Raw genomic sequence first — 56341 nt, forward strand, 5'->3', positions numbered from 1 at the left:
ACCGCGGCGACGAGGAGCGGGGGTATCGGTCACGCGATGAGTGTGCCAGACCACACCTCGATATACAGACTGAATCAGTCCGTATTACGCTCGGAACTGCCACCCCCGACGACTACGAGGCCCTCGATGACAGACCCTGCACGGATTGAGCCCACACGTACACCGGTCGTGATCGGCGTCGGCGACCTGCGATCAGGGCGCGCCGGCGCACCCGCCGACCCACGAGAACCACTCGACCTGATCGTGGAGGCGACCCGTGCCGCGCTGGCCGACACCGGCGCCCCGGACGAGCTCGTCTCCCGCATCGACACCGTGCGCGCCGTGAAGACCGCGAGCTGGTCGTACGACGACCTGCCCGGGCTACTCGCCGAACGCATCGGCGCCACCCCCGAGCACACGTCGACGACCCCGATCGGCGGCCACTGGCCGGCCGCGCAGCTCGACCGGATCGCATACGACATCGCGACCGGCACCAGCTCCGTCGCGCTGCTCGTCGGGGGTGAGGCGCAGGCCTCCGTCAGCAATGCGCTGAGGGCCGGAACCGACCCGGCCGCACTCGGCTGGGTCACCGCTCCCGGCGGCCCCCCGGCATTCGATCCGGACGACCTGGGCAGTGCCGCGATGCAGCGCGCCGCGATGGTGGTTCCCACCCGGGTGTACCCGCTGTTCGAGAACCGGCTCAGTCACCGGCTCGGGCACTCCCGCGAGAAGTCGATCGAGTGGTCCGCGGAGCTCTACGGGAGGTTCTCCGAGATCGCGGCGGAGAACCCGGCCTCATGGAGTCCGAACGTGCGTACCTCCGAGGACATCCGCACAGTCGGCCCGAAGAACCGCGCGGTGACCGATCCGTATCCCCTGCTGATGAATGCGATGCCGTTCGTCGACCAGGCCGCGGCCGTCGTCATGACCTCACTCGCGACAGCGCGTGAACTCGGGGTCGCCGACGACCGGATTCTCTACGTCTGGGGTGGCGCTGGTGCGACCGAACCGACAGACGTGCTCTCCCGCGCCGACTTCGGCCACTCCGCCGCGCTTGCCGACGCGCTCCGTCGCACGCTCGACCGCGCCGACCTCCGCGCAAGCGACTTCGACATCATCGATGCCTACAGTTGCTTCCCTGTGGTGCCCAAGCTGCTCGTCGAGCACCTCGGGCTCCCGCGCGACACCGTCCCGACCGTCACCGGCGGCCACTCGTTCTTCGGTGGACCACTCAACAGCTACACGCTGCATTCGATCGTCGCGGTCGCGCGTCGACTGCGCACCGACGGCGAGCTCGCTCTCGTGCACGGCAACGGCGGGTACCTCACCTACCAGCATGTCGTGGTGCTCGGATGCACACCGCACACCGACGGGTACATCGGCGATCCCGAACCGGTCCTGTTGCCCGCGTCGGAGATCGAGCCTGTACCCGACTACGCGGGCGAGATCGAGATCGTGACGGCCACTGCGGAATTAGGTCGCGACGGCACCCCCACCATCGGTTTCCTCATCGGCACGACTCCCGACGGCCGCCGAGTGTCGGGGCACACCGACGCCGCCGGTGCTCAGATCCTCGCCGGTGGCGCCGACATCATCGGTACCACCGTCCACGTCGTCGACCGCGGCGGCATGATGGTGCTCAACCCGACCACTGCCCCGATGACCGAGACGTTCACGACGTAAATCCCGCCGTGACGTGCCTCGTCGCAGCGCGGAGCATCGAGGCCGAAGTCCACTGCACGCGACCGGTCACGCGATAGCCTCGAGTTCGTGAAACCTCATGGTGCAGTGCCACAGGACCACAACCACATCACAGTCGGAGCCGACGGATCGTCCGCATCCGACCACGCCGTGCGGTGGGCCGCGGCAACAGCTGCAGGACGCAGGCTGACGCTACACATCGTCCACGCCGTGGACTTCGGCCCCACAGGGTGGACCGACATGCCGTTCTTCCGGCCCGCCGAGATCTTCGAATGGGCAGAGGAGAAAGCGCGTGTCGTCCTGTCGGACGCCGAGAAGATCGCGCGCTCCACCGCGCCGGACCTCGAGATCACCACTGCGACGTCGATGACGGGTGGCTCCGCTTGGCTGGTGGAACTCTCCCTGCGCGCGCGGATCCTGGTGCTCGGCGCCTCGGGCCATGGCAGGCTCGGCGAGGCGGTGCTCGGCTCGACGCCCAGCGCCGTCACCTCTCACGCCGGTTGCCCCGTCGTGGTCGTCCGCGGAACCGAACCGGCCGCAACACCCGACGTACGTCCCGTCGTCGTCGGCGCCGACGGCAGCCCGCTGAGTGAGGCCGCTGTGGCCTGCGCGGTCGAGGAGGCGTCGTGGCGCGGCGTCGACCTGGTGGCGGTGCACGTCTGGAGCGATACGAAGGTCGGAAGTTTCGAGTCGCTCCCTCCCTCACTCGACTCGCAGTCGCTCGAGGAAAACGAGCACGCGATATTGGCCGAGCAGCTGGCCGGGTACCGCGAGCGCTATCCCGACGTCACCGTCGACCGTAAGCTCTACATCGATGGACCCCGTTCCCGCCTGCAGGACTGGAGCGAACAGGCGCAACTTCTGGTGGTCGGCAGTCGGGGTCGTGGCGGGTTCACCGGATTGCTCCTAGGTTCCACCAGCAACGCGCTCCTGCGTCAAGCCCAGTGCCCGGTCATGGTGGTGCGCCCCCGTCAGTCCTGACAGCCGCGGTCTGGGGTGCCGTCTTTCCCCACCGAACGAGTACGTTTCGGAATTCACGATCGCGCATCTCCCGGACGCTCCCGAAACAGCACTTCCGAGAGGGGCCGTCTCGGCGTCGTTGGTCCCGAACGGGTGGGCGTTCGCATACCCACCCTGATCAGCACCTGGGGCACACCGTCGCCGCCGGCCAGCGAAGCGAGAGAGGTTCGAGTAGCCGCAGACTCGGTGAGGTGGGTGACCGGGCAGGTCGCCAGTCCGCAGTAGGTGCAGGCGAGAAGGACTGCCGACAGTGCCTCACCGCACCGCAACCAGTCGAGTCGCGAATCCGTGGTGGTCGAGAGCAGCAGGATCGCTGCGCGGTCTTCTTCTATGCCGACGGTGTCGCTCGCTGCGCGACCGGCAGGGAACTCCCGTTCTGTCGCGACCGTCCATCGAGGGTCCGGCAGCGCCTCGGCAGGCAAGCCATCGGGATACGCCGCGTGCCCGGTCCACCAGCGAAGTTCCGATTGGTAGGCCGGGTCGGAACGGCGTTCACCACTGAGCTGCCGGGACATGCCGGCGAGTGCAGGTCGTTCGTGCTCGCTGATCTCGTCGAGGTGTACATCGGCCTCCTCGACGAGTTCCTGCAGGAAGCCGACGGTCTGCTGCCACTGCGGCGGTGAGTCCATCGGCAACCGCTCGGTGCGGCGCCCCGGGATCGCCGCCGCCAATCGGACGTCTACATCGGACACTTCGTCCACTCGGCGAAAGTGGAGTGCCGCCAGGCACTGCTGGTCCGGCGAATGCGGAATCCGCTCGATCACCGCGCACCACCGTTCCGTGGCGAGCGCTCTCTGCACATGGTCGAGCGCCGCCCCGCAAGAGAGCACCATCTGGCGACCGGACGGATCCGTGGCCGGCAGAATGCGATCGTTGTCGGTGTAGAGCGTCAACGCATCCGCACCGAGAATCCACCGCCAAGGCTGGCTGTTGTGCAGGGACGGCGCGCGGCTGGACAGCGCGACTGCGGACTCGACGGTACGGCGGTCCGGCATCGCCTCCGCGGGTGTCACCGCCCGACCTCGCGTGCGCGATCCAGCAGGATCCGTTGTTCGGCCTGCGCCACCATCCTCCTCGTCCGCGACGCAGCGTCGGGAGTGACCGACACCGACGTGATGCCCCGCCGCACCAAGTGCTCCGCGAGGTCGATGCTCGTCGATGCCGCCTGGCCACACAGCGACGTGGTCAATCCCGCCGCGGAGGCCCTGTCGATGATGTGGTCGATCGCATCGAGGACGGCTGGGTCGAGGGTGTCGAACAGGTCCCTGCACACTTCCGAATCCCGGTCCACACCCAGCATCAGCTGCGTGAGGTCGTTGCTGCCGATCGACACGCCGTCGATGCCGAGCTTCGCGTATTCCGGCAACCAATACACCACCGACGGCACCTCGGCCATGATCCAGCGCCGCATCCGGCGATCAGCCCCGAGGGGGTGCGCGTCGAGCTGGGCAAGGCACTCCTTCAGTTCCCATCGGGTGCGCACGAACGGGATCATCAGGTGAACGTTGGGATACCTGCCCCGAACACGGTGCAGCACATCGAGATCCAATGAGAACAGCTGCGGATCGCGTACGTAGCGAAAGCACCCGCGATACCCGATCATCGGGTTCTCCTCGTCCGGCTCGACCTCGCCGCCTTCAAGATCCGCGAACTCGTTACTGCGCAGATCGATCGCCCGGTACACCACCGGCCGCGGCGTGAACGCCGCGGCGATCCAGGCGACCCCGTCGGTCATCTTCGCCACGTACTCCTCGCGCCGACCCTGTGCAATCATGTGCGACGGATGCTCCCCCGCCAGCGCCTCGGTGATCATGAACTCGGCCCGCAACAAGCCGACCCCGTCGACATCGGTGGCCGCGACCGATTCCGCAGCATCCGGAGTTGCCAGGTTGACGTACACCGACGTGGCCGTGACGGTCGGAGCGACACCCGGCACCGCCGAGGCCGGAGTCGCCGCGGCGGACGGACCGACGGCAGCGTGTACTTCCCCCTCGAACACGGCACCCGCGTCACCGTCGACGGTGATCACCTGCCCGTCTCGCAGATCTGTGGTTGCGGTGCGTGCACCGACCACGACCGGTTTACCGAGCTCGCGCCCGACGATCGCCGCGTGGCAGGTGATGCCGCCGCCGTCCGTGACGATGCCACCGGCGCGTCGCAGGATCGGCAGCCAATCCGGTCGGGTCATGGGTGCGACGATGATCTCGCCGTCGGTCAGGCGATTGCCGTCGACCAGCTCGTGGAGCACCCGGACCCTGCCCGTGGCCGTCCCGGGGCCAGCGCCGAGGCCGGTCAGCAATGGTGTCACCTCACCGTTGCCGGATGGACCTCCGACTGCCGACCGGTCGAGTGTGGTGATCGGGCGGGTCTGCACGATCCACAACGCGCCATCCGCGAAGGCGAACTCGAGATCCTGCGGACGACCGTAATGCTGCTCGACTCCCGCGGCGACACGCGCGACGCGGTCGATCTGTTCGTCGTCGAGCACGCGAGTGCTGCGGACCGGGTCGACCGCGATTCGTCTGTCGCCTGCGTCGGTCGACTCTATCTGGAACTCCTGGTGACCGAGGTGCACATCGAGTATCTCGAAGGCGTCCTTGGCCACGACATAGGTGTCGGGCTCGACCTGGCCGCCGACAACCACTTCACCGAGACCCAGCGCCGCCTCGATCACGATGCGATCGAGGTCACCGGTTCGTGGATCGGCAGTGAATGCCACCCCGGAGACCTCGGACTCGACCATGACCTGCACGACGACGGCAATGGACGGCTCATCCGTCACCCCGCGCAACCCGCGGTAGGTGCGGGCCCGTTCCGACCAGAGAGATGCCCAGCACGTCTGCACCGCACGCACTACCGCGTCGGCACCGATGATGTTGGTGTAGGACTCGTGGATGCCTGCGAAGGAAGTGTCCGCCGCGTCCTCGGCAGGCGCCGACGAGCGCACCGCCACCGGAACATCCACGCCGAGCGCCTCGTACGCCGCGACGATGCCCTCCCTCAACTCGCGCGGAACCGGGGCATCTGTCACCAGCGCGGCAAGTTCGGCCGAAGTACGGATGAGCGTGGCGTCGTCGATGTCGGGAGCCGGGACAGCCTCGGCGGCCAGTCGAGCGCGTACTCCCGCGGCCTCCATCGCGTCGACGTATGCATCGGTCGTGACGGTGAACGCGGCAGGCACCGCAAAACCCGCCCGTGTCAGCTCGCCCAGATTGGCGGATTTTCCACCCACTGTGGGTGCATCGTCGGCACTCACCGTATCGATCGGTCGTATCCACATATTGTGTTCATCCATGGTGGCGGCTCGAAACGATCTCGACTTCTCCGGCACATTCATCGTCGCCGCATCCGGGCTGCATCCGTAGAGCAGAAGGTCCCGCGTCACCGATATTCTCCGACCCGTCCACCGCAGTTCGCGCAGGGCGTGTGCTGTCTGAACAACGATCTGCCCGAATGGTCAGCCGTCTCGCGAACCTCTGCCGGTTTACCGCCGTCGCCCCCGGTCACGGGCCGCGGCCAGAGCCTGGTTCCAGGCGTGACCGCGTCCCGTGCCGGGCCCGCACCCCTGACTCGGCGCCGGGCTGCGCATACCGTCTAGCGATCGCGCATCTTCTCGAGCCCGAGCACGGCCACCGCAGCGATGACGACGTGCATCAGCACCAGCGTCACCTTGCTCGGACCGTCGAAGTCCGCACTGATCGTTCCTGCGATCGTCGCGAGCGGCAGGAGCGCACCGACCACCTGGGCGATCCGTACGATCGGATTCCACCACAGGCTCAGCAGCGCAGCGACGGTGAGCCCGACCGCGAGCGGGACGACGGTCATGAGCACCACGCCGCCCGGCGCCGCGCTCGCGATCGTCCCTGCGTCGGTGTGCTCGAACGACCCACCGGCCAACAGGCCGACCAGCCAGAGCACGAGGTTGGCGACCAACGCTGCGAGGACCGAGGCGACAACGATCGTGGGACGCCCGTAGTCGCGCGACCACACGGATGTCGATGAAACAGAAGATGTTCGGGTGACAGACATGTTGCTCTCCTCTTGGCGTGTTCAACGGACTGCGCCCAGCCTGCAACCTCGAGCAGACTCGAGGTCAAGAGGAAAGATCACGGATCCGGAAACTTTCCTTGCCCTCCGCGGGTTCCCGTGGGTCGTGAGCCAACGGAAACCCGCACAAGGGGTGGAGACTTTCCGCCCCGCTAGTCCAGCGTGTCGGCAAGCTCCATCCACTGCTCCTCGGCAGCTTCCTTGTCCGCGACCACCTGCCGCAGCTCGGCGTCGAGCTTCTGCAGTCGCTCGGGATCGGTTGCCGCGTCGGCAAGTTGAACGTGCAGCTTCGATTCACGCTCGTCGAGCTTGGCGATCGACCGCTCGAGACGAGAAAGTTCCTTACGCGCGGCACGCTCTGAGGCGCCGTCCCGCTTCGGCGCCGACGCCTCCGCGCCCTTCGACACCTGGGACGCCACCGACGGCACGCCTCCGTCGCCCATCGCCGCGCGCCGTCGCAGGTATTCCTCGATGCCGCCGGGCAGGTTGGTGAGCTTGCCGTCGCCGAACAACGCCCACGTCGAGTCGCAGATGCGCTCGACCAGGTACCGGTCGTGACTGATGACTACGAGTGTCCCGGCGAAGTTGTCCAGCAGATCTTCGAGTTGCTGCAGGGTGTCGATGTCGAGGTCGTTGGTGGGCTCGTCGAGCAGCAGCACGTTGGGCTCCGCCATGAGCACGCGCGTCAGCTGCAGACGACGACGTTCCCCACCGGAGAGATCGCCGACGGGAGTGCGCTGACGGGCGGGGGTGAACCCGAGTCGTTCCGCCAACTGACCGGCCGATACTTCCTTGTCGCCCAGCATGATTCGCTCGGCAACGTCCTTGACGGCGTCGAGCACCCGCATATCGGTGGGCAGGTCGTCGAGTTCCTGTCGCAGCCAGCCGATCTCGACCGTCTGCCCCTCGATTCGCTTGCCGGACGCGGGTTCGCGCTCACCGGCGAGCGTGCGCAGCAGCGTCGTCTTCCCGGATCCGTTGACTCCGACGAGACCGATGCGCTCTCCCGGCCCGAGCCGCCACGTCAGATCGTGGACGAGTTCGCGACCGTCCGGAGTGGCCAGGGTGGCGTCTTCGAGTTCGATGACGACGCGACCCAGCCGGCGCTTCGCGAACGACGCGAGCGCCACCGAATCGCGCGGCGGCGGAACGTTGGCGATGAGTGCTTCCGCGGCCTCGATCCGGTATTTGGGCTTGGACGTGCGCGCCGGCGCGCCGCGACGCAGCCACGCCAACTCCTTGCGCGCCAGGTTCCGCCGGCGTTCCTCCATCGCGTCGGCCTGGCGGGAACGCTCGGCCCGCGCGAAGATCCAGTCGTTGTAGCCGCCTTCGTACGACTCGACCTTGCCTCCGACGACCTCCCACGTGCGGGTCGCGACGGTGTCGAGGAACCACCGGTCGTGTGTCACGACGACGAGCGCGCTGCGCCGCGCGAGCAGGTGTTCGGCGAGCCACTGCACACCTTCGACGTCGAGATGGTTGGTGGGCTCGTCGAGCACGAGCAGGTCGAGTTCCTGCACGAGCGCGGCCGCCAGCGCTACACGTCGCCGTTCGCCGCCCGACAATCCGTCGACGACGGCATCGAGACCGAGCTTGTCGATGCCGATCCCGGCGAGTACCGAACGGATGCGTGCATCGCCCGCCCACTCGTGTTCGGCGACACCGAGGGGGCCGAGCACGACCTCACCCACCGTCGAACCCTCGGGGAGCACACCACGCTGGGTGACCACGGCCATGCGTAGGCCGCCGACCCGGCTGACACGACCGGAGTCCGGTTCCTCGAGGCCTGCCAACACCTCGAGCATCGTGGTCTTGCCGCCGCCGTTGAGGCCGACCACGCCGATGCGTTCGCCCTCTTCCACCCCGAGCGACACGGAGTCGAGCAACGGCTTGATGCCGAAGGATTTCGAGACCTGTTCGAGGTTGATCAGATTCGCCACGTGGTGCAGAGCCTTCCGGAGTTGTGTATCGGTGTATCGGTATGGGGATGTCAGGATCGAGCGGGATCGACGACGCGCGTGCCCGGCACCGGACCCGACGCGATGCGCACGGTTCGGCACACCCCGGCGCCTGAGAGTTCGGCACTCACCTCGACGGCGGCGCGTTGATCGTCGACGAGGAACGCGCAGGTGGGCCCGGAGCCGGACACGATGCCGGCGAGCGCTCCCGCTTCGACGCCTGCCCGCAAGGTGCGGCGCAGCGCCGGGTTCAGTGACAGCGCGGCCGACTGCAGGTCGTTGCCGAGCAGCGGAGCGAGCGCGTGTGGGTCGCCGGCGCCGAGCGCGTGCAGCAACTCGTCGGCGTCGCCCACGCGCTGCGGATCACCGCTCGCGCGCAGTCGGTCGAGTTCGCGGAAGACGACGGGTGTCGACAGGCCGTCCTTCGCGATCGCGAGCACCCAGTGGAAGGTGCCGCGCGACAGGACGGGTACGAGCTGTTCGCCGCGTCCGGTTCCGAGCGCGGTGTTGCCGTGCAGGCAGAAGTTGACGTCGCTGCCGAGCTGGGCGGCGATCTCGTCGAGATCGCTGCGGCCGGCACCGAGCCCCCACAGCGCGTCGAGAGCGACGAGCGTGGCAGCCGCATCCGCGCTGCCGCCGGCCATGCCCCCTGCCACGGGGATCCCCTTGTCGATGGTGATCTCGACGTCGGGAGTGCGCCCGGCGCGTTCGGCGACCATCTCCGCGGCGCGCCAGACGAGGTTCGACGAATCGGTGGGTACCGACGCCGCGTCGGGGCCACGGACCTCGACGCGGAGGGTGTCGGCGGGGGCGACGGTCACCTGGTCGTGCAGCGACAGCGCTTGGAACACTGTGCGCAGGTCGTGGTAGCCGTCGGGGCGTAGGTCCCCGACCGCGAGGTGCAGGTTGACCTTGGATGGAGCCCGCACGGTGACGGAGGCGGGAACGACGGACAGCACGAATACACAGCTTACCCGCGCCGCGACCCCAGCAATGCCCACAATCGAGGACGGAAACTGTCCGTTATCCGTGACACAGTCTGATCATGCGCGAAACCTCCGCCCGTTTGTTGCGTCTCCTGTCGCTCCTGCAGATGCGACGGGAATGGTCCGGCACCGAGCTTGCCGAGCGGCTGCAGATCACCACCCGCACGGTCCGACGCGATGTCGAGAAGCTCCGCGACCTCGGATACCCCGTCGACGCGAATGTCGGCGTCGGCGGTGGATACCGGCTCGGCGCGGGCGCCGAGATGCCGCCGTTGTTGCTCGACGACGACGAGGTCGTGGCCGTCGCACTCGCGTTGCGCTCCGGCACCAACGACGCGGTCACCGGCATCGGCGACGCCGAGACTCGCGCTCTCGCAAAATTGCGGCAGGTCATGCCCTCACGGTTGCAGCATCGACTCGAGGCCCTGAAGGTCGATGTCGTCGACCATGGTCCGGTTGCCTCCGCGGTCGACGCAGAACTGCTCGCGACCGTGACGACCGTGTGCCACAACCACGAGCGTCTGCGCTTCGACTACCGCACACACGACGGCACATCGTCGCGGCGGGAGGTGGAGCCGTACCGGGTGGTGCGCGCGGGACTGCGCTGGTATCTCGTCGCGTGGGATCTCGCACGCGACGATTGGCGCTCGTTCCGCGTGGATCGCATGGAGCCGAAGATCCCCACCGGTCCGCGGTTCGTTCCGCGCGAGCTTCCACCGGGAGGTGCGGCAGAGTTCGTCTCGCGCGGCATCGCGCGCGGCGCGGCACCGGTGACCGCGAGGGTGCTGCTGCACGCACCGTTCGAGACCATCACCCCGATGGTGGACGACAGGTGGGGAAGCCTCGAGCAGATCGACGCCGGAACGTGCGCGATCGTGCTCGGCGGACGGTCGCTCGACGGTATCGCCGAGTGGCTCGTCGCCTTCGACGTGGACTTCACGGTGCTCGAACCCGCCGGCCTGCGCGACGCATGTCGGGCGCAGAGCGAGCGGCTGCGGTTTCTCGCCGACAGGTACTCGCGCGCGTGACGTCAGCGCAACTATGCTCGGGCGATCGCCGTCATCACATCACCGGCGTCGGATCTGGAGGAAATACATGAGACGAGTTCTGCGAAGCACCGTCGCGGTCAGCGCGTTCGCACTGGCAGCTGCCCTGGGTACCGCAGGCACTGCATCGGCCGAGCCTGCACCTGCACCTCGTGTGTGCTCCCTGGGCGACCTCGTCCTGCGTTCGTTGAACATGGTCGACTGCGTGAACCCGCCGACGGGATCCGCTGGGATCGCCACCGGTTCGGCCGACGGGACGGGTTCGTCGACCGGTTCCTCGGACGTGGGCATCGTCGGGCACGGCGCCGTCATCGGCTGACGCAGTTCGATTCTCGACAAGAACACAGCAGGCCGGCACCCGAAACGGGTGCCGGCCTGCTGATGAGAAGCCTGTGTCAGATGACGTTGACACCGGTGGCCTGCGGGCCCTTCTGGCCCTGGCCGATCTCGAAGCTCACGCGCTGGTTCTCCTCGAGGGTGCGGAAGCCGCGGCCCTGGATCTCGGAGAAGTGCACGAAGACGTCAGCCGAACCATCGGCCGGAGCGATGAAGCCGAAGCCCTTTTCGCCGTTGAACCACTTCACAGTACCTTCAGCCATTGCTGTTCCTTCACTTGCAGGCAGGAGGCTCGTTCGCCGTCCTGTCTCGTCGGAAGTCGGTCTCGACTTCCGGGTCTGTCACTCGACGGCTGAACCGATTCCGTGGTGGTATCGCATCCGCTCGCAACTAGAAATGTGCGAGGGTAAACCACAAACACACTACCTAACGACCAGACTCAAGTAGACCACACATCGCGCCTCGATGCCACCGCACGGTGACCGAGCCCTCAGTTCATTCGGCCCTCGGTCGACTCAGCCCTCAGTTCCGATCGTCGCGAGCCGGACGAATGCCGCCGCATCGAGCCGCTCCCCCCGTGTCGACGGTTCGATGGCCGCTGCGACCAGGCGCCGTTCCGCCTCGGCAGGCGATCCCGCCCAACCGCTCAGTGCGGCACGCAACGTCTTGCGGCGCTGGGCGAACGCCGCATCCACCGCAGCGAACACGGTCTTGCGGTGCCCGGGATCGGTGGGCCACGGCGGGTTTTCGTAACGGTCGATGCGCACGAGGCCCGACTCGACCTTCGGCACAGGCCAGAACACCGAACGCCCCACCGAGCCGGCGCGGCGAACATCGCCGAAGTATCGGGCCTTCACGCTCGGCACGCCGTAGACCTTGCTACCCGGTTGCGCAGCAAGGCGATCGGCCACTTCCAGCTGCACCATCACCAGAGCCGTGCGCAGCGAGGGGATTTCGGCGAACAGGTGCAGCAGCACCGGAACCGCCACGTTGTAAGGAAGATTCGCGACGAGCGCGGTCGGTTGCGACGGTAGATCGGCGATCGATACCTTCATCGCATCCATCGGCACCACGTCGAGGCGATCGGCGAGCTGGGGGGCACGAGCAGCGACCGTCGTGGGCAGCCGTTCGGCCAGCCTGGGATCGATCTCCACCGCGACGACACGATCGACGACGTCGAGCAGGGCCAGAGTCAAAGACCCCAGCCCTGGCCCGACCTCGAGCACCACGTCGTCGCGGCCGACTCCTGCGGCCGCCACGATGCGCCGCACCGTGTTGGCGTCATGAACGAAGTTCTGACCGAGTTGCTTCGTCGGACGCACCCCGAACTCCTCCGCGAGAGACCGGACCTCTGCGGGTCCGAGCAACGCGGCGAGGCCGCGCGGAGAAGCCGGGGTGGCGTCTGAATCGTCTGCGTGCACGAGGCGAACCTAGCGCACCGGAGTAGACGGCATGTCGTCCTAGCGGAGGCCGAGCTTGCTGGTGCAGGACGGCCATGCGCCCCAGCCCTGTGCTGCCTGAACCTTCTCCGCAACCGCGATCTGCTGTTCGCGGGTGGCCAGATCGGCTCGCGGCGCGTACTCGGTACCGCCGAACCCGGCCCATGTCTGCTGGGTGAACTGCAAGCCACCGTAGAAGCCGTTTCCGGTGTTGATGGACCAGTTTCCGGTGGCCTCACACTGCGCAATGGAATCCCAGGTGGACGCCCGACCGGACGCGGGGACGGCAGGCTTGGGCATGGTGCCCACACGAAGGGTCGCGGGCTGCGGTTCGGTCAGAACGTTCGACGCCGTCTCGGTGCGGCCGACCTCGACACCGTTGACGGTGTGGACGTCGAAGGTGACGGAACGCTCACCGGGAGCACCCGGGTTGTCGAGCACCGTCTCGCCTTCGGCCATGTTCGGGTCGTCGACCCGGTTCTGGGGCGCCTCGATCGGCAGGGTCTCGGTGCGGCTGTCGACGCGATCGCGGGTCACCACGAGCTCCATACCTTCTTCGAGCGCGGCATCGTGGGGGAGATTCACGCTGTCGGCCTGCTCGAGGGCGACGTTGTGCACCTTCAGGAACTCACCCACGGTCGGTGCGGCGAGACGCACGGGAGCGGCCGGCGCGCCGTTGTCGGCAAAGTGCACGGTCTTGGGGCTGACGACCTCGAGCTCTGTGCCGTCGAGCGGCAAGCGGTGCGAACGCGATGCAGAGACATACACGTCGTCGTTCAGCTCGAACTGCGCGAGTGCTTCGTCGACGGTGAGCGCAGTGGTCCACACGGTGCGCTCTTCACCGTCGACGGTGAGCACGACCTCGCGGGCCTGACGCAGCACGATGGTGTCGCCGTCGGACACCGCGGAATCGACGGCCGGAGCGACGACGTCGTGCTCCTCGACCTGGTAACCGGCGGCAGCAAGGATGTCGCCGACATTCGAGCTCATCGTGCCGAAGGCGCGCTGCTCTCCGTCGATATCCAGCGTGACGTCCTTGTGCTTGACGAGTGCGGTGATTCCGCCGGCCGCAAGGGTTACGAACAGCGCCGCAACGACTGCGAAGAACACCGGCGATTTGATTCGGTTGATCTTGGTGAAGGGTGACACAACAATTCCAGACAGACGACGACTCGGATCACGGCACGGTAACGAACATGAATTGAATTGACAACTTCACGCGCTCTACCTGGAATTATGAAGATAACCATCTGGTTATGAATCGTCATTTTCGATAACAACACGGGTTGCTACAAAGGATCACCCTTTGCCCGATTCGCCGATATTGTGGCCGGAATAACATTCCTTCGCGGGCTTTGATGAATTTCCTACCGAAGGCTGCATGCGCCGTTGATCTTCCGGCCGGAGCACCACCCGGCAACAAGGAGAAAACAAGCAAAGGGCGCATCGCGGTGATCGGAAATCACCTGCGATGCGCCCTTCGGCTGCTATCGGCAGCCGCCTCTGCGACCACCGAGATCGATCACGCGGCGCTACGAGCCGGCTCCCGCTGCGCCGGAGCCTCCTGCGAGAGGAACGGGAGCTTCGGCGCGAGGAAGCGGTCGACGCTGAAGCGCCCCGCACCCACTACAGCGAGAAGCAGTGCTCCGAGGCCGAGCGCGGCAACGAGCTCGAAGCCGCCGTCGGCCACGTACACGCCGTTACCGACGTGAACGATCACGAACGCGCCCGCCATGACGAGGAACAGCAGGACACCGAAGACGGGGACCAACAGACCGAGGATCAGCGCGATACCGCCGAGGATCTCGACCCAGGTCGCGACGAATGCGCCCAGGGAAGGCGCAGGCACGCCCATCCCCTCGAACGCCGCAGCAGTGCCGGACTGGCCCCACACCGTGAGCTTCTGTAGCCCGTGGGTCAGGAGGATCGCGCCGAGGCCGAGCCGGGCGATCAGGATGCCGATGTCACGGACGAGCGGAGTACTCATGGAAAAGCCCTTCGGTACCGAGGCCGAAAGGCCCCTTCTGGTTGACTGTTCAACCAAAATAACAGCCGAAGGTTGTAGGTTCAACTTGAAGCCGCGGCGATGTCGCCGGAGTCACTCCGGACGTGCCCCGGAGAACGCCTCGCCGAGCAGTCGACGCACCCCCACGTACGTCACCTCCCTCGGATTCGGATACGTCTTCTCGGTCGCCCGCCGTGCGGCATCGTCGAGATCGGCCTCTCGCATACCGAGTTCCGCAAGAGTCGTCGGCCCTCCCGCAGAAACGATGAGGTCGTACACACCGACAGGCGCCGAGTCCACGTCGAGCACTTCGGCGATTCCGGCCATCACCCCCGGGACCGACGGCGCGTTGTAGGCCATGACGTGCGGCAACATCACAGTGTGCGTCGCGGCGTGCGGAAGATCGAACGATCCGCCGAGAACGTGACACAACTTGTGATGCAGGGCCATCCCCACCGACCCGAGGCACACCCCGGACAACCACGCGGCGAGCAACAGATCGGAGCGGCCCTCGAGATCCGCACCGTCCACACCGAGCGCAGGAAGGCCCCGGCCGATCGAGGCGATCGCCTGCAACCCGAGGGCGTCGACGATGGGATTGGCGTGCTCGGCATACAACGCTTCGACCGCGTGCGCCAACGCATTGACGGCGCTGGTGACAGCCATCGGCACAGGCAGACCGGCACTGAACTCCACGTCGTAGATCACAGTCTCCGGCAGGATGTCGGGCGACGACCGCGTCGTCTTCACCCCGTCCGCAGTCTCTCCGAGCGTGGGCGTGACCTCCGAACCGGCGTAAGTGGTCGGCAGGATCACCTGATCGACTCCGGTTCGCACGGCCAACGCCTTCGCCAGACCTGTGGTCGATCCACCACCGACGGCGACCACCGCATCGGCCTGATGTTCGGTGACATATTTCAGAACACGCTCGGTCACGGAGACGGGCGTGTGCATCACCGCACCGTCGAAGCGCGCTACCTGCAACGACCCGAGCGCACGTTCGACGAGATCCGCCTGCGGACGCACGTGCTCGCCACCGAGCAGCAACACGCGCGATCTACCGAGTCGGCGAACCTCCTCGCCGACCGCCGACGCGGTGCCCACACCGAAGATCACCCGAGCCGGTTGTGCCGTGTAGACGAAGTTGTGCATGCAGCCACGGTCTCACGTCCGGGGTACCGATGCAGGGTAGGTTCACGAAAGTCCGTACACCCGTTCGGCATTCGCAGTAGTCGCTTCGGCGAGTTCCAGCGCGTCGTCACCACGCACTTCTGCGAGGGCCCGCACCGTGTAGGGCAGACAGTACGACTCGTTGGGTGCGCCACGGAACGGATGCGGAGTGAGGAACGGCGCGTCGGTCTCGACGAGGACCTGCTCGCGCGGCACGCGGGGCGCGGCTTCGCGCAACGCCTTGGCATTCTTGAAACTGACGGTGCCCGAGAAACTCAGGTGGTAGCCGGCGTCGACACACGCCTGCGCCATCTCGGGGCCCGACGAGAAGCAGTGGAAGATCACGGTCTCGGGCGCACCCTCGTCGTGCAGCACCCGCAGCAGATCGTCGTCGGCCTCACGGTTGTGGATCATCAGCGGCTTGCCGAGGCGCTTCGCCAGATCGATGTGCCAGCGGAATCCCTCTTCCTGCTCAGCAGGTTCGGCGCAACCGTCGAGTTTGCCCGGCCAGTACAGATCGAGGCCGGTCTCCCCCACCGCGACGCACCGCGGGTCGGCGGCGAGCCGCTCGATCTCGGCGCGTGTCGGATCGTCGAGGCTGTTCGCTCGCGTGGGATGGATCGCCACGGCCGCGAACACCCGCGGGTCCCAGTGCGCGGCCCGCACCGCGAACTGCGCGGCGGCGAGGTCGTCGGCGACCGTGACCACCCGACCGACGCCCACCGCGGCCGCCCGATCCACGATCGCCGCGGTGGTCACCGCATCGACCGCACCGCACGCATCGAGGTGGGTATGGGCATCGACGAGGGGTGCCAGCGGTTCCGGGGCTTCGGGGGCGGGACGACTTCTACTCACGCCCTATAAAGTAATGGCCATCATGACTGTCGCCGATCCCACCCACCCGCCGTATTACGTGACCACCGCGATTGCGTACCCCAACGGGGTCCCGCACATCGGGCACGCGTACGAGTACATCTCCACCGACGCGCTCGCGCGATTCAAGCGCCTCGACGGCTTCGACGTCCGGTTCCTCACCGGCACTGACGAGCACGGCTTGAAAATGCAGCAGACGGCATCGAAGGAGGGAATCTCCGTCACGGAACTCGCGCGGCGCAACTCCGATGTGTTCGAGGCTCTCGACAAGTTCCTCAACGTCTCGTACGACCGGTTCATCCGCACCACCGACGACGATCACCTCGAGGCCAGCAAGGCGATCTGGCAGCGCATGGTCGACAACGGCGACATCTACCTCGACACCTACGCGGGCTGGTACTCGGTGCGCGACGAAGCGTTCTACACCGAGGCCGAGACCACCCTGCAGGACGACGGGTCGCGCCTGTCCACCGACACGGGCACGCCGGTCGAGTGGACCGAGGAATCGACGTACTTCTTCCGCTTGTCGGCGTACCAGGACAAGCTCCTGAAGCTCTACGACGAGCATCCCGAATTCATCGCCCCCGCGACACGGCGCAACGAGATCGTCAGCTTCGTCTCGGGCGGACTCAAGGACCTGTCGATCTCCCGCACCACCTTCGACTGGGGTGTGCCCGTTCCCGGCCATCCCGATCACGTGATGTACGTGTGGGTCGACGCGCTGACGAACTACCTCACAGGCGCAGGGTTCCCCGACACCGAGTCGGAGTCGTACAAGCGGTACTGGCCGGCCGATCTGCACATCATCGGCAAGGACATCACCCGCTTCCACACTGTGTACTGGCCGGCGTTCCTCATGTCGGCCGGTCTCGAACTGCCCAAGCGGGTGTTCGTGCACGGCTTCCTGTTCAACAAGGGCGAGAAGATGTCGAAGTCGGTCGGCAACGTCGTCGACCCTATCGAGATGGTCGAGAAGTACGGCCTCGATCCGCTGCGCTTCTTCCTGCTCCGCGAGATCTCGTACGGCCAGGACGGCAGCTACAGCCACGAGGCCATCGTCACCCGTATCAACGCCGATCTCGCCAACGATCTGGGCAATCTCGCGCAGCGGTCGTTGACGATGGTCGCGAAGAACCTCGACGGGCAGGTTCCGACGCCCGGTGAGTTCACTGCCGAGGACGAGGCGATGCTCGCGCAGGCCGATGCGCTGCTCGAGAAGGTCCGCGTCGAGTTCGAGGAACAGCAGATCCACCTCGGTCTCGAAGCGATCTGGCATGTGCTCGGCGAGACGAACCGGTACTTCTCGGCCCAGGAGCCGTGGGTGCTGCGCAAGACGGATCCCGCGCGGATGGCCACGGTGCTGTACGTGACGCTCGAGGTCGTGCGTGTCGTGGGCATCCTGGTCCAGCCGGTGATGCCGGATGCGGGCTCCAAGATCCTAGATCTGCTCGGTCAGGGGCCGGAGGCCCGGCAGTTCTCCGATATCGCGACGCGTCTCGTGCAGGGCACCGCACTACCGGCACCATCGCCGGTGTTCCCGCGTTTCGTCGACGAGGACTGAGCACACCCCACGCGTCATCCGGGTCCGGGCTGCATCCGTTGCGGCCCGGACTCTGTCGTCTCGGGCTGTGTCTCCGCCTCGGGCGCCGAGGAGAGGGACGGCGCCGAGGAGAGGGACGGCGCCGAGGAGAGGGACAAGGCCCGCAGCGCGCACAGCCAGCCGAGGCCGCCGATGAACATCCGTACGTAGTTCAGGCCGGTCCACCACGTCGCGAACGACTCGATCTCCTGCGCCGACCATTGATCGCCGCCGGATTGGAACAACAGCATCTGAGGCACGAAGTATCCGTAGCTGAACACGGCGTACACGGTCATCAGTACGGAACCGACCAGCCACCATCGGCGGTTCGGTGACGTCGCGCGCCACGCCAATACCAGGTTCACCACCGCGAGCAGTGCCACTACCGGCGAGACGAACGGCCAGAACACCCGTCCGGCCGAGTACATGCCGGAGTCGTGCATGATCCCGAGCATCCGGTCGGGTGGGGCGTCGGACCACAGTGGGACGACCACGAGTTTCTCGTACCAGCCGGCACCGAACTGGATTCCCACGAAAACCACCAGCAGACACAGGCACAGTGTTCGTATGGCTCTTCTCATCATCCACTCCCGGTCGATTATTCTCTGATTTAGAGTTGCTCGCTATTAGAGAGAATATTCCGGAGGGTGCGTGATGACATCAGGGAAAACCCGGAGCGCGGTCCTGAATTCGCTCGACGACGCGCTGCGGCGCCAGGCGTCACGTTCGGTGATGTTCCATTCCGCAGTTGCCGCCCATCTCGGCATCGCGGTCACCGATCTGACCTGCCTGAACATCCTCGGCCTCGACGGTCCCCGGACACCGGGACAACTCGCCGACCGGATCGGCATCACCCGCGGCGGCGCGGTCACCGCGATGATCGACCGGCTCGAGCGGGCGGGATACGTCCGACGCACTCGCGACACCGCCGACCGCCGCAGGGTTCTCGTCGAACTCGCAGATGAGGCGGCCGCCGACACGGTCGCCCCTTTGTTCGCCGGCCTCGGTTCCGCGGTCGCCACCCATTTGGACACCTACACCGACGACGAACTCGCGATTCTCCTGCGTATGACGAGTGGTCTCGCCGACACGGTCGGACGTGAAACCGCTGCACTGCACAACCGTGATCGACCCCCGAAAGACCCTTCTTAGCTGCGGCGACGGAACTTGTCGGTGCCGTCCGCCACACTTTCCTCATGCCGAGCAATGGAACATACATTCGAACCGATGAGGTGCGCGCCGAGATTCTGCTCGACGAGCTGAACAGCGCCTACGAGCGCGGGTGGCAGCCCGCCGACGTACTCCACATGGCCGCGCACTCGGGCGACCCCACCGACGTCCCCCTCGCCGCCGCGTCCGTGTTGTTCGATGCCCACCGCACCCGGGCGGCCCACCGCGCGCCCACCGAATGGCTGCACCAGGTCCGCACGATCGGCGACCGCCACCCCGCGATCGCTCGCATCACCGAACCCGACCGCCCGTTCGCGGCGAGCCTGTTCCGCGTACTGCCGCACGTGTCGCGGTTCCAGGTCGACGGGCTCGCCTACACATGGAAATACCTCCCCCGGTTCACCCACCTGACCACGCCTCCGTCGCTGTGGCCTCAGATCCGCACGGCACCGGACGGCACCGCTCACTCCGCCCCGGATCCGCGTGTGCTCGAACGCATCCGCGGGCTGCTCTCGAAGGCCGAATCCACCGAATTCCCCGACGAGGCCGAGGCATTCACCGCCAAGGCCCAGGAGCTCATGACCCGGTACGCGGTGGGCGCGGCCGTCCTCGACAGCGCCGGGTCGTCCACCGACCCGGTCAGGGGCCGACGCCTCCACCTCGAACGTCCTTACGCGAGGGAGAAAGTACTGCTGCTCACCGCGATCGGCGACGCGAACCGGGTCCGCACGGTGTGGTTCACGCGCGTGCAGATCGCAACCATCGTCGGCACCGTCGTCGACCTCGAGCAGGTCGAAATGCTGTTCACGTCGCTGCTCGTCCAGAGCACCCGCGCCATGAACTCGGCCGGAACCGCCGGCCGACGCGGTGGCGGCGCCACCTCGTTTCGCCGCGCCTTCCTCACCGGTTTCGCGAACCGCATCGGCGAGCGGCTCCGCGAGGTCCAGGCCCACGCCACTGCCGAGGCCGCCGCCGACGCGCGGGTACCCATGACCGATCTCGCGCCCATCCTCGCGCGACGCTCCGAAGCAGTCGACGCGGAGTTCCGGCGCCTGTTCCCCACCACCCGCTCCTCGGGCGGTCGCGGTGTCGACTCCGACGGTTTCCACGCCGGACGCGACGCTGCCGAGAACGCATTGCTCGCGCCGGGACGGTCGCCGCTCGGTCATTGAGCGCCCCACCCCGAGGTCTTTTCTGCGGTGTGTCACATTCCCGATCCGGGCGGTGTCCCATCACCGACACATTCGACACGTCTGCATTTCGACACGACTGTATTGGGGCGAGAACCATGAACAACACCCGATTCCACGTGGTGGTCGTCGGCGCCGGGTACGCCGGGGTGATGGCCGCGAACCGGCTCCTCTCCGAACACCCCGACGTCGCGGCGACCGTGGTGAATCCGCGATCGGTGTTCGTCGAACGAACCCGGCTGCATCAGCACGCGGCCGCGACCGGATCGGCGACACACGACCTCACCGACCTACTCCATCCCCGCGCCGAACTGCGCGTGGGCACCGTCGAACGGATCGACGACGGTGCAGTACTTCTCGGAGACGGATCGGTACTGACATGCGATGCCGTTGTGTACGCGGTCGGGAGCGGACCGGCCCGGGTGGACGTTCCGGGTGGCGAACGGACGTATTCGGTGTCCGACCTCGAAGCCGCGTCGGCGTTGCACACCGCGATCGAGGCGCTACCCGACGGCGCCACGGTCACGGTCGTCGGCTGCGGATTCACCGGCATCGAAACCGTGACCGAACTCGCCTCGGCGCACCGGAGGCACCGCTACACCCTCGTCGGCGATCCGGGCCCGGACCTCCCCGATCGCACCCGCCGATACCTGCGGCGCACCCTGACCGGATTCGGCATCGACATCCTGGCAGGCGTAGCCGTCACCGAGATCACCGACGGCCTTGTGCGATTCGACGACGACACCGAGTCGCCCTCCGACCTCACCGTGTGGGCGGGAGGATTCTCGGTACCCGATCTCGCACGCCGCAGCGGACTCGACGTCGACGACTCCGGCCGCCTGCGCGTCGATGCCACACTTCGGTCGACGAACCGCAACAACGTGATCGGTGTGGGCGACGCCGTCACCATCGCAGACCGGCCCTACGTCCGGATGAGCTGTCAGGCCGCGATTCCGCTCGGCGTGCACGGCGCCGGCACCGTGTGGGATGTATTGCAGGGGCACGACCCCGAGTCGCTGTCGCTCGGATTCGTCGCACAGTGTATCTCGCTGGGCCGCAGTCGGGCCGCGCTGCAGTTCACCACGTCCGCCGACACACCCCGCGCGACGGCGGTACGAGGACGGCCGGGTGCTCTCGCCAAGGAAGGCATCCTGCGTGGCACCATCTGGTTCATGCAACGCCAAGCCCGAGGCCACGCGCCTTACATCCCGGCGGGCCCCACCCCCGACACCGTGGTCGCACGGTGAACTCCGACGACACGTCGTCGGTCCAGGTGTTCACCGACCACCGTGGCCTGCTGTTCTCGATCGCCTACGAGATCACCGGCAGCGTCGCCGACAGCGAAGACGTGCTCCAGGACAGTTACCTGCGGTTCGCGAAGGTCGAGCCCGACACGGTCGAGGATCCTCGCGCATACGCGGCTCAGGTCGTCACGCGGCAGGCACTCAATTCGCTGCGTTCAGCACAGCGGCGGCGTGAGGAATACGTCGGGCCGTGGTTGCCCGAACCGCTCCTCACCGCTACGGACGAGCGCGGCACCGATCCGTCTGCGAGAGTCGAACTCGCCGAATCGGTGTCGATGGCAATGCTCCTGGTCCTCGAGACGCTGAGTCCGCTCGAGCGGGCGGTGTTCGTGATGCGGGAGGTGTTCGGATTCGACTACGCGCACATCGCCGACGCCGTCGACCGCACCCAGGCCTCCGTGCGGCAAGTCGCCCACCGCGCCCGCGACCACGTTCAGGAGCGTCGACGGCGGTTCACACCGGCAAACGAGGAGACCGACCGCGTGGTCGGTGAGTTCTTCGCGGCCGCGATGACCGGCGATCTCGACGGACTGCTCCGGCTGCTCGCACCCGACGCCGTGTACATCGCGGATGGAGGAGGCAAGGTCACAGCGGCCAAGGTGCCGGTCCACGGCGCGCAGAAGGTGGCACGCCTGTTCTCCGGACTCGCACGCGTGGAACTACCCGACATGACGATGGACACCGCAATCGTCAACACCGCACCAGGCGTGATCGTGTACTCACGCGGCGTGCTCGACCTCGTCTTCCTCTTCGAGATCGCAGACGGCCTGATCACCGGTGTCTACGCGGTGCGCAACCCCGACAAACTGACCCGATTCGGGGCATCGTCACCCTCGTGACAGGCTTGTCGTATGCGGATGGAACGACTCGGACGCGGAGGTACACCCGCTCAGGTACTCGGCGCTCTCGGTGAGCGCGCCCGGCGCCTCGGTACACCACCGCCGGCGGCGCTGACCGGAGCGTGGTTCGGTTCCGCTGCGGTGGTCGCGCCGTCGCTCGGGGCCGCACCGGTATCGGCCCAGGAGGCGTTCGTCTGCCCGAACGCACAGGTCCGAGCAGACGGCCCCCTCATCGGCGGTGGGTGGATCGGGTACCTCGCCTACCCGGACACGACCACCTCGCAACCCTCCGCACTGCCCGCCGCGGCGGGTGGCTGGACCGACACCGTCCTGCGTCTCGACCACGACGGGTGCTGGTGGTACGAAACCCTCACCGACGACACGTGTCCCGATGAACTTACCCTCGCAGTACTCGATCCCGCAGTCTCGGTCGGCAACACGGACACGGTCGGCAACACGGACACGGTCGACGACGCGGCGAACCCCGAACCACACTGGGGCATCGACTGGTCCCTGCCGGACCGTGATGCCCACCGACACGGCGTCGAGCAGTGCCTCGACGCCATCCGCGCGGGCGAGGTGTACCAGGCATGCGTGTGCACCCGGTTCACCGGCGACTACACCGGCAGCCCACTCGCCTTCTTCGCGGACGCGATCACCCGTACATGCCCGGACCGCGCTGCCTATCTCGAAGGACTCTGGGGTGCGGTGGCGTCGCTGTCGCCGGAACTGTTCGTCTCCCGGCACGGTCACCGACTCGCCTCGAGTCCCATCAAGGGCACGCTCCCCCTGAACCGCGACCCCGACGATCTGCGGGCATCCGTCAAAGATGTCGCCGAGAACATCATGATCGTCGACCTCGTCCGCAACGACCTCGGCCGGGTGGCCGAGCCCGGCAGCATCGCCGTGCCCGAACTCCTCGCCGTCCGGCCCGCACCCGGTGTGTGGCACCTGGTCTCGACAGTCACCGCGACCGCCCGTCCCGGCGTGTCCGTCCGCGATCTCCTCGATGCCACGTTCCCGCCTGCCTCGGTCACGGGGTGCCCGAAGACTCGTGCCCGGGAACTGCTGCAGCAGTGGGAACCGTCGTCGCGCGGCGTCTACTGCGGCACAGTGGGTATGGCGAGTCCGCTCGCGGGCACCGAGCTGAACGTCGCGATCCGCACCGTCGAGTTCGGTGCAGACGGAACCTGTGCACTCGGGGTGGGCGGCGGCATCACCATCGACTCCGACCCCGCGGCCGAATGGCAGGAATGCCTCGACAAGGCAGCGAGCACGCTGGCGCTCAGCACACCTCGTCGTGTGGAAGCGGTAGCCCGAACTGCGGCAGGAGTTCCCTGAGCTGCCCCGAGGTCGCGGAGCAGATCCGCTCGACGACCGCGCCGGCGTCCAGACTCCACGTGCGCAACACACCGTCACCGCCCGCGGCGATCACCGTGCCGTTGGGATGGAACATCACCTGCCACCGCCCGACCCCGGTATCGGTGATCGGTCCACCCACCGCGCGCATGCCGTCGGGATCCGAAACATCCCACAATCGGACCGTGCCGTCGTCGCTGCCACTGACAACGCGCTCACCGTCGGGCGACACCGACACCGAGTACACCGTGCCCGTGTGACCGCGCAGCGGCGTGGCGCGAGCGGTGAAACCTCCCGCGTCGTCGCGGTCCCACACCACCACCTGATGATCGTCACCACCGGTGACGAGAACCGAACTGTCGGGGGTGAACGCCAGACCGTTCACGCCCGCGGAGTGTCCCTCGGTGACGGTCACGGAACGGGGAGCAGACCGGTCCGTGATGTCCCATGCGTAGATCCGGCCGTCGGCGCTGGTCGTGACGAGGCTGCGTCCGTCAGGGCTGATCGCGGCGTGCCGCACCAGGTTGGTCGGTCCGCCGAGGGGTTCCCCCCACGGCTCGGGCGCTGCCGGATCGGACAGATCCCACAATTGCACCGAATGATCGTCGTTGCCCGTCACCAGTGTCGTGCCCTCCGGACCGAACGCGAGCACCGAGGTGAATCGGGTGGCGAGCACGAGAGGTGCGGCCAGCCGCCGCGGCGCCGCAGGCTCGGCGACGTTCCACAACTCGACGCTGCCACCCGAGGTTGCCGCCGCCGCCAGAACGTCACCCGACGGCGACAGTGCACTCACGTAGCCGCCGCCGAGCGGACGCGTGAGCTCCACCTGGCCGACACGGGACCACCCTCCGTCGTCGACGTGCCACAGCCGGACGACCGAGTCGTAGCTTCCGGTGGCGACGACGTCGCCGGTCCGGTCGGTGACGGGCAGTGTCAACGCCGCCGGGGATACGAACACGCGGCGATGCGGCATGGTCCAGATGCGCAGGTTCGCATCCTGACCCCCGGTGATGATCGTGTCGCCGGTGGGGGTGACCGTCAGTGCGGGTACACCACCACCGTGTCCCGTGAGCGCGGGTGCGAGCTCGTCGATCCGCCGGGCTTGCTTGTCCACCGACCACAGCTTCGCCGTGCCGTCCCACGACGCGCTTGCCAGGGTGACGCCGTCCGGCAGGAAGGACACGCTCCACACGCCACCGGTGTGTGCCCGCACCGGTGTGCCGAGTTGCTCGGGTGCCCGCGGATCGGTGGTGTCGAACAACCACAGCACACCGTCATCGCTGCTCGCGGCCAAGAGGGTGCCGTCCGCGTTGAAACCGACAGAATGCGCGACATCACCGAACCCGGTCAGGGGTTCACCCAGCGGGGTCGGCGCCGAGCGGTCGGACACGTCCCACAGTCGCACCGTGCGGTCGTCGCTGGCGGTGGCCAGCACCGAACCGTCGGTGCGGAACGAGACAGTCCGTACCCCACCCGAGTGACCGTGTATCCGTGTATCGGGGAACCGGCCTGTGGCGGGTGCCGAGGTGTCGAGGAGCACGACGGAGCCGTCGTCGTAGGGCACTGCCAGTGTCCGCCCGTCCGGGCTGTATCGGACGTTGTGCACAGCACCCGATCCCAGCACGCGATGGTCCAGCACCGGTCGCGGTGAGCCACGGTCGGACATGTCCCAGATCCACACACTCCCGTCGCCGCCGCCGGCGGCGAGATAGCGCCCGTCCGGGCTGAACGACACCGACGCCATGTAGTTCGACGACGACACCAGCGGTTCGCCGATCGACGAGATGTCCCCCGCCAACGACCACAGGCGCACCGTGCCGTCGTCACTGGCCGACGCCAACGTCGCACCGTCGGGCGAGACCGCGGCTCCGTAGATGGGCCCGGTATGCCCGACCAGGACTCGGGCCAACGGCACGCCCTGTGTGGCGAGGAGTCTCGAGTAGGCGACATCACTGTCGCCTTCGAGAGACGTCGCGGCCAGCGCAAGATGCGCCGACTCCGTCGGATCGTCCGAACGGGTCGAATCAGACAGCGCCACGACCTGCTGGAATTGCGCGGCCTTACGTTCTTCGTCGGCCCGGTTCTTACCGACCCACGCCAGACCACCCATCACGAGAGCGACGATCGTCAGCATCACCAGCCCCGCGAGGGCTGCGCCGCGGCGACGTCGCTGCCAATCGATTTGCCGCCGGGAGGCCCGGAGAAAGTCGCGGGCGGCCGGACTGATCGCGGCGACAGACCGTTCCCCCGCGGCCCGGCCACCGAAACGCGCGCCCTGTTCGGAGAGCAGATCCATCCGGCCGCGCTGATAGAGCAGGCCCCTGTTGCGGTCGCTCTCGATCCAGTTCGCAGCGTCGGCCTCGATCTGCTGACGGGACGCCGCGAACTGCCGATCCTCCTGGATCCACGACTTCAGACGCGGCCACGCCACGATCACCGCATCGTGGATGAGTTCGACGTGCCCCTCGTGGACGACGAGCACGCGCGCCGACACGAAGTGGTCCACGACTCTCGCCGCGGCCGCGCGGTCCTCGCTTCCGACCGCGAGAAGCACGGAGAGTGGGCGGGCCATTTTCACATCCGTGCCCGTGTTCGTCACGTAGACGAGGTGGACCATCAACGTCCGCACGATCTCGCGGTCGCGTTCGCCGAGACTTTCCCAGGCCCGCTCGGCGCTGGCCGCAATCGACCCGCGCACGCCGCCGGTCGCGCGATAGCCGGCCACGGTCAGCGCGCCACCGGTGCGTTTGTCCCACATCGTGTCGAGCAGATGCGACAACAGTGGCAGCTCGGTTCCCGTGATGTCCCCCGGCGCCAGCACACCCAGGTCATGGAGGATCAGGTCGACGAGTCCCGGTTCGAGACGTACACCGAGCAGCTTGGCCGGCGCAGAGATGACTTCGACGAGATCGTCCCGGTCCAACGGCTGGACGGCCTTGCTCCGGCGTTCGAGCGCACGGGCGAGCGCCGGGTAGGTCACGGCCTGCTCGTAGAAATCGGACCGCATCGTCGCAACCACGTGCGCGGGCGCATCGGTATCACCGGCCGTCGACATGTGTTCGAGCAGCGCCAGGAAGAGTGTGCGACTGTCTGGATCGTCGCATTGGGTGAACAGATCCTCGAACTGGTCGACCACGACAAGCAGCGTCGACACCGACGACTTCTCCGCTTCGGTGGCCATCGCCTCGTGCACCGCGGTCCGGTCGGCTGCGGCATCGCCGGAGAGCCCATCGAGTCCGGCGAGAGTCGGCAATGCTTCGACGAGACGGCCCACGGGGTCCGGGCCCGGGGTGAACACCACCGGAACGCAGTCGCCGCCACCGCACATCAAAGGGATCAGGCCGGCCTGGACGAGTGAGGACTTTCCCACTCCGGACGCGCCGGTCACGATCACCGGTCCTTGTCCGTGCGCCGCGACGACGGTGTCCGCCAGCATGCGCATGCTCTGCGTCCGGCCGAAGAACATCCGCGCGTCGTCGGCGCGATAGGCCGACAGCCCCTTGTAGGGTCGCGTATCCATGATCACCGTGGACGACCTGTCCGTCGACCGGCTGCCACCGGTCTCGCCTCGCGCGGCCTGCCACCACGTCTCCCACTGTTTGAGGGAGTACAGGCCCGGAGCGGGAGGCTCGACGGTGAGTTCGCGGGCGGAGCGGATCAACACGACGAGCACCGGGTGGACCGACTCGAAGCTGGCGGGGACACGCTTACCGCTACGCCAGTCGCTGATCCGCTGCACCGACACGGTGCGATCGTTTCCGACCGCACGCGAGATGGCGGACGCGCCCGACACGACCTTCTTCAGTGCGGGACGGCCCGCAGCGGCGAACAACATGAGGAGCTGGTCGGCGAAGAAGCGCCGATGGTCTGCGCCATGCGTCGCGTCCTCGTCCGCACTCACGTTCCGCGCCCTTCCGGTCTGCCTTCCGGGGGGAGAATCCGCCTTGGAAAGTCCGCTGCGGAAAAATTCCTCACCATGTCCGAGCTGGGATGATACCTGTTCCGCAGTGTTTCAGGATTGGAGAGCGTTGCCAACGGCGGAAAACTGATCACCACGCAAGGTCACCTTGCACCAGGGCGAGTGCTCGGCACCGGGCGGAACTGATCGAGGGGTAGTTCCATTCGGTGCGGCGGGCGTCCTGAATCGGGAGAGCGACGGCCGGACGATCGACGATCGTCCGGCCGTCGCGTTTTCGCGGTCGCGCCCGGTGTTCCGCACATACGTTGCGCCTACGCCGTGTCTGGTTCCCGGGTCGGTGGCTCACCGAGCAGGTACGGGTCGCGGTCGAGGTACGCCTTCGTCTCCCGCGCGATCATCCCGGACAGCAGGATCAGGCCGATGAGATTCGGCAACGCCATCAGACCGTTCATCACGTCGGAGAAGTTCCACACCACCTGGAGCTCGGTGGTCGCGCCGATGAACACCACGACCACGAAGATCGCGCGATAGGGCACGACGCCGCCGCGGCCGACCAGGCGTTCGACGCAGCGCTCGCCGTAGTACGACCATCCGAGGATCGTCGAGAACGCGAAGAACACGACGGAGATCGCCACGATCCAGTGGCCCCACTCGCCGCCCAGTCCGTCTGCAAACGCCGTGGAGGTCATCGCGGCACCCTCCTCGCCCGACTTCCAGGCGCCGGTGGTGATGATGACCATGCCGGTGAAGGTCACCACGATGATGGTGTCGATGAACGTCTGGGTCATCGACACCAGGCCCTGGCGCACCGGGTGTGTCGTGCGGGCTGCGGCGGCCGCGATCGCGGCACTACCCATGCCCGACTCGTTGGAGAAGATGCCGCGCGCAACGCCGTACCGCATCGCGGCCATGAACACCGATCCGATGAATCCGCCGGTCGCGGCGGTGCCGGTGAATGCGTCGCTGAACACCAGGCCGAGGGCTGCGGGAATCTCGCCGATATTGACGGCGAGCACGAGAATCCCCGCACCCACGTACAGAACGATCATGGCGGGCACGAACCCCGCGGTGACTCTCCCGATCGACTTGATTCCGCCCAGGAGCACAGCGGCGGCGAGCACCATCATGATGGCGCCACTGAGCCATGTCGGCACCCCGAACGTGCCGTCCATCTGCGTCGCGACGGTATTGGCCTGCGTCATGTTGCCGATACCGAAGCTCGCGAGCACCGCGAACACGGCGAACACCAGGCTCAGCACCAGACCGAACCTGTTCGGGATCGCGCGGGCGAGGTAATACTGCGGACCGCCGCTCTGCTCCCCCTTGGCATCTTTGGTGCGGTACTTGACCCCGAGGAACGCCTCCGAGTACTTGCTCGCCATACCGACCAGACCGGTCACCCACATCCAGAAGAGCGCACCGGGGCCGCCGAGATAGATGGCCGTCGCGACACCGGCGATGTTGCCCACACCGACCGTGGCTGCCAGCGCGGTGGTCAACGCCTGGTACTGGGAGATGTCGCCTTCGGCGGCGCCGGGGTCGTTTCGGGTGATCAACCCCAGTTTCAGTGCGGGCCCCAACTTGCGGAACTGCACTCCACGGAGCCGGATGGTCAGGAGCAGGCCGGTTCCGAGGAGGAGGGGGATGAGCAGGTACGGCCCCCACACCACCCCGGCCACCTCGACGAGGAAATCGTTGACAGCGTCCATACACCCCTCCTGCTCGTCCACCGATGGCTGAATCCGATGGAGGGAAAGTGTAGGCCCGGGGTGTGCCGGTGGAGAGGTCAGACTCGCCGGGCAGCCAGCACCGCGTCATACAGTTCTTTCTTCGACACGGCACTCCCCGCGACGTGGGCACACGCGTCTTTCAGCCGCATTCCGTCCGCGACCAGTCCTTCGACGTCGTCGACGAGGTCGGCGGGGTCACTACTGCGCGGAGCGGCGCCTTCGAGCACGACGGTGATCTCACCTCGAACCCCGTCCGCTGCCCACTCCGAGAGTTCGGCGAGAGTTCCGCGTTTGACCTCTTCGTAGGTCTTCGTCAGCTCGCGACACACCGCGGCGCGGCGCTGTCCGCCCAGAACCTCGACGGCATCGGCGAGACTCGCGGCCAATCGGTGCGGCGCTTCGAAGAACACGACGGCCCGAGGCTCGGTCGCGAGTGTCGCCAGCCATGTGCGGCGCTGGCCCTGCTTGCGCGGCGGGAATCCGTCGAAGCAGAAACGTTCGACGGGCAGGCCCGACAGTGCGAGCGCGGTGGTGACGGCGGACGGGCCCGGCAGGCACGTCACGGGCAGCCCCGCCTCGACGCATGCCGAGACCAGCCGATAACCCGGGTCACTCACCGACGGCATTCCCGCGTCGGTGACGAGCAGCACCGTGCGGCCGCCTTCCATATCGGCGATCAGCGCGGGTGCCCGCGACACTTCCACCTGGTCGTAGAAGCTCACGACACGGCCCGTGATCGTCACGCCGAGCGCGGAAGCGAGAGACCGGGTGCGACGGGTGTCCTCGGCCGCGACGACGTCGGCGGTGGCAAGCGCGTCACAGAGCCGCTTGGAGGCGTCGCCGATATCGCCCATCGGTGTTGCGGCCAGCACGAGCCGACCCTGTCCCGGATTCGCGTGTTGTCCCGGATTCCCCTGCTGTCCCGGATTTTCTGCCTGCATGCGGTTCAGCCTACGATCGGATTGTGACCGCGACGGACCTGCGCCCTTCCGAGGCCCCGCCCCGTCGCCTCTTGAGCCCCGCTCCGCAAGTGCCCCCTCCACCGTCCGGCCCGACCGATCGGGCACGCGGTTGGATTGTCACGGCGTTCATCACGGTCCTCGCCGCCATCACGCGTTTCACGATGCTGAACTATCCGACGGACGCCAGGACACCGGTGTTCGACGAGAAACACTATGTCCCGCAGGGCTGGCAGGTCCTCACCGGCGGCTGGATCGAGGACAACCCCGGATACGGCCTCGTGGTGCACCCACCGGTCGGTAAGCAGCTCATCGCGGTGGGTGAGGCACTGTTCGGTTACAACGGCTGGGGTTGGCGGATCTCGTCTGCCGTCGCCGGCGTCGTCCTCGTACTGCTGGTGGTGCGCATCGTGCGCCGGATGACGCAGTCGACGATGCTCGGTGCCGTCGCCGGGCTGCTCCTCATCGTCGACGGAGTCACGTTCGTCTCGTCGCGTATGGGCATGCTCGACATATTCCAGGCGGTATTCGTCGTCGCCGCGTTCGGATGCCTGATCGTCGACCGCGACGACATCCGGCGCCGTATGGCCCGTGTGTACGCCGAGGGCCGTCTCGGCGACTCGGTGTGGGGGCCTCGTTTCGGGGTGCGGTGGTGGCGCTTCGGGGCCGGCGTTCTGCTGGGGCTGGCGGTAGGCACCAAATGGTCGGGGCTGTACTTCATCGCGTTCTTCGGTCTGATGTCGGTGGCGTTCGACCTCGCTACGCGCCGGTCGTACGGCGTGCAACGACCGTGGGTCGGCACCGCACTCCGGGACATCGGTCCCGCGCTGTACGCGCTGGTGATGATTCCCATCGGCGTCTATCTGGCGACGTTCTGGTCGTGGTTCGCCAGTGAGACCGGCGTCTACCGACACGCGGTGGGCAATCAGATCGGCCACGACGGTGCGTTCTCGTTCGTGCCGGACGCGCTGCGGTCGCTGTGGTACTACAGCGCGAGTGTGCTGCAGTTCCACTCGGGTCTGACCAATTCGGCAGGCAACATTCATCCGTGGGAGTCGAAGCCGTGGACGTGGCCCATGGGGTTGCGTCCGATGCTGTACTACTTCGCGGACGGGTCGAACATCGACGGCTGCGGAGGCGACGAATGTGTCAAGGCCGTGATGCTCATCGGCACTCCGGCCCTGTGGTGGGTGTCGGTGCCGGTCCTCGGGTGGGGTCTGTGGCAGATGCTGGTGCGCCGCGATTGGCGTTGGGCGGCAGTGCTCACCGGTTACGGGGCGGGCATTCTGCCGTGGCTCGCGAGTCTCGATCGGCAGATGTACTACTTCTATGCGGTTCCGCTCGCGCCGTTCCTCGTCATAGGGGTCACGCTCGTTCTCGGTGAGGTGCTGGGTCAGCGTCACGCGTCGCCGGAGAGGCGAACCACCGGGCTGCTCGTGGTCTGTCTCTACGTGGGTCTGGTGGTCGCGAACTTCGTGTGGTTGTGGCCGATCCTGACCGGACTCCCCATCACTGTGGAGCACTGGCACAACGAGCTGTGGTTGCCCAGCTGGCGTTGACGCTCCCGGTCAGCTCGGCTCGTCGAACATCAGCTCGGCTCGTCGAACATCAGCTCGGCTCGTCGAACACTGTCGGTTCGTCGAACAGCTTGGGCTCGGCATCGCCTTCGCCGGTGTATCGCTCCCCGTCGAAGCGCTGCGCGAATCCGGTGTCGACTGTGCCGAGGAGCGCTCTCAGGGCGCCGAAGAGGTCGATGAGGTGCCGGGGCACGAACGGGTCGCCCATCACGTCGATCGTCGCGACCAGCCTGTCTTCGACGAGAAGAAGTTTGATGTGCGGCCACGCGCGGTTGAGTTCGAGCAACTCCTCGGCAGCCTGAGCGCGCCCGGTGATGCCGTGCAGCAGAGGCGCCCACAGCTGGATGGTGCGGGCACTGTCGTCGACCACGACGAACACCGCCTGCGAGTCGACGATGACGACGTAGTCTCCGTCTGCGTCGGTGGGGATGGGCCGGCCGAACTGTAGACGCAGTGCCTCACCGACGCGGGAGCGCAGTGTGCGGGGGGTATCGGGTTCGTCGCTGCGTAGGAAGGTGGGGTGCAGCACGCTGTAGGTCTCGCGCAGTGCCGAGACGATCCGCTGCGCGATCTCGTCGGCCTGACGTGCAGGGCTGATGCGCGGTGCGGAGCCCGTCATCTCGACCTCGATACTCCGTGCATCGAGCGCCACGATCGTCACCAGTGTGGTGTGATCACCTGCAGTCTCGGCTGCGAGTTCGATCCGCTCGCCACTTCCGAGCGCCGCGATCCGTCCGGCGAGTCGCGTGCGGAAACGGTTCCAGCCCCGTTCCAGAATTCCGTCGAAGCGGTCTGTGCGGGCCATCCGTGTCTCCCCTCTCGCAGTGCAACAGCGGGCTGCGGTCACGCTACTGCGAGGTGCCGACAACTCCCGTCAGGCGCACCGATCCGACACAGCGACGTCACCCGGTTGCGAGCCATTCGTGACGGGTACGCGGCATTCCGCTCGCGCCCGTGCCGGTGGGCCGGACCGCGAGAACCTGGTGGATCGTCAAACGTCCGGGTTCCTCGAAACCGAGGGCGCTCGCCGTGAGGTACAGCAACCAGGTTCGGGCACGCTGAGCGCCGACGAGTGACACTGCCTCGTCCCACGATTCCTGCAGGTTTGCGACCCATGCGCGCAGGGTCAGCGCATAGTGTTCGCGCAGCGCCTCGGAGTCGCGGACTTCGAGCCCGGCACGCTCGAACGCGTCGACGGTCCGGCTCAGCGGCAGAATCTCTCCGTCGGGGAAGACGTAGCGGTCGATGAATGTCGCGGGGCGGCTGTGCGACAGTGCCGCGGGGCGGCTGCGGGGTTCGGGGCGGTGCACCACCGACGCGATCGCGTGGTTGAGCAGCCGACCGCCGGGGACGAGAAGTCCGTGCAGGTGGCGCGCATATTCGGGGAGCTTTGCGGCCCCCACGTGTTCCGACATTCCGATGCTCGACACGGCGTCGAATGCACTCCCGTCGACGTCCCGGTAGTCCTGCAACCGAATTTCGATGCGATCCGACATTCCGGCATCGGCGATTCGCGCCCTCGCGAAGTCGCGCTGCTCGGCGCTGAGCGTGACGCCCACGACGTCCACGCCGTAATGCTGGGCCGCGTGCAGGGCCATCGATCCCCACCCGCATCCGACGTCGAGCAGTCGCATGCCCGGTTCGAGTCCGAGTTTGCGGCAGACCAGATCCAGCTTGTCGTGTTGTGCGTCCGCGAGGCCACCGGTGCCGGTGTCGGGCCGAGCCCAGTAGCCGCACGAATACACCATCGACGGGCCGAGAAACAACCTGTAGAAGTCGTTTCCGACGTCGTAATGATGCGAGACCACCTGCGCGTCGCGCCGCTTGCTGTGCAGGGCACCGCGCCGGCGAGGGATCTCGACCGATGGTGGTCTCGGCGGGAGCCCGACGATGCCGAGTGCAGCGAACTTCCGGGCGAGGCGCGCCAACTCACGCGGCGATGTGTCGCGCAGCGGGCGGCTGCCGAGTCTGCCGACGAGGTCCGGAATACCGAGAACCGCATAGAGATCGCCGTCGACCACGAGGTCGCCACTGACGTAGGCGCGGCTCAATCCGAGTTCGTTGGGGGCCCACAGCACGCGGCGCAGCGCCCGCCGGTTGCGGAATTCGACCCGTGCAGCGGCATCGGGCGGTCCCGCTTCCGAGCCGTCCCAGCAGCGGAGGTGGACTGGAAGTGGCACTCGCAGAAACTCTTCGAAGGCAGACAGGAGGTCGCGTGCGGCGCTCATCCCTTCACCATGGCACAGAGCGCGATCACGCACCGGCCTTCGAGTATGTCGACGATCGCGAGCCCTGCACGCGAGAGCGTCGTGCTGATCTGCATCGACAGCTGCCCGGCCGAATCGCCGTGCCCCGGTGAGTCGAACACCCACAGTTGCCCGGCGGTCCCGAGCAGGTCGGGGATGCCGGCGAGCCGCGACACATCGCTTCCACGGAACTCCGGTACCCCGAACGCGCAGACGAGATCGGATGCGCCGGTCGCGTCGGCCAAGGTGACGCTGGTCCGGATGACACCCCCTGGCCCGACACGCACCGCGAACGCGTCGGCTGTGGTGTCCGCTCCGATCACGAGGACACTGCATCCCGGCTGCGGATCCGTCACCTCGATCGCGAAGGCCGCACGCTCGGAGGTCACTCGACGCGTCTGAGCAATCGCCGTCGTCGACCACCGGTGATCAGCGGATCTCGCCTCAGGTCGCGGTACAGCGACACGCACAGACCGATCATCACGATGACGAACGGGGCAGCCGCGATGATCGTCATCGTCTGTAGTGCGTTGAGCGCCTCGGAGCCGCCCGTCCACAGCAGCAGCGCTGCGACACCACCGGTCAGACCACCCCAGAACACGACGATGCCGCGACTCGGTGTGAGCGTTCCCCGCTGCGTGAGGCTGCCCATCACCATCGATGCCGCGTCGGCGCCGGAGACGAAGAAGATCGCCACGAGCACCATCACGACGACGGTGGAAATGCCCACGAGCGGCAGGTGATCGAGCATCCCGAACAGCTGCGCTTCGACACTTCCGGCCTCGGCGATGTCGTACCCTTCCTCCTGCTGATTGATCCCGGCGCCACCGAAGACGGCGAACCACAACAGGCTCACGACACTCGGCACGATCATCACGCCGATCACGAATTCACGAATGGTACGACCACGGCTGATCCGCGCCAGGAACATCCCGACGAACGGCGCCCAAGAGATCCACCAGGCCCAGTAGAAGATCGTCCAACTGGACAACCATTCGCCCGCCTCCGGTCCGGACGCCGCAGTACGAGCCGACATCTCGGCAAGGTCGGCGGCGTAGGCGCCCAGCGTCGTGGGGATGAGATTGAGGATGAAGATCGTCGGTCCGAGCACGAATACGAACAGGGCGAGCACTCCGGCAAGCACCATGTTGATGTTCGACAGCCATTGGATGCCCTTCGCGACACCGGAGACGGCGGACGCGACGAACGCGAGGGTGAGAACCGCGACGATCGCCACGAGAAGCCCCACGCCGGCAGTCTCGAGCCACCCGGTGACCTCGAACCCCGAGCCGATCTGAAGTGCGCCCAGGCCGAGCGACGCAGCCGTTCCGAACAGGGTCGCATACAGGGCGAGGATGTCGATGAGCTTGCCGAGGGGGCCTTCGCTACGGCGTCCGAGAAGCGGGATGAACGCGGCGCTCACGAGTTGCTTCCGGCCTTTTCTGAAGGTGCCGTATGCAATCGCCAGACCCACCACCGCGTAGATCGCCCACGGGTGGAGGCTCCAGTGGAACATCGTGGTCGCCATCGCCACGCCCGTTCCACCATCTGTGCCGGGCGGCGGTGTCACATAGTGCGACACCGGCTCGGACACGCCGAAGAACATCAGTCCGATGCCCATCCCGGCGCTGAACATCATGGCGATCCAGCTGACGGTGCGGAACTCCGGCACCTCGTCGTCCTTGCCGAGCGGGATCTTCCCGTATCTGCTCACCGCGATCCACAACACGAAGATGACGAACGCTGTGGCGCTGATGACGAACAGCCAGCCCATCTCGATGACGATCCAGTCGAGAACGGATCCGGTCACGGAGTTGAAGCTGTCCGGAGCCGCGAGGCCCCACACGACTATGGCGACAACCAGGGCCGCGGAGATTCCGAACACGACGCGGTCGGTGCGGATGCGCGGTGGGTCGGTCGGCGGAGTATCCGGAGGTCCGACGGCCACAGCGGCTTCTGCGTCGTGAATCCGGTCGTCTGGCACAGTCATATGTCCCAACTTTCCTTCATTGACTCGAAATTGTGCCGCTTTCGCAGAACTTGATCGGCACTCTGTGCGGTATTTCCTGCGCCGTCCGGGCCACTGTTCCCGGTGCGTGGCGACGGTAGTGGATGACGCCGCTGACGCGCGTGTGGTGGCGTGGCGCGCTCGGGAGGTCGGCGTGGTTCCCGGAATGCCGAGGACGGATCTATCGTTGCGGCGAAATCATTTGAAGTGCAATTTGTTCCATATGATGCCGGTGCCGCATGGGACAGCCGGGACCCGAAGCCCCTGATCAGGCGGCGGCATCCAGCGTGGACCCGCAGATGTCGAGACTTGTCGCGGGAACGCCTCGTAGTGGTTGTTCCGTGCCATGGTTCTCGATCATCTCATCTCCGCGACCGATTTCGCCGAAGCACCGGGGCGGGGGTGGCGGGCGACGCTGTGCTATCGCGCGAAGGCCGTCGCTATCGCGCGAAGGCCGTCGTCATGCGCGCAGCGCGGCCTCGACGAACTCGATGATCTCCTCGTCGGTCATTCCCAGGACACGCGCAGATGCGACGTACTCGGTCGTCGCCTGCTGTGCGAGCGAGCGTGTCGGGTCGCCCGAATCCGAGATGAACGTCCCGGCCCGTCCCCGTGTTTCGAGTACGCCTAGTTGCTCGAGCTCCCGATACGTCTTCGCCACCGTGTTCGGCGCGATCCCGAGGGTCTCTGCCATGCCACGCACAGTGGGCAGCTTCGTGCCGGCGATCAGCTCCCCATCCCTGACAAGTTCCACGATCCGCCGTCGGAGTTGCTCGAACGGTGGGACGGATGAGTCCGAATCGATCACGATATCGAGCATTACTGCAGGCTAGCAGCGTCCTCGAGAGGTTTCGACCGGAAGAAACGGCGGCCCCGATACGTGACCGCCGGTTCGGCCCAGCGACCGCGAGAGTCAGACGCGCACCTTGTCGCTGTGGCGACCGTCTGTGTCGTCGTCGACGGTGTTGTAGCTGCCCTTCTCGAGCAGGTCGCGGATCTGGATGAGAAGATCGGTCTCGCTCAGCGGCTCGTCTTCCGGCTCCTTGTCCGGTGCGAACCGCGCCTTCGCAGCGTTGACCGGCACGATCAGGACGAAATACACAACCGCGGCGATGATGATGAAATTGATCATCGCGGAGATCACGGCGCCCAAGTTGATGAAGGTCGCTTCGTTCGACGCAATGATCTTGAAGCCGAAACCCATCTCGTTGTCGCCGCCGACCGCCGCAACGAGCGGGTTGACGATGTTGTCGGTGAACGCAGTGACGATGGCGGTGAAGGCGGCACCGACCACGACGGCAACCGCGAGTTCGATGACGTTTCCGCGCAGCAGGAAATCCTTGAAACCTTTGAGCATATCCCCCGGGCCTTTCAGAAGAGAGCCACTTTGTGCAGGTATATCGACTCGGAAATGTTAGAGGGCCCGGCCTCCGAGCTCAACAGAGACATTTCCGACGTTCCCATCGGCAGTGCACAATCGAGACATGGCACACACCGCAACGATCTACCACAATCCTCGCTGCAGCACGTCTCGTAACACCCTCGCGTTCCTGCGCGAGGAGGGCCTGGAACCGACGATCGTGAAGTATCTCGACACCCCGCCGTCGCGCGACGGACTACGCAAACTCCTCGACGACGCAGGTCTACGGCCCAGCGAAGCGATCCGCAAGAAGGAATCGCTCTACAAGGAGCTGAACCTCGCCGAGGCATCCGAGGACGAACTGCTCGTCGCGATGGTCGAGAATCCCATCCTCATCGAACGCCCCCTCGTCGTCACTGGCAAGGGAACGGTGCTCGCGCGCCCCGTCGACAAGGTCCGCGACATTCTCTGAACGTCCCGGCCAGGCTCTTCTCGACCCGACCTACAGTGCCGCCCGCGCCAGCGGGCACGACATGCATCGCGGACCGCCGCGGCCGGAGCCCAGCTCCGACCCGGCGATCCGCAGCACTTCGATTCCGGAATCCTCGAGCCGCGTGTTGGTTTCGACGTTGCGCTCGTACGCAACGACCACCCCCGGCGCAACCGCGAGGGTGTTGTTTCCGTCGTCCCACTGCTCCCGTTCCGCGACAACGGAATCGAGCCCAGTGTCGATCACCCGGAGCTTCTCGATTCCCATCGCGTCGGCCGCCGCCTCGAGGAAGGGCTGCGGCCCCGATATCCTCGCAGTGCCGTCCTCTCGTCGAATCGTGAAGGCTTCCAACGTGTCGCGGATGGCGGGATACATGACGACGGCGTCGACGTCGACCATCGTGCAGACCGTGTCGAGATGCATCGACGCACGCCGCTGCTCGATCGGCACAGCGAGCACCGTGTGCGCCAGACCGTCTTCGAACACACTGCGCGCCAACGCTTCCGCCCCTGCCGGACTCGTCCGCTCTCCCACTCCCACTGCGATCACGCCGGGTGCGAGAAGCAACACGTCGCCACCTTCGACGGGAGCTGTGTGCGATTCGTACGCGCGTCGCACACCGAGGAACGTCGGATGGAATGCGTAGATGAGGTCGGTGAGGTTGGTTTCCCGTCGCCGCGCAGGCAGCGCGAGTGTCGAGATCGCCACCCGCGAGCCCACCCAGAACGACGAATCCCGGGTGAAGAGCAGGTTGGGGAGCGGGTCGATGACGAAGTCCGGGCCGTGATGCATCAGTCGCACGAGCGACGGCGCCGAACCCATCCCCGCCGCCGGCAGTTCGTCGAAGGTCATTCCGGCGATCAGGATTCGTGCGAGCTCGGGTGCCGGTGTGGTACGCAGGTGACCGGCGAGCTCCTGCGCCAGAGCGTGGCCGAGCCGACGCGGATCGACGGCCGACGAAATACTCTGCACCCGCGCCGCTCCGGAGACCTCGAGGGTTTGGGTGAGCAGGTCCGAGAGGAGGAGCACCTCTACACCGCGACTCCGCAACACGTCGGCGAACGCGTCGTGTTCCTCCTGAGCTCGCGCCACCCACGGCAACGCGTCGAACAAGAGCTGATCGTTGTTCCGGGGTGTGAGCCGCTCGAGTTCCGCGCCGGGTCGATGCAGCATCACGGAGGTGAGCGCACCCACCTCGGAATCGACACCCCACTGCTGGTTCATGCGACAACGGTATCCCTCTACGGGAGGATGGAGGGCGCACACGCCCAGCCCACACACGCCCAGCCCACCCGCGAGGAGTTCCCCATGTCCGACAATCCGGCCGACAACGATCCTCTCGGCGAACTCGCTGTGTTCGCGGGTCGCTGGGTGGGAGGCGGCGAAGGCCACTACCCCACGATCGAGGACTTCTCGTACGACGAGACGATCGAGTTCGCCTCGATCCCCGGAAAACCGTTCCTGATGTACGTGAGCCGAACCCGCCACCGCACCGAAGCCCGGCCGCTCCACACCGAGAACGGGTATCTCCGGAACAGTGGCAACGACATCGAACTCCTCGTGTCGCAGCCCACGGGATTCGTCGAGATCCAGCGCGGCCGGCTCAGCCACGGCGTGCTCGACCTTGTCACTGTCGTGCTCGAGCGCTCCCCCGACGCGAAGCCGGTGCACGAACTCACGCGACGATACGTCCTCGACGGCGACACCCTCACGTACGACCTGTGGATGGCGCACGCCGACACCCCGCTCACCCACCACCTGCACGCTCGACTCCAGCGCGAGATCTGACACCCGGAAGGATTCGAGAGATGTCGACATCTCGACGAGAGTTGTTGCGATGGCAGTTCGACCTGACGTGGTCGTTGTTCGAATTCCACCTCGATCGGCTGCAGCCCGACGATTTCCTGTGGCAGCCCGCCGGCCTCTGCTGGACGGTCCACGAACGCACCGACGGCCTGTGGACCCCCGACTGGGACGAGACCGAACCGGATCCGATTCCGGTTCCCACGATCGCGTGGGTCATGTGGCACATCGAGTGGTGGTGGACGGTGACACTCGACCACGTGCAAGGCCGCACCCCACGTGACCGCACCGAAATCAGGTGGCCGGGTAGCGGTGAGGCATCGATCGCCCGGTTACGCGATCTGCACGACGAGTGGGTGGTCGTCCTCGACACGACGACCGACGAACATCTCGACTCACCCGCACCGTTTCCGTGGCAGGGCGACCCGGACATGACCGTCGCTCACACGGTCGCGTGGGTCGACGTCGAACTCACGAAGAACGTCGCCGAGATCGGCCAGCTCCGGCTACTTCGTCATGCTCGAACGTAGGACCTTGCGGAAGTAGTCGTTGGCTCCCTGCATGACGAGGTTGTAGGGTGGCGCGAACTTTCGGGCCCACCAGAAGCCGAACCGGGTGTCGAACGACGTGTACACCATGAAGCGGTTCTTCTTGATTCCCGTGAGGATGCAACCCGCCACCTTCTCAGGTGAGGCCGCATGCTTCACGAATCGCCCGGTGAGCTTGCGAACTGCGGGAGCATCGCGATCGACCCCGACGATCTGCACCGTGTCGACCAGCGGCGTCGCCACCGCTCCCGGCACCACGAGCGAGACACCGATCCTGTCGCGTTTGAGGTCGAAGCGGAGCACCTCCGACACACCCCGCAGCCCGAACTTGCTGGCGCTGTACGCCGAGTGCCAGGGAAGCGCGATCAACCCCGCAGCCGACGACACGTTGACGATGTGCCCGCCACGTCGCGCCGCGATCATCGGCGGTACGAAGTTCTCGATGACATGGATCGGTCCCATGAGGTTGACGTCGACCATGAGCTTCCAGTGTTTGTGCTCGAGCCGGTCGACCGTGCCCCACACCGACACCCCCGCAACGTTGGCGACGATGTCGACCGACTCACATCGCTCGTGGACCTCGTTCGCGAACGCGGTGACGGCGTCGTAGTCGGAGATGTCGAACGCCGCGGAATGCAGCACTGCCCCACCGCGGTTGCGGACCTCCGTCACGATGTCGTCGAGGCCATCCGCGTGGAGGTCGGTGAGGATGACTTCGGCACCCTCGTCGGCCGCCGCCAAGGCGAGGGCACGGCCGATTCCGCTGGCCGCGCCCGTGATCAGAAACCTCGTGCCGCGCAGATCCTTGATCGCCATGGCGACACCCTAACCGCCACGACGCTCCGGAGCCCGCAACCTCCGCTCAGAGCCGCTGCGACATCTCCTGCTGGTATTCGTGAATGGTCCGTTCCAGCATGTCGGCGTCGTCCTGGCGACCCTCGTTTCGTGCGAGGTCCGCTCGGTCGCGCAGCACCCGAATGGCACGCCGCAATTCGTCGTCACTCATCCTATGGTCCATGTCACACAGTGTGCCGGGTTCTCCTGGTCCGCGCCATAGCCGGACGTGCGATTACGAGATCGATACTCTCCTCACAGCGCGCCTATGTCTGTGTGCGGACGCGCCGCCATGCGTAGCAGCCGCCCGGCCGTCGAGAAGTCGGCAGGAACCGCCCGCGACCCACTCAGCGCAGAACTCCGTCGTGGAGCGCTCTCAGTACCGCGTTGGTGCGGTCGCGGGCTCCCAGCTTGAGCAGAATCGAGGAGACGTGATTCTTGACCGTGCCCTCCGCGAGGAACAATGCCTCGGAGATCCGACGGTTGCCGAAGCCCGCTGCCATCAGGCGCAGTACCTCCAGTTCGCGGTCGGTGAGATCCTGTGTGGGCGAGGCATCGGGCCCTGTCGGGGACGGTCCGGATCGGATCGCCCTGAGCAAGCGGTCGGTGATCGACGGGGCGATGAGAGTGCCACCGTCGGCCAGGGTGCGCACCGCGTGCGTCAGCTGATCCAGAGTGACGTCCTTGAGCAGGTACCCGCGAGCTCCGGCGCGCAGCGCATCGAGTACGAGTGCATCATCGTCGAAGGTGGTGAGCACCAGCACCGGCACCGCCATGTCCTGCTCGCGCAGTTGCTCGAGCGTCCAGATTCCGTCGTACCCGGGCATTCTGAGATCCAGCAGAACCACATCCGGTCCGGTCGACGAGATGACGCCGAGGGCCGCACGGCCGTCGTCGGCCTCACCGACCACCTCGATCTCGGCAACCTCCAGCAGACTCGTGATCCCCTGCCGCACGAGTGTCTGGTCGTCCACCACCACGACACGGATCATGAGGCCGGTACCCACGCCCTCACCCGGAAACCGCGGCTCCCGTCGAAGGTGGCATGCCCACCGAGGGCCTCGAACCGCTCGGCCATACCTCGTAGACCGTTGCCCACACGCAGCTTGCGGGTTCCGGCACCGTCGTCCACCGCGGACAGGACAGCACCGCCGCCCTCCGACGAGATCTCGATTCGGAGCACGCGGGCATCGGCGTGACGGAGAACGTTCGTCACGATCTCCTGCACAGCACGCACGAACGCGGCCGCGTGCTCTTCTCCGACATCCACGTCGGGTGCGACGTCGATCTGCACATCGAGCCCGGGAAGGTCGCGCACCACCTGCTCCAGGGCGGCTTCGAGGTTCAGTGGCTCGACTCGCAGCTCCCCCACAGTGGACCGGACGTCGGCGAGCAACTCCCGCGCGACTCGGTTCGCTCGCTCGACATGTTCACGGGCCCGCTCACCGTCTCGGTGCCGCGCCGTCTCCAGTTCCAGCGCGAGAACAGTGAGCTGGTGACCGATGAGGTCGTGCAGGTCGCGGGAGATCCGCAATCGTTCGGCGGTGCGCGCGGATTCCGACAGCAGGACGGACGCGGCCTGCAACTCGACGTGGGCCTCCGTCAACTCTCGCCGCATGCGTTGCTCTCGCAATAGCGACACCGAGCTGAACACCGTCGCCAGCTGGATCAGGAGGTAGAAGCCTCCGGTCAGCATCGTCGCACCCGTATCACCGGTGTGCTGTACCGTAGCCAACCCGATGACGAGGGTATTGAGCGCCACCACGATCAGGCCGAGACGAACCGGCACGACGTAGACGCTCACGGCTGCGACGACGACCAGCAGAATCGGTAGCAGACCCATTTCCGGCGCGGTCAACACCACAGCCCACGCCGCGACGACCGCCACCGCCCACGACGCCTTGCCGATCGTGGACGGGCGTGTGGTCACAGCGGCGGCGAAGAGGCCGACGAGCAGGACACCGAACAGCACGATCCATACGGCGCGCGGGATCTCCGTCCGAGCCGCGCCGAACAATACCGGCCCACCCACCACGACCGAGACGACGAGCATCGCCACGCCCGACAGCCCCTCTGGTGTCCATCGATGCACGTCACCACTCTAGGCCGCGCCACCGGCACCGGGCGGGTGCCGAAAGTCATGGTCAACATTCCTGACATCCGGCACGCGCGATCACTCACGCTCGGCTCCTAACGTCGGCGTCATGGACACCAGCGCCCCGGGCACCACTCCACAGGCGATCGTTGCCGAACACCTCCACAAGCGGTACCGCGACAAGGTCGCGGTCGACGACATGAGCTTCACACTCGGGATCGGCGAGACACTCGGCATCGTCGGCGCGAACGGCGCGGGAAAGACCACGACCGTCGAGATGGTCGCGGGACTACGGAATCCCGATGGGGGACGTGTGCGTATCCTCGGCCTCGACCCGCACCGTGACCGCTCCCGCCTCCGTCAGGTTCTGGGAGTCCAGCTGCAGCAGGCCACCCTGCACGGTTCGCTGACCGTCTCCGAGCTCGTCGGGCTGTATCGCACCTTCTATCCGAAGCCCGTTCCTGCCGGCGAGCTCCTGGAGATGGTCGGTCTCACCGGGCAACGCGGCATCCGGTTCGAGAAGCTTTCCGGCGGCCAGCAGCAGCGGCTGTCGATCGCGCTCGCCCTCGTCGGACGACCACGCGTGGTCATTCTCGACGAACTGACCACCGGCCTCGATCCCCGCGCGCGGCGACAGATGTGGAAGACCATCGAGCGGCTGCGCGGCGACGACGTCGCAGTTCTGCTGGTCAGCCACGCGATGGAAGAGGTCGAACACCTCTGCGACCGCGTGGCGCTGCTCGATGCCGGAAACATCGTCGCGCTGGACACCCCGTCCGGCCTCGTCGCACGAGCGGCGGCGGAGAACCTCGACGATGCGTTCGTCGCACTCACCGGACGAGAACTGGAGGAGACGGAATGAGCACCGCGGTCGAAACCCACCGCCTCGGACCCGCTGCCTGGCTCACACTGACCGTGTGCGAGGCGAAGATGGTCGTACGCGACACGGCAGGCCTCGTCGTTCCGATCGGCCTTCCCCTGCTGATCCTGGTGATGAGCGCCTCGTCGGCGAGCACCGAAGAAGTGGCGAACGGGCGCACTGTGCTGGATGTCTTCGTGCTCCCTCTGGTGTTCACGATCATCATCGCGTCGATCGGTGTCATCAATATGCCGAGTTTCCTCGCGTACTACCGGCGCACTGGCATTCTGCGACGACTGTCGGTGACGCCGGCGTCGCCCGCGATGGTCCTGGTGGCCCAGGTCGTGGTCAGCGTGCTGCAGACCTTGCTCGGGCTCGGTGTAGCGATCGTCGTGGCCACTGCCTTCTTCGACGCCAGTCCGCCCGTGCATCTCGGCACCGCCGTCGGTGTGTTCGTGCTCGCGATGGCGGCGATGTACGCCGTGGGAATGATCGTCGCGGCAGTGTCCCCGACCCCGAACTCCGCGGTGGCGATCGGACTTGTCGCCTTCTTCGCTCTCGGCGCGACAGGCGGCTTGTTCGGTAGCCGCGACGCGCTCCCCGACCCGGTCGCGACGGTCGGAGAGTGGCTACCGTTCGGCGCCTCGGTCGAGGCCATGTCCGCGGCCTGGGCGGGAAGCCCCGCCGACCCGGCCCACTTCCTCGCGCTCGGCGTGACGATCGTGGTCGGTGTCGTGGTCTCGGCTGCGCTCTTCCGCTGGGAATGATCGCGTGACGATCATCGGTTCGATCGCACTCGTGGTGTTCGTCGTGGTCTTCCTCGTCGACGGGTGGACCCGCCCCGGCTATCACCCGGTGCGCCAGCCCGTCAGCGCCCTCGCGCTGGGTCGCCGGGGCTGGATTCAGACGACCAACTTCATCGTGTGCGGCGCAGCCGTGACCGTCGGAGCGGTCGGCGTCGCCGCCACATTCGGCAGTGGGTTGCTCGGCGTGGCGATCGGGGTGTTCGGGGTGTCGCTCATGATCTCGGGACTCTTCCCGATGGATGCGATGCGCGGATATCCGCCGGGCACACCGGACCGGACACCGACGGAATACACGCGCCGCCACAAGATTCACGACCATGCAGGCGCGGTCGTGTTCACCTCACTTCCGGCAGCCGCGATCGTCGCGGTGCTCACCGTGCCCGGCGCTGGATGGTCATGGTTCTCGGGGCTGACCGCTGTCGCGCTGACCATCGGCTTCGTCGTGTTCGGGCAGGCGTGGGAAGACGATTCCCGGTTCGCCGGACTTGTGCAGCGGATGGTGATCACGGCCGGTTGGGTGTGGCTCGCGTTGCTGTTCTTCCATGCCGGAACATGACGCACTGAAGCATGATCGAATCGAGATGCTAACCTGGCGTTCGAAACTCGACACGGGGTGCCGGACAGGCTGAGAACACACCCGTAGAACCTGATCTCGATCATGCGAGCGAAGGGATGCCGAGTCGGCGACAGACCACCGGTCCGATGCCGTCTGCGTATCCCTTCGGTCCGAAGGGAAGGCGCAATCATGTCATTGCAGAACCGGGTCGTCCTGGTCACCGGTGCCGGCCGAGGGCTCGGCCACAGCATCGCACAGGCTTTCGCGGACGAAGGTGCGTCCGTCGTCGTGAACTACCGGCGCAGCAGCGATGCGGCCCGCGCTCTCGCCGAGAGCATCGGCACCGAACGCGCGATTGCCGTGCAGGCCGACGTCACCGACCGCGCACAAGTAAAGGCTGTGTTCGGCCGCGCGCGCGAGCATTTCGGCCGTCCGGTGACCACCGTGGTGAACAACGCCCTTCCCGACTTCTCGTTCAACGGTGACGCCCGCGAGAAGGCGGATCGAATCGGCTACGGCGCATTTGCAGCCCAGCTCGAAGGCATCGTCGGTGGTGCGGTGAACACCATCCAGGCCGCTCTGCCGGGAATGCGGGAGGCCGGCGGAGGCAGCATCGTCAACATCGGGACCAACCTGTTCCAGAACCCGGTCGTGCCCTACCACGACTACACCGCAGCCAAAGCGGCGCTGCTGTCGACCACGCGTACGTTCGCTGCGGATCTGGGCCCCGAAGGCATCCGGGTGAACATGGTGTCGGGCGGGCTCCTGCGCACCACCGATGCATCATCCGCGACACCCCCGGAGGTCTTCGACCTGATCGCCGGCTCGACCCCGCTGCGTAAGGTCACGACCCCGGAGGATTTCGCCGCCGCCGTGTTGTTCTTCGCGTCCGACTGGTCGCGCGCGGTCACCGGGCAGAACCTCGTCGTCGACGGCGGACTGGTGATGAACTGATGGCGGTGCGTACCCTGCATCTGGGCGCATTTCTATATGGCACCGGCCACCATTCTTCGGCGTGGCGGCACCCGGACTCCGCCGCGGAGCGCATCGGCGATATCACCTATTTCGAGGAACTCGCACGCACCGCCGAGCGGGGATGCCTCGACGCGGTCTTCTTCGCTGACGGCCACAGTGTGAACCCCGCGTATACGGCGGGCACGACGTGGTTTCTCGAACCGATCACCGCGCTGTCGGCGATGGCGCGGGCCACCGAGAAGATCGGGCTGGTCACCACGGTGTCCGCAAGCTTCTACACGCCGTTCCACGCGGCACGCATGCTCGCGTCACTCGATCACATCAGCGGTGGACGCGCCGGCGCAAACATCGTGACATCGATGTTCGACGCCGAAGCCCGCAACCACGGATCCGGTTCGTTGCCCGCCCACGCCGAACGGTACGGAAGGGCGGAAGAGTTCATCGACGCTGTTGTCGCGCTGTGGGATTCGTGGGACGAGCACGCGGTGATCGCGGACCGTTCGGCCGGGCGTTTCCTCGATGCCGGCGCGGTCCACCGGATCGAGCACCGCGGCAGGCACTTCCGTGTGGACGGTCCGCTCACGGTGCCGCGCTGCCCGCAGGGACGCCCGGTGTTGTTCCAGGCCGGCGCCTCGGACACCGGCCGTGACCTTGCAGCACGCCACGCCGAGGCCGTGTATTCGGTTGCCTGGGATCTTCCGGCGGCGCTCGAATTCGCCACCGACCTACGTGCCCGCACCACCGCCGCGGGACGTGACGCGACGTCGATCGCGATCCTGCCGGGTCTCGTCACCTACGTCGGACGCACCGACGACGAAGCGCAGGCGAAGAAGTCGGAATTGGACGCGTATCTCGACATCGAGGGCGCACTCGCCCAGCTCGGGGCCTTCACCGGCCAGGACTACACCGGCCACGACCTCGACGCTCCGGTCTCGGACCTGCCGCCTATCTCGGAATTCACCGGCCCGCAGGGGCGGTACGCGACGGTGCAACGAATCATCGAGACGCAACGACCGACGCTGCGAGAACTGCTCGGGTTTCTCGCTGCCGGCGGCGGTCACGCCACCATGATCGGCACACCCGAGTCGGTTGCCGACCGAATCGAGGAGTGGTTCGTCGCCGGTGCCTGCGACGGCTTCAACCTGATGTGCCCCGCCTACCCGGATTCCCTCGACGACTTCGTCGACCTCGTGGTTCCGGAATTACAGCGCCGCGGCCTGTTCCGCACCGAGTACCCGGGTACTACCTTGCGCGACTCGCTGGGGCTGGAGGTGCCGGCTCTGCCACAGAGGCACAGTGTGATTGTCGGATAACGATCGAATCATGTTGCGTTGGTGAACTATTCATAGACCCCCTGCCCTCAGCCGAAGACAGGACGCGAGTCGGTGCGGTTCCCGAGAAGATCGGCGACGCCCGCCGCGAAATTGGGGCACGTCGCGATGTCGTGGGCGCGGCATTCCAGCGCATGCTGCGTCATCTCGCGGGAGCGGGCCATCTCTGCCATCCGTCGCTCCAGGTCGTCGAGGTGCGCAGTGAGTACGTCGCGACGCTCGTCTGCCCTGCCCGCCAGCAGGACGCGGATCTGGTCGAGACTCATTCCGGCGGATTTGCTGCGGATGATCACGGCCACCCGGGTGACATCGAGTTCCCGGTAGCGGCGGCGACCTGCGGTGTCGCGGTCGGGGGCGAGCAGCCCGGCGTCCTCCCAATGCCGCAATACATGCGTGGCGAGGCCGAAGCGCTCTGCCACCTCACCGATCGTCCACATCGCATTTGACTTCATGTCAACATGAAGTCGCATTATCGGCGGTGACGCAAGCCCGCACCGAAGGAGAGCTGATGCACATCGACACACCACCGGCGCAGTTCTGGGAGAACCGCTACACCGACAGCGACGGGTTGTGGTCCGGCAATGCGAACGCTTCCCTTGTCTACGCGGTGTCCGGATCGACACCGGGCACCGCCCTCGACCTCGGCTGCGGCGAGGGCGCCGACACCATCTGGCTGGCAGACCGCGGCTGGATCGCGACCGGAATCGACATCTCCCCCACCGCCGTCCGCCGCGCTACCGACGCCGCGCGCGCCGCCGGAGTTCCGGACGATCGCATCCGATTCGTCACCGCAGACCTGTCGAGTTGGCACGAAGACGGCAGCTACGATCTTGTCGCCGCGTCCTTCCTGCACTCGCCCGTAGAGTTTCCGCGCAGCGATGTGCTTCGCAACGCCGCCGGACTCGTCGCGCGGAACGGGCACCTCGTGATCGTCTCGCACGCCGCGTTCCCGCCGTGGGCCGATGCCGACGCACGCGAAGGACACGGCGACCACCGGTTCCTGAGTCCGCAGGAAGAGATCGAGGCGCTCGACCTCGACAATGACCTATGGGAGGTGCAGGTCGCCGATACCCGCGAACGCGACGCCCTCGGACCGGACGGCACACAGGCCGTACTCGAGGACACGGTCGTGGTCCTGCGGCGACTGTGAGCGTTCGGGATCACCATCCCGAACGCTCAAATCCACGCATATCCATAAGTACAAATACACACTTGTGTTATTGTCGTGGCACCCGATGAGCGGAGACGGACAATGGGTGCCGAGGCAGAGGCAGATCTCGATGTGGCATTGCGGGCGCTCGCCGATGGAAATCGGCGGGCGATCCTGCGGGTCATTCGCTCCGCTCCGCGCCCAGTGGGTTCCATCGCCGACGAAGTCGGATTGTCCCAACAGACCACGTCACACCACCTCGGCGTGCTCCGGAAAGCAGGCCTCGCCGTCAGCACACGCGAGGGCACGCGTCACCTCTTCGCAGTGAACACCGACGGCCTCGCGGCGGTGCGTTCGTACCTCGACGATTTCTGGCCGGGGAAACTGTCTGCGCTCAAGGCCGTGATCGAGGCGAGGGAGGGAGAGAACCGTGGCTGAGTTCCGGGATTCGATCGACATCGCCGTGTGTCCCGAGACGGTGTTCGAGTACCTCACCACGAACTCCGGGATGACGGCGTGGATGGGCCAGTATGCGGAACTCGACCCGAGGCCCGGCGGCGGCTTCGCGGTCGACGTCGCAGGCTACCCGGTCCGCGGCGAGTATCTCCACGTCGACTACCCGACCCGGGTGGTCGTCTCGTGGGGATTTGCGGGAAACACAGATCTGCCCATCGGGGCATCGACGGTCGAATTCCGGCTCACCGCCGTCGCCGGCGGCACCCGCGTCGACCTCATCCACTCCGACCTTCCCGACACCGAATTGCGCGGGCACGCCCACGGGTGGGCACATTTCCTCCCCCGTCTGGCCACCGCGGGCTCCGGCGGCGACGCCGGACCCGACGCGTGGCAGCCGCTCTAGGAGTGAGCCGGTCCGGAACGCCACTACACGAACAGGAATCGAAGGAGTCTGCAATGCCACAGCAATCCGCCTACGACATCGTGAAGAGCTACCACCGCTCCTGGACGAGTGGCGACGTCGAGCATGCCATGACCCATGTTGCCGACAGCATCACCTGCCGCGCACCGGGCATCGATCTGAAGGGCAAGGCTGCCTACCAGGACTTCATCGCCGGGTTCGCGCCCGCACTCACCGGTATCGCCGATATCGCCGACTTCGCGGATCAGGATCGTGTCGCTCTCTTCTACTACCCCCAGACCGCGGCAACCTCCACAGCCCCTGCCGCAGAGTGCTTCACGGTTCGGGACGGCAAGATCAGCGCAAGCGTGCTGATCTTCGACCGCCTCTCCTACGGTCCTCCCCGACAGGATTGACGTAGGAATCCGTCATGACTCCTGCGCAGAATGCGTTGATCGACCGCGTCCGCGAGCTGCTCGCAGGCGAGTCGATGTTGCGCGAGGTATCGATGTTCGGCGGTCGAGCGTTCATGGTCGACGAGAAGATGATCGTCAGCGCGCTGAAAGACGGCGGCCTGCTGGTTCGTGTCCCCACAGGCCGACACGACGAATTCCTCGGCGAACCCGGTGCTGCCCAAGCCGAAATGGGTGCCGGACGGACGATGGGCCCCGGCTGGGTCGACGTCGCCGAGGAGGCGATCCGCGGCGAGAAGTGCCTCGCGTATTGGGTCGGGGTCGCGATGGACCACAACCGGGTCGTGCATGGGAAAAGCTGAGGTCAACGCGCGTGCCGGCGCGGAGTCTCAGGGTGTATGACGGCGCAGAGCTTGTTCTGCGGCCAGGATTTCGGCGAGATCTGTCGAGAGCCAGATCAGCGATCGGCGAGGGCGAGGAGCTCGAGAACGGTGTTCCAGTTGCGAGAGGTGCCCACGCCGGATGGGTCGATCCTGCGGCCCGCTTTCTCCAGTGCCGTCGGTAGTCTCGCCCGGCCCATGCCGTTCGGCAGGTGCAGGTAGAGCTCCCGTCCGATCAGGACGCACTCCTCCGGGAGAAACGAGCGGAGGTCAAGGGCGTCGAGGATCGCCTTCGGCGGCTCCTCCGCCATGAAGACAACGTGTAGCTGCTAGCCCTCGGCGCCGGCGTACGGGTTCGCGTCCACAACGGCCGCCAGTTCGTCCCTGGTACGCAGCACCACCGGAACGCCATACCCGGCTGCGGATGAGATCACCTCGCTCAGCATTGCGACGAGGTCGCTCGGTTCGGGAGAAGGCGGGGTCACAACCGCGTTCCCCGACTGGATGTAGGTAGCGACATCCGTGCAGCCCGCCGACCTCAGCACCGACCGCAACGTGGACATGGCCAGGCGGTGACCGCCGACGTTGACGCCGCCCAGCAGCACGATCGACCGCGCCACGGACTGCTGTCTCACTTCCCTGTCCCGCGGACCGGCACCAGTCCGCGGTTCTTGCCTAGGTCATCGGGAATCGCCCACATCCTCCCAACCTAGTCACGCCCTGGTCGCGAGGGAAGATATGAGAAGGGTGGCCGGGCCCCTGACAGCGAAGCGGCCCTGTCCACTGATCACGGGCAGGGCCGGAACTTCGACCAAATGGTGGAGCTGAGGGGAATCGAACCCCTGACCTCTTCGATGCGAACGAAGCGCGCTACCAACTGCGCCACAGCCCCGAAGGTTCCCTGGAACCAACTCGCAAACCTTAGCAAACGCAGACCGCCAACACGAAATCGGGTCATATACGCAGGTCACAGCTCCATAAGCCGAAAAGCCCACACCGGGTGGTGTGGGCTTTTCGAAGTCGCTTCTGCCAGTTTTCCGGTCATGCGCCGGAGGCGCGCCGGACCGGGAAGTCGTCGGGTTCGTCGTAACCCGGGTCCGCGTGGGCCGAGTCGACGTAATCCAGGTCGCCGTAGTCGTCGTACTCGTCATCGAACCTGTCGAGATGCTCGAATTCGGGATCTTCGTCGTCGAGTTCGAGAACCACCGCCCCCGGGCGTCGGAGCCGCGACGGAACTTCGCCGAAGTCCCCCTCGCCTCGCACGTGCACTCCGGTCGCCGCCGACCGCTGCAGTCGGGCCATTCTGCGCCGCCGAATATCCTGTTCGAGCCGGACCTGGCGACGCAGATAGAACAGGTAGCCGACGAACGCTGCCACCACGAGGCCACATGCCCACCACATCACCGGCGACAGGATCAAGCCCAGCGCCGCAGTCATGATTGCGCCGATGAGCAGACCCAGCACGGCGCGCTGGCGGAACTCGTAACGTTCGGCCGACGCCTCTGCGTCGGCCTGCGGATCGAATCCGCCTCGGCCGCGGCGACGCGGAACGCTCTGCCGAACCGGCGGGCGGTCGACCTCGTACTGATACTCGTCGGAGTTGCCTGGAGCGGCGTTGTCCAGGTCGGTGAATTCGAGTTCGGTGTCGGGCCTGTCGTCGGTTTGAGTGTTCATACGAGCCTCCGCATGGCGGTGCGTGTGATCACGACTCGGACGCCAGTTCGGATCAGTGCGGTGACCTGCCGCGGGCCCGCGGGGGGCCTTCGGCTTCTCGTCACCGCGATGCAGAACCCGTGTTGCGAGTGCGGCGTCGGTCGTCTGACGGATGCGAGGACGCTTCGTGACCAGCATGGGAACCAGGACGAACAACCACACGGCAACCAGCCCGATCCACAGGAGTGAGTTCGGCATTGCGGCGGCCCTCCTCCCAGTTGTCGCCTACCAGTCCGTCGACGCCACTGACCTTTCCCAGGTTAACGGCATCATCACTCTTATCCCTACAGAAACGCCGACTCAGACGGCTACTGCCGTCACACGAGTCACGCGAAACCATGTGACACACTCTTCACTCTAGTCACACAGATATATATCTGCGCTGGGGATTGTTACTCATGTTGCACGTAACTTGCATTACACGCAGCGCGTGATTCACTCCGAATCGGACAGAGACGGACACTCAGGCCCAGGTCGCGCGGCCACTGCTCACCAATCGGTCTGCGACCGAACCGGACACTTCCTCGGCCGTCATCGCAACGAGAAGATGATCACGAAACCGTCCGTGCACATCGAGGTACCGCTGCAGCAGGCCCTCCTCGCGGAAACCGACGTTGCGCAGGACCGCGCGGCTGGGCTCGTTCTCCGGACGCACCGTCGCCTCGACACGGTGCAGGCCGAGGGGGCCGAAGCAGTGATCGAGCCCGAGAGCGAGGGCCGCCGTCGCCACCCCGAGCCCGTTGACCTCCTTCTCGACCCAGTACCCGATCCACGCCGACCGCAGCGCACCGCGCACGATGTTGCCCACGGTGATCTGGCCGCAGTACCGACCGTCGAGCTCGATCGCCATGGGCACCATCAGCCCTTTGCGGGCCTCCGCGCGCAGACTCCGATACAGGCCCGGCCACACCGAGATGTGGTGGCGCATCTCCCACGGAGTCTCCCCCGTCGGCTCCCACGGCTCGAGATGGTCGCGGTCACGCGTGCGCAGCCGACTCCACGCGGCGGCATCCCTCAGGCGCACCGATCGCACCGTCACCAACCCACCCGCGACGCGAAGCGGCCCCAGATCGGCCGGCCACCCGGGGTGACGACTCATCCACGCTGCCCGAGGAACGACACGTCCACCGGGTCGCCCGTGCGGATTTCGGAGACATCCGGCGGAACCAACACCAGGCAATTCGCTTCCGCGAGTGTCGCAAGTAGGTGTGACGACCCGCCCGCAGCACCGCCGAGGGCCTGCACGAGATAGTCGCCCGTCGCCTCGTCGCGCATGAGCTGCCCGCGCAGGTATCCCTTGCGTCCGGGGATCGACGTGATCGGAGCCACCGTGCGAGCCGTGACGATCCGGCGCAGCGGTTGACGTCGACCCAGCGCGATCCGGATGAGCGGACGCACCATCACCTCGAACACGACCAGGGAACTGACCGGGTTCGACGGAAGCAGGAAGGTGGGCACCTCGTCGCGTCCGAGCTGACCGAATCCCTGAACGGAACCCGGGTGCATGGCCACCCGCTCGACCTCGAGCTTCCCTAGATCGGTCAGGGCCTCGCGGACATCGTCGAGCGCACCGCCACCGACAGCGCCCGCGATCACCACGATCTCGGAGCGGATCAGCTGACCTTCGACCACCTCGCGCAGCCGCTTCGGCTCGGTGCCCGCGATCCCCACCCGGTTCACGTCGGCGCCGGCGTCGCGCGCGGCCGCCGCGAGCGCGTAGGAGTTCACGTCGTAGACCTGCCCCGGTCCGGGCGTGCGGTCGATGTCGACGAGTTCGCCACCGACCGAGATCACCGACAGTCGTGGTCGAGGATGCACGAGCACCTTGTCGCGCCCTACCGCAGCGAGCAGACCCACCTGCGCGGCGCCGATGATCGCGCCCGCTCGCACCGCCACGTCGCCGGGCTGTACGTCGTCGCCGGTGCGTCGCACGTATTCGCCCGACCGGACCGGTTCGAGCACCTTGATCCGGGCGTCGCCCCGGTCGGTGTTCTCGAGCGGGAGCACCGCGTCGGCGAGCGTGGGCAGCGGCGCACCGGTATCGACGCGCACGGCCTGTCGCGGCTGCAACCGGATCGGCTGGCGCGAGCCCGCACGAACTTCACCGACGACGGGCAGCGTCACCTCGGCGGATTCCTCGCCGGATTCCGGGTCGGGGGGCGCGCCCACCGCCTGCACGTCGACGCTGCGGACCGCATAACCGTCGATCGCGGCCTGGTCGAATCCCGGCAACGGCCGCTCGGTGACCACTTCTTCTGCGCAGAGCAGGCCTTGTGCCTCGGAGATCGCCACCCGCACAGGCCTGGGTGCCACGGCCGCCGCCGTCACCCTGGTCTGCTGATCCTCAACCGACCGCATACCGCTACTCGTCCTCCAGCCCGCACTACCCAGCGTCACCGTTCACAGATCACCCGGTCGACGTCACCGTTCGAGACGTTCGATCAGCCACTCACGAAGCGAGGGACCGTACTCCTCGGTGTTCAACGCAGAGTCAACCGCAGCACGCAGGTAGCCACCGGGATTTCCGAGATCGTGTCGAGTGCCGCGGTGAACCACGACGTGCACGGGGTGACCTTCGGAGATCAGCAGCGCGATCGCGTCGGTCAGCTGGAGTTCTCCACCTGCACCCGGTTCGATGCGACGCAACGCGTCGAAGATCGCGCGGTCGAGCAGATAGCGGCCGGCCGCGGCGAAGGTCGACGGCGCATCCTCGATGGCCGGCTTCTCGACCATGCCGAGCACCTTGAGCACGTCGGGGTTGGTGGCGTCGGGCACGACCTCGACGTCGAACACGCCGTAGGCACTCACCTGGTCCTTCGGAACGTCGATCGCGCACAGCACGGAACCACCGCGCTTGGTGCGCACCTTCTGCATGGTTTCGAGGACGCCGACGGGCAGCACGAGATCGTCGGGCAGCAGCACCGCGACGGCATCCTCGTCGTCGTCCAGCGCATTCTCGGCGCAGGACACGGCGTGCCCCAGCCCGAGCGGCTGCGCCTGGATCACCGAGTCCACCTCGAGGATTCCGGACGACTTACGGACCTTCGCGAGTAGCTCGTACTTGCCCTTCGCCTCGAGCTTGGACTCCAGGACGAGGTCTTCGACGAAGTGCGCAACCACGCCGTCCTTGCCGGGCGAGGTAACGATCAGCAGACGCTCGGCGCCCGACTCGGCCGCCTCGCCCGCCACCAGTTCGATCCCCGGCGTGTCGACGACGGGAAGCAGTTCCTTCGGCACTGTCTTGGTGGCGGGAAGGAAACGCGTACCCATACCCGCTGCCGGCACGACCGCGGTTCTGAAATGCCGCGCGACCTCGGTCGAATTGTTCGTCATAAGTTCCCACCCTAACTTTTGCCGGCGAAGTGATGGCTCGGTGATCCTAAGGTGACGACTATGCATCCCCCGACCAAGGCCGATTGGCGCACCAAGATCCTCGATGGACGGCGCACCCTCAGCACCGAACGGCGCCGCAGCGAGAATGCCGCTTTGGCCACGTTAGCCGCAACACTCGTTCCCGCCGACACAACCGTGTGCGCGTACGTGCCCGTCGGGTCCGAACCCGGCGCGATCTCGATGCTCGACGCACTGGCCGATGCAGGAGCCGAAGTCCTCGTCCCGATCACCCGGCCGGACACATCACTGTGCTGGGCGCACTTCCTCGGCGCCGACACACTGGTCGCGGCGGGTTTCGGACTTCACGAACCCACAGGCGCCGTGCTACCACCCGAGACG

Annotated in this window: 59 protein-coding genes, 1 tRNA gene and 1 riboswitch (2 of these 61 running past the window's edge); of the genes, 25 read left to right on the forward strand and 35 right to left on the reverse strand. The window is 66.5% G+C overall.

Annotation, left to right across the window (positions count from 1 at the left end; translation table 11 throughout):
* Positions 1-33, reverse strand: the 5' portion of a protein-coding gene (locus tag Q7514_RS19475) for a TetR/AcrR family transcriptional regulator (RefSeq protein WP_330134916.1). The gene continues 618 nt to the left of window position 1, outside the view; the window shows 33 of its 651 coding nt (coding positions 1-33); the start codon lies at positions 31-33; its stop codon lies off the left edge, out of view.
* Positions 34-126: 93 nt separating this feature from the next.
* On the opposite strand from Q7514_RS19475, the gene Q7514_RS19480 reads away from it, so the two are divergent.
* A complete protein-coding gene (locus Q7514_RS19480) occupies positions 127-1662 on the forward strand; it encodes an acetyl-CoA acetyltransferase (RefSeq protein WP_330134917.1) in 1536 nt (511 codons plus the stop codon).
* Positions 1663-1749: 87 nt separating this feature from the next.
* Positions 1750-2661 carry a universal stress protein gene (locus Q7514_RS19485; protein WP_330134918.1) on the forward strand — a complete coding sequence of 304 codons (912 nt, stop codon included), beginning with the start codon at positions 1750-1752 and terminating at the stop codon, positions 2659-2661.
* A gap of 53 nt (positions 2662-2714) precedes the next feature.
* Here the strand turns inward: Q7514_RS19485 and Q7514_RS19490 are convergent, their stop codons facing one another.
* The 5 genes from Q7514_RS19490 to Q7514_RS19510 all read right to left on the reverse strand — a co-directional run bounded on the left by Q7514_RS19490 (position 2715) and on the right by Q7514_RS19510 (position 9664).
* A complete protein-coding gene (locus tag Q7514_RS19490) occupies positions 2715-3713 on the reverse strand; it encodes an Acg family FMN-binding oxidoreductase (RefSeq protein WP_330134919.1) in 999 nt (332 codons plus the stop codon).
* Positions 3710-5995, reverse strand: a complete 2286-nt coding sequence (gene ppsA, locus Q7514_RS19495; RefSeq protein WP_330135028.1) for a phosphoenolpyruvate synthase — start codon at positions 5993-5995, stop codon at positions 3710-3712. The genes Q7514_RS19490 and ppsA overlap by 4 nt, the downstream gene beginning before the upstream one ends.
* A gap of 299 nt (positions 5996-6294) precedes the next feature.
* Entirely contained in the window at positions 6295-6729 is a 435-nt protein-coding gene (locus Q7514_RS19500) for a DUF6069 family protein (protein ID WP_330134920.1), read from the reverse strand.
* A 170-nt stretch (positions 6730-6899) separates the two neighbouring features.
* Positions 6900-8687 (reverse strand): ABC-F family ATP-binding cassette domain-containing protein, encoded by a 1788-nt coding sequence (locus Q7514_RS19505; protein ID WP_330134921.1) that lies wholly within the window; start codon positions 8685-8687, stop codon positions 6900-6902.
* A gap of 50 nt (positions 8688-8737) precedes the next feature.
* Positions 8738-9664 carry a 4-(cytidine 5'-diphospho)-2-C-methyl-D-erythritol kinase gene (locus Q7514_RS19510; protein WP_330134922.1) on the reverse strand — a complete coding sequence of 309 codons (927 nt, stop codon included), beginning with the start codon at positions 9662-9664 and terminating at the stop codon, positions 8738-8740.
* An 86-nt stretch (positions 9665-9750) separates the two neighbouring features.
* Here Q7514_RS19510 and Q7514_RS19515 point away from each other — a divergent pair, with 86 nt between their 5' ends.
* Together Q7514_RS19515 and Q7514_RS19520 are read left to right on the forward strand one after the other, a co-directional pair.
* Complete coding sequence (locus Q7514_RS19515) at positions 9751-10719, forward strand: helix-turn-helix transcriptional regulator (RefSeq protein WP_330134923.1); 969 nt, start codon at positions 9751-9753, stop codon at positions 10717-10719.
* Between the two features lie 67 nt (positions 10720-10786).
* A complete protein-coding gene (locus Q7514_RS19520) occupies positions 10787-11056 on the forward strand; it encodes a hypothetical protein (RefSeq protein ID WP_132471425.1) in 270 nt (89 codons plus the stop codon).
* A 76-nt stretch (positions 11057-11132) separates the two neighbouring features.
* Here the strand turns inward: Q7514_RS19520 and Q7514_RS19525 are convergent, their stop codons facing one another.
* The 6 genes from Q7514_RS19525 to Q7514_RS19550 all read right to left on the reverse strand — a co-directional run bounded on the left by Q7514_RS19525 (position 11133) and on the right by Q7514_RS19550 (position 16542).
* On the reverse strand, positions 11133-11336 hold the full coding sequence (locus Q7514_RS19525) for a cold-shock protein (RefSeq protein ID WP_054717914.1): 204 nt from the start codon (positions 11334-11336) through the stop codon (positions 11133-11135).
* 252 nt (positions 11337-11588) lie between these two features.
* Entirely contained in the window at positions 11589-12494 is a 906-nt protein-coding gene (gene rsmA, locus Q7514_RS19530) for a 16S rRNA (adenine(1518)-N(6)/adenine(1519)-N(6))-dimethyltransferase RsmA (RefSeq protein WP_330134924.1), read from the reverse strand.
* Positions 12495-12533: 39 nt separating this feature from the next.
* Positions 12534-13661: a transglycosylase family protein gene (locus Q7514_RS19535; RefSeq protein ID WP_330134925.1), complete on the reverse strand. Its 1128-nt coding sequence runs from the start codon at positions 13659-13661 to the stop codon at positions 12534-12536.
* Positions 13662-14034: 373 nt separating this feature from the next.
* On the reverse strand, positions 14035-14499 hold the full coding sequence (locus Q7514_RS19540) for a DoxX family protein (protein WP_330134926.1): 465 nt from the start codon (positions 14497-14499) through the stop codon (positions 14035-14037).
* Between the two features lie 111 nt (positions 14500-14610).
* A complete protein-coding gene (locus Q7514_RS19545; protein WP_330134927.1) occupies positions 14611-15669 on the reverse strand; it encodes a maleylacetate reductase in 1059 nt (352 codons plus the stop codon).
* A gap of 42 nt (positions 15670-15711) precedes the next feature.
* On the reverse strand, positions 15712-16542 hold the full coding sequence (locus Q7514_RS19550; RefSeq protein WP_330134928.1) for a TatD family hydrolase: 831 nt from the start codon (positions 16540-16542) through the stop codon (positions 15712-15714).
* A 22-nt stretch (positions 16543-16564) separates the two neighbouring features.
* On the opposite strand from Q7514_RS19550, the gene metG reads away from it, so the two are divergent.
* Positions 16565-18121 carry a methionine--tRNA ligase gene (metG, locus tag Q7514_RS19555; RefSeq protein ID WP_330134929.1) on the forward strand — a complete coding sequence of 519 codons (1557 nt, stop codon included), beginning with the start codon at positions 16565-16567 and terminating at the stop codon, positions 18119-18121.
* A 14-nt stretch (positions 18122-18135) separates the two neighbouring features.
* Here metG and Q7514_RS19560 read toward each other — a convergent pair whose 3' ends face one another.
* A complete protein-coding gene (locus Q7514_RS19560) occupies positions 18136-18672 on the reverse strand; it encodes a DUF1772 domain-containing protein (protein ID WP_330134930.1) in 537 nt (178 codons plus the stop codon).
* 121 nt (positions 18673-18793) lie between these two features.
* On the opposite strand from Q7514_RS19560, the gene Q7514_RS19565 reads away from it, so the two are divergent.
* From Q7514_RS19565 to Q7514_RS19585, 5 genes are all read left to right on the forward strand, one after another.
* Positions 18794-19291 (forward strand): MarR family winged helix-turn-helix transcriptional regulator, encoded by a 498-nt coding sequence (locus Q7514_RS19565; protein ID WP_330134931.1) that lies wholly within the window; start codon positions 18794-18796, stop codon positions 19289-19291.
* A 44-nt stretch (positions 19292-19335) separates the two neighbouring features.
* Complete coding sequence (locus Q7514_RS19570; protein WP_330134932.1) at positions 19336-20481, forward strand: DUF2786 domain-containing protein; 1146 nt, start codon at positions 19336-19338, stop codon at positions 20479-20481.
* A 116-nt stretch (positions 20482-20597) separates the two neighbouring features.
* Positions 20598-21746: an NAD(P)/FAD-dependent oxidoreductase gene (locus Q7514_RS19575; protein WP_330134933.1), complete on the forward strand. Its 1149-nt coding sequence runs from the start codon at positions 20598-20600 to the stop codon at positions 21744-21746.
* Positions 21743-22642 carry an RNA polymerase sigma-70 factor gene (locus Q7514_RS19580; protein ID WP_330134934.1) on the forward strand — a complete coding sequence of 300 codons (900 nt, stop codon included), beginning with the start codon at positions 21743-21745 and terminating at the stop codon, positions 22640-22642. Before Q7514_RS19575 ends, Q7514_RS19580 begins: the two co-directional genes overlap by 4 nt.
* Positions 22643-22654: 12 nt before the next feature.
* Positions 22655-23983 (forward strand): aminodeoxychorismate synthase component I, encoded by a 1329-nt coding sequence (locus Q7514_RS19585; RefSeq protein ID WP_330134935.1) that lies wholly within the window; start codon positions 22655-22657, stop codon positions 23981-23983.
* Here Q7514_RS19585 and Q7514_RS19590 read toward each other — a convergent pair.
* The 3 genes from Q7514_RS19590 to rsmI form a co-directional block, all read right to left on the reverse strand.
* Complete coding sequence (locus Q7514_RS19590; protein ID WP_330134936.1) at positions 23928-27902, reverse strand: NACHT and WD repeat domain-containing protein; 3975 nt, start codon at positions 27900-27902, stop codon at positions 23928-23930. The two genes, Q7514_RS19585 and Q7514_RS19590, sit on opposite strands and share 56 nt — an antisense overlap.
* 329 nt (positions 27903-28231) lie before the next feature.
* The gene (locus tag Q7514_RS19595; RefSeq protein ID WP_330134937.1) at positions 28232-29629 is read right to left on the reverse strand and encodes an alanine/glycine:cation symporter family protein; all 1398 of its coding nucleotides are present in this window, start codon (positions 29627-29629) and stop codon (positions 28232-28234) included.
* 77 nt (positions 29630-29706) lie between these two features.
* A complete protein-coding gene (gene rsmI, locus Q7514_RS19600) occupies positions 29707-30591 on the reverse strand; it encodes a 16S rRNA (cytidine(1402)-2'-O)-methyltransferase (RefSeq protein WP_330134938.1) in 885 nt (294 codons plus the stop codon).
* A 23-nt stretch (positions 30592-30614) separates the two neighbouring features.
* Here rsmI and Q7514_RS19605 point away from each other — a divergent pair, with 23 nt between their 5' ends.
* Positions 30615-32168 (forward strand): dolichyl-phosphate-mannose--protein mannosyltransferase, encoded by a 1554-nt coding sequence (locus Q7514_RS19605; RefSeq protein WP_330134939.1) that lies wholly within the window; start codon positions 30615-30617, stop codon positions 32166-32168.
* Positions 32169-32217: 49 nt separating this feature from the next.
* Here the strand turns inward: Q7514_RS19605 and Q7514_RS19610 are convergent, their stop codons facing one another.
* From Q7514_RS19610 to mscL, 6 genes are all read right to left on the reverse strand, one after another.
* Positions 32218-32991 (reverse strand): T3SS (YopN, CesT) and YbjN peptide-binding chaperone 1, encoded by a 774-nt coding sequence (locus Q7514_RS19610; RefSeq protein WP_330134940.1) that lies wholly within the window; start codon positions 32989-32991, stop codon positions 32218-32220.
* A gap of 97 nt (positions 32992-33088) precedes the next feature.
* Positions 33089-34414, reverse strand: a complete 1326-nt coding sequence (locus tag Q7514_RS19615; protein WP_330134941.1) for a cyclopropane-fatty-acyl-phospholipid synthase family protein — start codon at positions 34412-34414, stop codon at positions 33089-33091.
* Entirely contained in the window at positions 34411-34821 is a 411-nt protein-coding gene (locus tag Q7514_RS19620) for a hypothetical protein (protein ID WP_330134942.1), read from the reverse strand. The genes Q7514_RS19615 and Q7514_RS19620 overlap by 4 nt, the downstream gene beginning before the upstream one ends.
* A complete protein-coding gene (locus Q7514_RS19625) occupies positions 34818-36422 on the reverse strand; it encodes a BCCT family transporter (protein ID WP_330134943.1) in 1605 nt (534 codons plus the stop codon). The genes Q7514_RS19620 and Q7514_RS19625 overlap by 4 nt, the downstream gene beginning before the upstream one ends.
* A gap of 478 nt (positions 36423-36900) precedes the next feature.
* Positions 36901-37260 carry a GntR family transcriptional regulator gene (locus tag Q7514_RS19630; protein ID WP_330134944.1) on the reverse strand — a complete coding sequence of 120 codons (360 nt, stop codon included), beginning with the start codon at positions 37258-37260 and terminating at the stop codon, positions 36901-36903.
* A gap of 93 nt (positions 37261-37353) precedes the next feature.
* A complete protein-coding gene (gene mscL / locus Q7514_RS19635) occupies positions 37354-37797 on the reverse strand; it encodes a large conductance mechanosensitive channel protein MscL (RefSeq protein WP_330134945.1) in 444 nt (147 codons plus the stop codon).
* A gap of 127 nt (positions 37798-37924) precedes the next feature.
* On the opposite strand from mscL, the gene arsC reads away from it, so the two are divergent.
* Positions 37925-38272 carry an arsenate reductase (glutaredoxin) gene (gene arsC / locus Q7514_RS19640; RefSeq protein ID WP_330134946.1) on the forward strand — a complete coding sequence of 116 codons (348 nt, stop codon included), beginning with the start codon at positions 37925-37927 and terminating at the stop codon, positions 38270-38272.
* A 30-nt stretch (positions 38273-38302) separates the two neighbouring features.
* Here arsC and Q7514_RS19645 read toward each other — a convergent pair whose 3' ends face one another.
* Positions 38303-39514 (reverse strand): arginine deiminase, encoded by a 1212-nt coding sequence (locus Q7514_RS19645; protein ID WP_330134947.1) that lies wholly within the window; start codon positions 39512-39514, stop codon positions 38303-38305.
* 84 nt (positions 39515-39598) lie between these two features.
* On the opposite strand from Q7514_RS19645, the gene Q7514_RS19650 reads away from it, so the two are divergent.
* A complete protein-coding gene (locus Q7514_RS19650; protein WP_330134948.1) occupies positions 39599-40078 on the forward strand; it encodes an FABP family protein in 480 nt (159 codons plus the stop codon).
* 20 nt (positions 40079-40098) lie between these two features.
* On the forward strand, positions 40099-40623 hold the full coding sequence (locus Q7514_RS19655) for a DinB family protein (protein WP_330134949.1): 525 nt from the start codon (positions 40099-40101) through the stop codon (positions 40621-40623).
* On the opposite strand, the gene Q7514_RS19660 is transcribed toward Q7514_RS19655, so the two are convergent.
* From Q7514_RS19660 to Q7514_RS19675, 4 genes are all read right to left on the reverse strand, one after another.
* Positions 40600-41457 (reverse strand): SDR family oxidoreductase, encoded by an 858-nt coding sequence (locus Q7514_RS19660; protein WP_330134950.1) that lies wholly within the window; start codon positions 41455-41457, stop codon positions 40600-40602. The genes Q7514_RS19655 and Q7514_RS19660 overlap by 24 nt on opposite strands.
* Before the next feature lie 46 nt (positions 41458-41503).
* Complete coding sequence (locus tag Q7514_RS19665; RefSeq protein WP_199233201.1) at positions 41504-41647, reverse strand: hypothetical protein; 144 nt, start codon at positions 41645-41647, stop codon at positions 41504-41506.
* A gap of 175 nt (positions 41648-41822) precedes the next feature.
* A complete protein-coding gene (locus Q7514_RS19670) occupies positions 41823-42482 on the reverse strand; it encodes a response regulator transcription factor (RefSeq protein ID WP_330134951.1) in 660 nt (219 codons plus the stop codon).
* On the reverse strand, positions 42464-43567 hold the full coding sequence (locus tag Q7514_RS19675) for a sensor histidine kinase (RefSeq protein WP_330134952.1): 1104 nt from the start codon (positions 43565-43567) through the stop codon (positions 42464-42466). The genes Q7514_RS19670 and Q7514_RS19675 overlap by 19 nt, the downstream gene beginning before the upstream one ends.
* A gap of 112 nt (positions 43568-43679) precedes the next feature.
* On the opposite strand from Q7514_RS19675, the gene Q7514_RS19680 reads away from it, so the two are divergent.
* The 5 genes from Q7514_RS19680 (at position 43680) to Q7514_RS19700 (ending at position 48079) form a co-directional block, all read left to right on the forward strand.
* Positions 43680-44432, forward strand: a complete 753-nt coding sequence (locus tag Q7514_RS19680; RefSeq protein ID WP_330134953.1) for an ABC transporter ATP-binding protein — start codon at positions 43680-43682, stop codon at positions 44430-44432.
* The gene (locus Q7514_RS19685) at positions 44429-45196 is read left to right on the forward strand and encodes an ABC transporter permease (RefSeq protein ID WP_330134954.1); all 768 of its coding nucleotides are present in this window, start codon (positions 44429-44431) and stop codon (positions 45194-45196) included. The genes Q7514_RS19680 and Q7514_RS19685 overlap by 4 nt, the downstream gene beginning before the upstream one ends.
* A 4-nt stretch (positions 45197-45200) precedes the next feature.
* The gene (locus Q7514_RS19690) at positions 45201-45791 is read left to right on the forward strand and encodes a DUF998 domain-containing protein (RefSeq protein WP_330134955.1); all 591 of its coding nucleotides are present in this window, start codon (positions 45201-45203) and stop codon (positions 45789-45791) included.
* A gap of 43 nt (positions 45792-45834) precedes the next feature.
* Positions 45835-45925, forward strand: a riboswitch (TPP riboswitch).
* 55 nt (positions 45926-45980) lie between these two features.
* The gene (locus Q7514_RS19695; RefSeq protein ID WP_330134956.1) at positions 45981-46745 is read left to right on the forward strand and encodes a 3-oxoacyl-ACP reductase; all 765 of its coding nucleotides are present in this window, start codon (positions 45981-45983) and stop codon (positions 46743-46745) included.
* Positions 46745-48079 (forward strand): LLM class flavin-dependent oxidoreductase, encoded by a 1335-nt coding sequence (locus Q7514_RS19700; protein WP_408016136.1) that lies wholly within the window; start codon positions 46745-46747, stop codon positions 48077-48079. Before Q7514_RS19695 ends, Q7514_RS19700 begins: the two co-directional genes overlap by 1 nt.
* A 47-nt stretch (positions 48080-48126) precedes the next feature.
* Here Q7514_RS19700 and Q7514_RS19705 read toward each other — a convergent pair whose 3' ends face one another.
* Positions 48127-48549, reverse strand: a complete 423-nt coding sequence (locus Q7514_RS19705; protein WP_330134957.1) for a MerR family transcriptional regulator — start codon at positions 48547-48549, stop codon at positions 48127-48129.
* 56 nt (positions 48550-48605) lie between these two features.
* Here Q7514_RS19705 and Q7514_RS19710 point away from each other — a divergent pair, with 56 nt between their 5' ends.
* From Q7514_RS19710 to Q7514_RS19730, 5 genes are all read left to right on the forward strand, one after another.
* A complete protein-coding gene (locus Q7514_RS19710) occupies positions 48606-49247 on the forward strand; it encodes a class I SAM-dependent methyltransferase (protein ID WP_330134958.1) in 642 nt (213 codons plus the stop codon).
* 102 nt (positions 49248-49349) lie between these two features.
* Entirely contained in the window at positions 49350-49685 is a 336-nt protein-coding gene (locus Q7514_RS19715; RefSeq protein WP_330134959.1) for an ArsR/SmtB family transcription factor, read from the forward strand.
* The gene (locus Q7514_RS19720) at positions 49678-50106 is read left to right on the forward strand and encodes an SRPBCC family protein (RefSeq protein WP_330134960.1); all 429 of its coding nucleotides are present in this window, start codon (positions 49678-49680) and stop codon (positions 50104-50106) included. Before Q7514_RS19715 ends, Q7514_RS19720 begins: the two co-directional genes overlap by 8 nt.
* A 53-nt stretch (positions 50107-50159) precedes the next feature.
* A complete protein-coding gene (locus tag Q7514_RS19725; RefSeq protein WP_330134961.1) occupies positions 50160-50519 on the forward strand; it encodes a nuclear transport factor 2 family protein in 360 nt (119 codons plus the stop codon).
* A gap of 14 nt (positions 50520-50533) precedes the next feature.
* Positions 50534-50878: a TfoX/Sxy family protein gene (locus Q7514_RS19730; RefSeq protein WP_330134962.1), complete on the forward strand. Its 345-nt coding sequence runs from the start codon at positions 50534-50536 to the stop codon at positions 50876-50878.
* 95 nt (positions 50879-50973) lie between these two features.
* On the opposite strand, the gene Q7514_RS19735 is transcribed toward Q7514_RS19730, so the two are convergent.
* From Q7514_RS19735 to Q7514_RS19765, 7 genes are all read right to left on the reverse strand, one after another.
* On the reverse strand, positions 50974-51207 hold the full coding sequence (locus tag Q7514_RS19735) for a hypothetical protein (protein ID WP_330134963.1): 234 nt from the start codon (positions 51205-51207) through the stop codon (positions 50974-50976).
* Between the two features lie 18 nt (positions 51208-51225).
* Complete coding sequence (locus Q7514_RS19740) at positions 51226-51531, reverse strand: DUF1697 domain-containing protein (RefSeq protein WP_330134964.1); 306 nt, start codon at positions 51529-51531, stop codon at positions 51226-51228.
* Positions 51532-51712: 181 nt separating this feature from the next.
* Positions 51713-51788, reverse strand: a tRNA-Ala gene (locus Q7514_RS19745).
* A gap of 149 nt (positions 51789-51937) precedes the next feature.
* On the reverse strand, positions 51938-52807 hold the full coding sequence (gene sepX, locus Q7514_RS19750; protein ID WP_330134965.1) for a divisome protein SepX/GlpR: 870 nt from the start codon (positions 52805-52807) through the stop codon (positions 51938-51940).
* Between the two features lie 265 nt (positions 52808-53072).
* Positions 53073-53708, reverse strand: coding sequence for a GNAT family N-acetyltransferase (locus tag Q7514_RS19755; protein WP_330134966.1), 636 nt, complete (start codon positions 53706-53708; stop codon positions 53073-53075).
* Positions 53705-54967, reverse strand: coding sequence for a molybdotransferase-like divisome protein Glp (gene glp, locus Q7514_RS19760; RefSeq protein ID WP_330134967.1), 1263 nt, complete (start codon positions 54965-54967; stop codon positions 53705-53707). The genes Q7514_RS19755 and glp overlap by 4 nt, the downstream gene beginning before the upstream one ends.
* Before the next feature lie 63 nt (positions 54968-55030).
* Complete coding sequence (locus Q7514_RS19765; RefSeq protein ID WP_330134968.1) at positions 55031-55942, reverse strand: UTP--glucose-1-phosphate uridylyltransferase; 912 nt, start codon at positions 55940-55942, stop codon at positions 55031-55033.
* A gap of 60 nt (positions 55943-56002) precedes the next feature.
* Here Q7514_RS19765 and Q7514_RS19770 point away from each other — a divergent pair, with 60 nt between their 5' ends.
* A protein-coding gene (locus Q7514_RS19770) for a 5-formyltetrahydrofolate cyclo-ligase (protein ID WP_330134969.1) crosses the window boundary here: on the forward strand, positions 56003-56341 show its 5' portion. The gene runs 264 nt beyond the window's last position; the window shows 339 of its 603 coding nt (coding positions 1-339); the start codon lies at positions 56003-56005; the stop codon falls past the right edge of the window.

Origin of the sequence: Rhodococcus artemisiae (assembly GCF_036327795.1) — a bacterium.
GTDB lineage: Bacteria > Actinomycetota > Actinomycetes > Mycobacteriales > Mycobacteriaceae > Rhodococcus > Rhodococcus artemisiae.

Excerpts from the sequence above, each read along its gene's own strand:
- Q7514_RS19480 (WP_330134917.1), top strand. The coding sequence starts at position 127 with ATGACAGACCCTGCACGGATTGAGCCCACACGTACACCGGTCGTGATC.
- ppsA (WP_330135028.1), bottom strand. The coding sequence starts at position 5,995 with ATGGATGAACACAATATGTGGATACGACCGATCGATACGGTGAGTGCC.
- Q7514_RS19500 (WP_330134920.1), bottom strand. The coding sequence starts at position 6,729 with ATGTCTGTCACCCGAACATCTTCTGTTTCATCGACATCCGTGTGGTCG.
- Q7514_RS19515 (WP_330134923.1), top strand. The coding sequence starts at position 9,751 with ATGCGCGAAACCTCCGCCCGTTTGTTGCGTCTCCTGTCGCTCCTGCAG.
- Q7514_RS19520 (WP_132471425.1), top strand. The coding sequence starts at position 10,787 with ATGAGACGAGTTCTGCGAAGCACCGTCGCGGTCAGCGCGTTCGCACTG.
- Q7514_RS19525 (WP_054717914.1), bottom strand. The coding sequence starts at position 11,336 with ATGGCTGAAGGTACTGTGAAGTGGTTCAACGGCGAAAAGGGCTTCGGC.
- Q7514_RS19540 (WP_330134926.1), bottom strand. The coding sequence starts at position 14,499 with ATGAGTACTCCGCTCGTCCGTGACATCGGCATCCTGATCGCCCGGCTC.
- Q7514_RS19545 (WP_330134927.1), bottom strand. The coding sequence starts at position 15,669 with ATGCACAACTTCGTCTACACGGCACAACCGGCTCGGGTGATCTTCGGT.
- metG (WP_330134929.1), top strand. The coding sequence starts at position 16,565 with ATGACTGTCGCCGATCCCACCCACCCGCCGTATTACGTGACCACCGCG.
- Q7514_RS19565 (WP_330134931.1), top strand. The coding sequence starts at position 18,794 with ATGACATCAGGGAAAACCCGGAGCGCGGTCCTGAATTCGCTCGACGAC.
- Q7514_RS19570 (WP_330134932.1), top strand. The coding sequence starts at position 19,336 with ATGCCGAGCAATGGAACATACATTCGAACCGATGAGGTGCGCGCCGAG.
- Q7514_RS19575 (WP_330134933.1), top strand. The coding sequence starts at position 20,598 with ATGAACAACACCCGATTCCACGTGGTGGTCGTCGGCGCCGGGTACGCC.
- Q7514_RS19585 (WP_330134935.1), top strand. The coding sequence starts at position 22,655 with ATGCGGATGGAACGACTCGGACGCGGAGGTACACCCGCTCAGGTACTC.
- Q7514_RS19595 (WP_330134937.1), bottom strand. The coding sequence starts at position 29,629 with ATGGACGCTGTCAACGATTTCCTCGTCGAGGTGGCCGGGGTGGTGTGG.
- rsmI (WP_330134938.1), bottom strand. The coding sequence starts at position 30,591 with ATGCAGGCAGAAAATCCGGGACAGCAGGGGAATCCGGGACAACACGCG.
- Q7514_RS19610 (WP_330134940.1), bottom strand. The coding sequence starts at position 32,991 with ATGGCCCGCACAGACCGCTTCGACGGAATTCTGGAACGGGGCTGGAAC.
- Q7514_RS19615 (WP_330134941.1), bottom strand. The coding sequence starts at position 34,414 with ATGAGCGCCGCACGCGACCTCCTGTCTGCCTTCGAAGAGTTTCTGCGA.
- Q7514_RS19625 (WP_330134943.1), bottom strand. The coding sequence starts at position 36,422 with ATGACTGTGCCAGACGACCGGATTCACGACGCAGAAGCCGCTGTGGCC.
- Q7514_RS19630 (WP_330134944.1), bottom strand. The coding sequence starts at position 37,260 with ATGCTCGATATCGTGATCGATTCGGACTCATCCGTCCCACCGTTCGAG.
- mscL (WP_330134945.1), bottom strand. The coding sequence starts at position 37,797 with ATGCTCAAAGGTTTCAAGGATTTCCTGCTGCGCGGAAACGTCATCGAA.
- arsC (WP_330134946.1), top strand. The coding sequence starts at position 37,925 with ATGGCACACACCGCAACGATCTACCACAATCCTCGCTGCAGCACGTCT.
- Q7514_RS19645 (WP_330134947.1), bottom strand. The coding sequence starts at position 39,514 with ATGAACCAGCAGTGGGGTGTCGATTCCGAGGTGGGTGCGCTCACCTCC.
- Q7514_RS19650 (WP_330134948.1), top strand. The coding sequence starts at position 39,599 with ATGTCCGACAATCCGGCCGACAACGATCCTCTCGGCGAACTCGCTGTG.
- Q7514_RS19655 (WP_330134949.1), top strand. The coding sequence starts at position 40,099 with ATGTCGACATCTCGACGAGAGTTGTTGCGATGGCAGTTCGACCTGACG.
- Q7514_RS19660 (WP_330134950.1), bottom strand. The coding sequence starts at position 41,457 with ATGGCGATCAAGGATCTGCGCGGCACGAGGTTTCTGATCACGGGCGCG.
- Q7514_RS19665 (WP_199233201.1), bottom strand. The coding sequence starts at position 41,647 with ATGAGTGACGACGAATTGCGGCGTGCCATTCGGGTGCTGCGCGACCGA.
- Q7514_RS19680 (WP_330134953.1), top strand. The coding sequence starts at position 43,680 with ATGGACACCAGCGCCCCGGGCACCACTCCACAGGCGATCGTTGCCGAA.
- Q7514_RS19685 (WP_330134954.1), top strand. The coding sequence starts at position 44,429 with ATGAGCACCGCGGTCGAAACCCACCGCCTCGGACCCGCTGCCTGGCTC.
- Q7514_RS19695 (WP_330134956.1), top strand. The coding sequence starts at position 45,981 with ATGTCATTGCAGAACCGGGTCGTCCTGGTCACCGGTGCCGGCCGAGGG.
- Q7514_RS19700 (WP_408016136.1), top strand. The coding sequence starts at position 46,745 with ATGGCGGTGCGTACCCTGCATCTGGGCGCATTTCTATATGGCACCGGC.
- Q7514_RS19705 (WP_330134957.1), bottom strand. The coding sequence starts at position 48,549 with ATGAAGTCAAATGCGATGTGGACGATCGGTGAGGTGGCAGAGCGCTTC.
- Q7514_RS19710 (WP_330134958.1), top strand. The coding sequence starts at position 48,606 with ATGCACATCGACACACCACCGGCGCAGTTCTGGGAGAACCGCTACACC.
- Q7514_RS19715 (WP_330134959.1), top strand. The coding sequence starts at position 49,350 with ATGGGTGCCGAGGCAGAGGCAGATCTCGATGTGGCATTGCGGGCGCTC.
- Q7514_RS19725 (WP_330134961.1), top strand. The coding sequence starts at position 50,160 with ATGCCACAGCAATCCGCCTACGACATCGTGAAGAGCTACCACCGCTCC.
- Q7514_RS19730 (WP_330134962.1), top strand. The coding sequence starts at position 50,534 with ATGACTCCTGCGCAGAATGCGTTGATCGACCGCGTCCGCGAGCTGCTC.
- Q7514_RS19735 (WP_330134963.1), bottom strand. The coding sequence starts at position 51,207 with ATGGCGGAGGAGCCGCCGAAGGCGATCCTCGACGCCCTTGACCTCCGC.
- sepX (WP_330134965.1), bottom strand. The coding sequence starts at position 52,807 with ATGCCGAACTCACTCCTGTGGATCGGGCTGGTTGCCGTGTGGTTGTTC.
- Q7514_RS19755 (WP_330134966.1), bottom strand. The coding sequence starts at position 53,708 with ATGAGTCGTCACCCCGGGTGGCCGGCCGATCTGGGGCCGCTTCGCGTC.
- glp (WP_330134967.1), bottom strand. The coding sequence starts at position 54,967 with ATGCGGTCGGTTGAGGATCAGCAGACCAGGGTGACGGCGGCGGCCGTG.
- Q7514_RS19765 (WP_330134968.1), bottom strand. The coding sequence starts at position 55,942 with ATGACGAACAATTCGACCGAGGTCGCGCGGCATTTCAGAACCGCGGTC.